Source organism: Paenibacillus aurantius (assembly GCF_032268605.1).
Taxonomy (GTDB): domain Bacteria; phylum Bacillota; class Bacilli; order Paenibacillales; family NBRC-103111; genus Paenibacillus_AO; species Paenibacillus_AO aurantius.
Genome location: NZ_CP130318.1, coordinates 245,001 through 299,581, shown reverse-complemented (window position 1 = coordinate 299,581; position 54,581 = coordinate 245,001). Strand labels below are relative to the sequence as shown.

The window sequence follows — 54,581 nt, the reverse complement described above, 5'->3', positions numbered from 1 at the left end:
CGACAACCGACCGGTAATCGGCTTCCTTCATAAACCCGGTTAACGGGGAGAATGCCCCTACCGCAATTAGATCCAGGTCGGAGATGGTCCAGGCATTCACCGAAAAAGAAGGCAGCTGCTTGGCTTTCTCGAGAAGCGCTTCTCTCTCCGCCCCCGTTACCAGCCGGTTAACCAAGGTACCGCCGTGTGCTTTGATCGTTTCAGACATGAGTATCCTCCCTCGCGATGTTCTTATTTATGAAGCCCACATTCCGTCTTCTCGTGACCTGACCAGCGTCCGGCTCTAGGATCTTCTCCCGGCAGTACTTGGCGCGTACACATCTCGCAACCGATGCTGGGGTAGTAATTGTCATGCAGGGCGTTGTAAATGATATCGTTCTGACGGATGTAATTCCAGACGTCCTCTGACGTCCAACTGGCAAGTGGGTTGAACTTCACAAGGCCGAACTTGACGTCGTATTCCACTTTCTTGGAATTGGCGCGGGTCGGCGCCTGATCACGGCGTATTCCCGTAATCCAGGCATCGTATTTAGACAGAATTTCGGTCAGCGGGTCGACTTTGCGGATGCCGCAGCAAGCGTTCGGATCCGATCCCCAGAGCTCGGCCCCGTGCAGGCTCGCCTGTTCCTCCAAGGAGAGCTTCGGAAGCACTTGGACGAAAGACTTTCCGTAGCGCTGCTCCAACCGGTCCCGGGTCTCATACGTTTCTTTGAAATGCAGCTGGGTATCCAAATAGAAAATGTCGGTAGATGGACTTACCTTATGAAGCATATCAACCAGGACAACATCCTCCGCTCCAAAGCTGCAGGCCAGTGTGATATTGGGGAACTTCTCCACCGCCCATGCGATAATCGTTTCAGGGGATTCGTTTTCCATGACTACAGCAGCGGAACGGATCCATTCTTCTTTCTCAAAAAGATTCATACCATACCCTCCACTTAATTCTGAGTAAACTTATATGAATTAGATGACTTTCTTTCATTATAGGTTTTTTCCAGGGGATGTCAATGCGTTTTTTGTCTTTTCCGGACTCTATTATTGTATGGCCGGCTGCCCCGGTTGTGCGTATTTTTCAAAATGAACCTTTCTCTTGGAGAAACAACAAAAAAACCCTTCCGCCCCAAAGGGCGAAAGGGTTGCAGGTACCTCTTAACGTTTCGAGAACTGAGGAGCGCGACGAGCGGCTTTCAAGCCGTATTTCTTACGCTCTTTCATACGAGGGTCACGAGTCAGGAATCCAGCTTTCTTCAGGGAGCCGCGGAATTCCGGGTCTGCCTTCAGAAGAGCACGGGAGATGCCATGACGGATCGCGCCGGCTTGGCCAGTGGTTCCGCCGCCATGAGCGATAACCAGAACATCGTATTTGCCCAGGGTTTCGGTAAGGTTCAGCGGCTGCTTAACGATCAGCTTCAGCGTTTCCAGACCGAAATATTCATTCAAATCACGCTTGTTGATTACGATTCGTCCTTCGCCCGGTACCAAGCGCACACGCGCTACCGAATGCTTACGACGACCGGTTCCATAGTATTGCACTTGTGCCATGAAACTGTCCTCCCTTTATTATCCGCGAAGTTCCCAAACTTCTGGTTTTTGTGCTTCGTGTGGATGCTCCGTACCGGCATACACTTTCAACTTGGTTTTGAGGCTGTTGCCGAGGCGGGTTTTGGGAAGCATTCCGTGAATGGCAAGCTCCAGCATACGCTCGGGTTTGTTCTTCAGCATGTCTTGAGCGGAGGTTACTTTCAGTCCGCCTGGGTACATGGAGTGACGGTAGTACATTTTGTTCTGCAGTTTCTTACCGGTCAAGACGACCTTGCTGGCATTAATGACGATCACGAAGTCTCCGGTGTCTACGTGCGGAGTGAACTGCGGCTTATGCTTGCCGCGGATGATGCTTGCCGCTTCGCTGGCCAGACGTCCCAAAGTTTTGCCTTCGGCGTCAATAATGTACCATTTGCGCTCAACTTCATTTGGCTTAGCCATATATGTGGTACTCATTGTGCTTAATCCTCCTAAACGTTCATAGAAATCCGATTCAAGCTTTGTTTATATTCATCCATGTGTAAGGGTAATTTCAACTCGGGGCCGTGGGAAGCCAGTTAAAACACCATTTAATATATTACTATATCTAATCCAAAAAATCAACATGCCGATTAGGTGAATTAAGCATAACGGACCAGCCTCAGTACTCCACTTTCCACAGCATCAATCCATGAGCCATTGCCGTCGGGCCAGCCTTCTTGCGGTCCATAGCGGCTAGAATGGCCGGCATGTCCGAGCTGGGTCTTTTGCCTTCCCCGACTTCAATTAATGTTCCGATGATAATCCGCACCATATTATGAAGGAAGCCGTTACCGGTCATGTAGATATGGATCACACCTGCGTCACCATCCCCGGCATCGGGTTCTGGTCGAAAGTCAAAGGCTGTCTCGTAAATGGTACGCACGTGTGATCCATCCGGTCTCCTGGTGGAGCAAAAAGAAGAAAAGTCATGCTCCCCTTCAAAAAGCACTAGCGCCTGACGCATGGCTTCAAGATCGAGCGGTGTAGGGTGAAAAAAAGCGAGATGTCGGGTAAAAACGTCTGCATAGCGCGTCCGTTGAATGGTGTACCGGTAGGTTTTGCGTTTGGCGGAGCGGCGGGAGTGAAAGTCCAGCGGAGCTTCTCTGACCGACTTCACAACAATATCGGAAGGAAGCCGGGCGTTCATGGCAAGTCTCCAGCGCTGTACCGGGATCTGGGATTCCGTATGAAAGTGGATCACCTGTTCCCTAGCGTGCACTCCCGCGTCGGTTCTACCCGACCCATGAATCTTCACCTGTTCGCCCGTCAGTACCCGGACGGCTTCTTCCAGTTTGCCCTGAACCGTGGTGTCCTTGGGCTGCACCTGGAACCCCGAATAAGCGGAGCCATCGTAGCTGACGACCATAACCAAGTTTCTCATCGTGCTCTCCTATGCCTGTCGCTTTCCATGCTACAAAAAAAGGGCTTAATCAGAATCAACGATTCTGTCCACCCTTTCCCATACCAAACGTTAAGCGCGATCCACTAGTTCCAAATATACCATAGGAGCTGCATCTCCGCGGCGCGGCCCCAGTTTCAAGATACGAGTGTATCCGCCTGGACGCTCGGAATAGCGAGTGGCCAATTCAGAGAATAGCTTTTGGATTGCGTCCTGATCGTCGTTAGCTTGCTCACGGCGTACGAATGCAGCTGCTTGACGGCGAGCATGCAGGTCCCCGCGCTTTGCCAGCGTGATCAGCTTCTCGGCGATGGATCTTACTTCCTTCGCTTTGGCTTCAGTCGTTTGAATGCGTTCCTGTATGAATAAGTCGGTTACCAAGTCACGGAACAAAGCTTTACGTGCGCTGGAGTCACGACCCAGTTTTTGATATGCCATGATGTTTCCCTCCTCCGGTTAAATAATCTACTCTTCCATGCGAAGCCCTAAACCGAGCTCCTCGAGTTTCTCTTGAACTTCCTCCAAAGACTTGCGTCCGAGGTTCCGGACTTTCATCATGTCTTCTTCGGTTTTGGTGATGAGTTCCTGCACCGTGTTGATGCCAGCACGCTTTAGGCAGTTGTAGGAACGTACCGAAAGATCCAGCTCCTCGATAGTCATCTCGAGAACCTTCTCTTTCTTGTCCTCTTCCTTCTCTACCATAATCTCGGCGTCCTTGGCTTCGTCGGTCAGACCAACGAACAAGTACAAGTGCTCGGTCAAAATTTTCGCGCCGATGCTGACGGCTTCTTCCGGCCGAATGCTTCCATCCGTCCATACTTCGAGGGTCAGTTTATCATAGTTGGTAACCTGGCCTACCCGGGTATTCTCCACCGTGTAGTTAACACGGGTAATCGGAGTGTAGATGGAGTCAATCGGAATAACACCGATCGGCTGGTCGTCGCGTTTATTTTTATCGGCCTGTACGTAACCTCGGCCCCTGCTTGCATGAATTCTCATGTGTACACGGGCGTCAGGACCGAGCGTAGCCAGATGAAGGTCAGGGTTCAATACCTCAACGTCACTATCTGCCCGAATGTCACCGGCCGTAATTCTTCCTTCGCCTTCGGCATCAATTTCTAGAATCTTCTCTTCGTCGGAATGAATCTTTAACGATAGTCCCTTAAGGTTCAGGATAATCTCCGTAACATCTTCCATAACACCAGGGATCGTCGAGAATTCATGAAGAACCCCATCGATATGAACGGAATTTACCGCTGCACCCGGTAGCGAAGAAAGAAGAATTCTACGCAAAGAGTTGCCGAGAGTCGTTCCGTATCCGCGTTCCAGCGGTTCTACGACGAATTTGCCGTAGGTGCCTTCTTCACTTAACGTAACGGTCTCTATTTTCGGCTTTTCGATTTCTATCATTAAAATGAACCCTCCTTCGAAACGTCGTTTCCTTGGGATTACCCAAAATGACAAACAAGTAGTATGCCTATCCTTCACCAACATTATTCACAAGTTCAGGATATTTATACCACATAGTGATCCTCAATTAGACACGACGACGTTTAGGCGGGCGGCAGCCGTTATGCGGAATAGGCGTTACGTCCTTGATCAGGTTAACTTCCAGACCAGCGGCTTGAAGCGAACGAATAGCGGCTTCACGTCCGGCACCAGGACCTTTAACCATAACTTCAACGACTTTCATGCCATGCTCCATAGCGGTTTTGGCAGCGGACTCAGCAGCCATTTGAGCGGCGAACGGAGTGCTTTTACGCGAGCCTTTGAAACCGAGGTTACCGGAGCTGGCCCAGGAAATCGCATTTCCGTGCGGATCCGTAATGGTAACGATCGTATTATTGAACGTAGAGCGGATATGAGCTACTCCCGTTTCAATGTTTTTCCGGTCACGACGTTTGGTACGGGCAACTTTTGTTTTTGGTTTTGCCATTAGATTTGTCCCCCCTTATTATTTCTTCTTGTTAGCAACGGTACGACGAGGTCCTTTACGGGTACGGGCATTCGTCTTAGTCCGTTGTCCACGTACAGGCAATCCACGACGATGGCGAATTCCACGGTAAGAACCGATTTCGATCAGACGCTTGATGTTCAGGGAGATTTCACGACGCAGGTCGCCTTCCACCTTCATCTTGTCGATCGCTTCACGCAGCTTGCTTACTTCATCTTCCGTAAGGTCGCGAACGCGGGTATCGGCATTTACGCCAGTAGTGCTCAGGATGTTCTGGGAAGTGGTTCTGCCAATCCCAAAGATGTAAGTCAGGGCAATTTCCACACGCTTGTCACGAGGCAAGTCAACTCCAGCTATACGAGCCATTTAATGCAGCACCTCCTTAACCTTGTTTTTGTTTGTGCTTCGGATTTTCGCAAATTACCATTACGTTGCCTTTGCGTTTAATGACTTTGCATTTCTCGCAGATAGGCTTAACCGATGGTCTTACCTTCATTTGGATTACCTCCTAAAAGCTTTCCTAGGAAAGCTGCTTCGTAAGGAAAGATGTAAGCCTTCCAAAACATACTTCGTAGTATAGACAAAGTTCTGCCGAAGCAAAACCTTACTTGTACCGATAGGTGATACGGCCTCTGGTTAAATCGTACGGAGATAATTCTACCGTAACTTTGTCCCCAGGTAAAATGCGGATGAAGTGCATCCGGATCTTACCCGAAACATGAGCCAGGATTTTATGCCCGTTCTCCAATTCAACTTTGAACATAGCGTTAGGCAAAGGTTCAATGACCGTGCCTTCTACTTCAATGACGTCTTCTTTGGCCATAATCAGTCTCCTTTCTCTTGTGCTTCCGTCTGCTGGCTATCCGCAAACTTGTTAATGGCAAAACGCAATTTGCCGTTAGTCACACGGCCGGTTTCTTTCAAGCTGTCGACAACTTCCATGCTGATGGCATCCTGCAGCTGCAGGTGAAGGATGTTCTTTTTCTTCGGCTGATCGAATTTTCTTTTATCCCCGTCCGCGATAAGCAGAAAGCGGGAATCCAAGACTCCGATAATGACGGCGTATTTGTTATTGTCGCGGCCGCGGGTGATCTTCACGATCTGACCGAGCTGCGGTTTCGGAGAATCACTCAAGTGCCGTCACCTGCTCTTTGGACTGGGTAAGAATCTCATACCCCTCCGCCGTGATAGCAATCGTATGCTCAAAATGAGCGCAGAATGATCCGTCAACCGTCACCACGGTCCAGTTGTCTTCCAACGTACGGACATAACGTTCGCCTGCATTCACCATAGGCTCGATGGCCAAGACCATTCCGGGTTTCAAACGGGGTCCCCGGTCCGGATAACCGTAGTTCGGAATTTGCGGCTGTTCATGAAGCTGAGCTCCGATGCCATGGCCGACATATTCCCTTACCACAGAGAACCCTTCCTTCTCAATGCATTGCTGAATGGCATGGGAGATTGTATATAAACGGACATCCGGTTTGGCTTCCGCCAAGCCTGCATAGAGAGATTTCTCGGTTACCTCCAGAAGCTTCCGGGCCTCCGGGGAGATATCGCCTACTCCGTAAGTCCAAGCGGAATCACCGTGATATCCTTTATATTGGGCACCGATATCAATGCTGATAATGTCCCCGTCGAATAACTTTCGAGCACCGGGTATCCCGTGTACCAACTCTTCGTTAACCGAAGCACAGATACTTCCAGGAAATCCGTTATAGCCTTTGAAGGATGGAACCGCCTGTTGGCTTCGGATATACTCCTCAGCCGCCTGGTCCAATTCCTTGGTGGTGACACCGGGTCGAACAAGCCGAGCCAATAATCGGTGGGTGTCGGCCACAATGCGGCCGGCCTCCCTCATGTAATCCAATTCTATCTCGGATTTACAGATGATCATTAGGCTTGACCCCGCAGGAGCGAGTTGATTTGTTCGGTGACCTGGTTGATTTCCTGTTCCCCATCAACTTGCCGCAGCTGTCCTTTGTTGGCGTAATACTCAAGAAGAGGCGCCGTCTTGTTGATGTATTCATCGAGACGGGTTCCTACTTTCTCTTCCGTATCATCCGAACGCTGGTACAATTCTCCTGAGCATTTATCACAAACGCCTTCCTTAGCAGGAGGGTTGAACAGAACATGATAAGTGGCCCCACAGGAACGGCAAATTCTTCTGCCAGTCAACCGGGCAAGCAGCAGGTTACGGTCCACCTGCAGATTGATGACGTGGTCGATGCTTCGGCCCATGGAACCCAAAATCTCGTCCAGAGCTTCCGCTTGAGAAAGAGTTCTCGGAAAGCCGTCGAGCAGGAAGCCCGGCACGCAATCCGCTTGCTGCAATCTTTCGCGGACGATCCCAATCGTGATTTCGTCAGGTACCAGCAACCCTTGATCAACATAACGTTTGGCTTCCACGCCGAGAGGCGTTTCGAGCTTCATGGCCAGACGAAATGCGTCACCGGTCGAGATGTGAGGAATCTTAAATTCGCTCACAATCCGTTCCGCCTGAGTGCCTTTCCCCGCCCCAGGAGGACCCATAAAAATAACATTCACTTCGTGCAACCTCCCCCGAAGGTGATCGACATATGCCGAATATTTCGTGTTACTTATTAATGAATCCTTTATAGTGGCGTTTAATCAGTTGGCTCTCGACCTGCTTCATCGTTTCCAATCCAACCCCGATTACGATAAGCAGCGAGGTACCGCCGATTCGGACCGAGGCCGGCAAGCCGGCAAAGGAACTGAAGATTAGCGGAAGGATGGAAATAGCCGCCAAGAAAATAGCGCCCGACAAAGTGATTCTCGTCATGACCCGTGTCATGTATACGGCGGTTGTCTTCCCTGGACGAATCCCGGGGATGTACCCACCGTTCTTTTTCATCTGGTCGGCCATCTGGGTCGGATTAATCTGCACGAACGTGTAGAAGAAAGTAAACCCGATGATCAGCAAGACGTACAAGACCATTCCGAGGGGAGCCGGATGGTTAATCGTCAGGTTGTTGATGATCCACTTGGCCACAACATTGTTGCTCCAGAACTGGGCAATCGTAGCAGGGAACAGAAGCAACGAACTGGCGAAGATTACCGGTATAACCCCAGCCGCATTTACTTTAAGCGGAATGTGGGTGGATTGACCTCCGTACATTTTGCGTCCCACTACCCGTTTGGCGTATTGGACCGGGATTTTGCGAACCCCTTGCTGGACGAAGATAACGCCGGCAATGATCGCAACCACCACTAGCACAATGACAATCGCTTTAACAATGTTCAGGAAGAGGGTATCCCCTGCGTCCAGGAACAAAGTTTGATAAATCTGTTGAATGGATGTCGGGAACGTAGCCACAATCCCGGCAAAGATGATGATCGAGATCCCGTTACCAATTCCGTTCTCCGTGATCTGCTCTCCAAGCCACATCAAGAAAGAGGTACCGGCCGTTAACACGATGGCAATCAGCAAATACGTCGTGAAGCTCGGGTCGATGATGATTCCGCCTGCAATCGCACTATTGAATCCGATAGCTGTTCCCAAACCTTGAATTAACCCAATAACGACCGTTCCATATCGGGTCACCTGGGCTAACTTCTTACGCCCTACCTCCCCTTCTTTGGCCCATTGGGCAAAGCGGGGGATTACATCCATCGACAGAAGCTGCACGATGATGGATGCCGTAATGTAAGGCATAATCCCTATGGCAAAAATGGAAAAGCGGAAAAGAGCTCCGCCGGAAAAGGTATTTAACAGCCCGAATACTTGATTGGAGGATTGGTCGATCATCTCCAGGGCGTCCGTATTGATGTTGGGCACCGGAATAAAATTACCGATTCGATAGACGATCAGAACAAGAAGGGTAAAGATAATCCTTTTTCTCAGATCGTCTACTTTCATGATGTTGGATAATGTTTTGAACATTAAATCACCTCGGTTTTACCGCCGGCAGCTTGAATTTTATCTACGGCAGATTGAGAGAACTTATTGGCTTTTACCGTCAGCTTAACGGTGATTTCGCCGTTCCCCAGAACCTTAATGCCGCTCTTAGGGTTTTTGATAACACCGGATTCCATAAGAACTTCCGGAGTTACTTCGGTTCCTTCTGCGAAGTTGTTAAGTTCCTCAAGGTTTACGATCGCGTACTCCTTGCGTGAGATGTTCGTAAATCCGCGCTTAGGCAGACGACGGTACAAAGGGTTCTGTCCACCTTCGAATCCAGGGCGAACTCCTCCGCCGGATCGTGCATTTTGACCTTTATGACCTTTACCTGCCGTTTTGCCCGTTCCGCTACCGATCCCGCGGCCTACACGCTTGCGGGTTTTGGTAGAGCCAGGAGCAGGACTCAACTCATGTAATTTCATCTTGTGCACCTCCTTGTTAGTTTTGAGAACCATCTATGCCGAGAAGCTTACCTTAAGCTTCTACTTCTTTCACTTCAACCAAGTGACTCACTTGGTTAACCATACCCCGAATAGCGGCGTTGTCCTGGTGGACAACCGTCTGATGCAGCTTGCGCAGTCCCAGAGTCTGGACCGTAACACGCTGGGTTTCCGGGCGTCCGATCAAACTGCGTTTGAGGGTGATTTGTAATTGCTTAGCCATCGTTTCCCCTCCTAACCTAGTAGCTCTTCTACAGTTTTTCCGCGCAGTTTAGCCACTTCTTCGGCTCTCTTCAGGCGTTGAAGACCTTCCAAAGTAGCGTTAACCATGTTGATGGAGTTGGAAGAACCAAGCGATTTCGTAAGAATGTCGCCCACTCCTGCCAGTTCCAGTACGGCACGAACCGGGCCGCCGGCGATTACTCCAGTACCTTGGGAAGCCGGCTTCAACAGCACGCGTCCGGCGCCGAAGCGTCCGATAACCAGGTGCGGAATAGAAGTTCCGACGATTGGCACGTGAATCAGGTTCTTCTTGGCATCTTCGATCCCTTTCTTGATGGCATCTCCAACTTCGGAAGCTTTCCCGATACCGGCACCAACCCAGCCGTTCCCGTCTCCAACAACGACCAAAGCGCTGAAGCTGAAACGGCGTCCGCCTTTAACTACTTTAGCAACACGGTTGATGTGTACGGTTTTGTCTTTAAGATCTAAAGTATTCGGATCTACACGCAAGTCCTTTACCTCCTTATTTGTTGATTTTAGAATTCAAGACCAGCTTCGCGAGCTGCGTCAGCCAAAGCTTGAACACGTCCGTGGTACAGGTATCCGCCGCGGTCAAAAACCACTTTCTCGACCCCGTTCTCCTTGGCACGCTTAGCGATCAATTCGCCAACTTGTTTAGCCGCATCTACATTGCCGCCGTTGCCTACTTCTTTCAGCTCTTTATCTTGAGTGGAAGCTGCGGCAAGCGTAACGCCTTTAACGTCGTCGATGATTTGAGCGTACATATGTTTCGAAGAACGATAGATGCTCAAGCGAGGACGTTCCGTCGTACCCTGAATTTTCTTGCGGACACGGAGATGTCTCTTAAGACGGGCTTTGTTCTTATCGCCTTTAGTAATCATGAGATTCGTTCACTCCTTTCAGCTCTGCTGGCAATCCTTACGTAAGGATTACTTCTTCTTACCGGCTTTACCTTCTTTGCGAATGATCCGCTCGCCTTCGTATTTAATCCCTTTTCCTTTGTAAGGCTCGGGCTCACGTACGGAACGAATCTTGGCGGCAGTAGCCCCAACGCGCTCCTTATCGATTCCTTTTACGATAATTTTCGTATTGGAAGGTACGTCGAACTCGATGCCTTCTTCTGGATTGATTTCAACCGGATGGGAATACCCTACGTTCAGAACCAGCTTGTTTCCGTTCTTGTTGGCACGGTATCCGACCCCAACCAGATCAAGAGACTTGCTGAATCCTTCCGTTACCCCGTTCACCATATTTGCAACCACGCTCCGCGTAGTTCCGTGCAGGGAACGATGTAGCTTGTTATCCGAAGGACGCTCGATCGAGATCACATTCTCTTCGACGCTAACCTTCATATCTTTATGAAGTTCACGGGACAGGGAGCCTTTCGGTCCTTTCACCGTAATTTCGGCATTGTTCAAAGAAACGGTAACACCGCTTGGAACATTAATTGGTTTACGACCAATTCGAGACATGTTTACACCTCCATTCTTTCACGTTACTGAATTACCAAACGTAGCAGATGACTTCGCCGCCGGCTTTGGACTGACGGGCTTCCTTGTCGGTCATCATACCTTTGGATGTCGAGATGATCGCCAATCCCAGACCACCAAGTACACGAGGCACTTCCTGGCTCTTCGTGTAAACACGCAGGCCGGGCTTGCTGATTCTCTTCAGTCCGGAAATGACGCGCTCATTGTTAGGGCCGTATTTCAGGAACAAACGGATGATCCCGTGCTTGTTGTCTTGGACATATTCGGCGTCACGGATGAAACCTTCTTTTTTCAAGATTTCCGCAATTTCCTTCTTGATCTTGGAAGCGGGGATTTCAACCGTTTCGTGACGAACAATATTTGCATTGCGAATGCGTGTAAGCATATCAGCAATCGGATCAGACATTACCATATTGCGAACCTCCTTCCCGAGAGTAGGGTAATTACCAGCTTGCTTTACGAACGCCAGGAATCTGGCCTTTATAAGCTAATTCACGGAAACAAATTCTGCAGATTTTGAATTTGCGCAGAACGGAATGCGGACGACCACAACGTTCGCAGCGGGTATAAGCTTGAACTTTGAACTTAGGCTTACGCTGCTGCTTGACGATCATCGAAGTTTTTGCCACTTATTTTCCACCTCCGATAGATTTGGATTGCGGATTACTTAACGAATGGCATACCCATTTGCGTAAGCAGTTCGCGGGACTCTTCATCCGATTTGGCCGTCGTTACGATAACCACGTCCATACCGCGGATTTTGTCCACTTTATCGTACTCGATCTCAGGGAAGATCAACTGCTCTTTCAATCCGAGCGTGTAATTCCCGCGACCGTCAAATGCTTTGCTGGACACACCGCGGAAGTCACGTACGCGCGGCAGCGCCACATTGAAGAGTTTATCCAGGAAATGATACATGCGCTCGCCGCGAAGCGTTACCTTCACGCCGATAGGCATTCCTTCCCGAAGCTTGAAGCCGGCGATGGACTTCTTGGCTTTGGTTACGACCGGCTTTTGACCAGCGATCGTTTGGAGCTCATCTACCGCTACGTCCAGCACTTTGGAGTTAGCGACGGCATCGCCCACACCCATGTTGATGACAACTTTCTCAATCTTCGGAACTTGCATAACCGATGTATAGTCAAACTTCTGCATCAGAGCAGGAGTCACTTCGTTAACAAAACGTTCCTTCATTCTTGCCGCCATGTTTCATTTGCCTCCTTTCCGCCATTGTACAATTAGTCGATTACTTCTCCGGATTTCTTAGCGATCCGTACTTTCGTACCGTTGTCCAGTACTTTGTATCCAACACGGGTCGGCTGGCCGCTCTTCGGATCAATCAGCATCACGTTCGAAACGTGAATCGGAGCTTCCTGATCGATGATTCCGCCCTGTGGATTTTGCTGGGAAGGCTTAGCATGCTTCTTCATCATGTTAACTCCTTCAACCAGCACACGGTTTTGACGAGGGTAAGCCGCGATAACGCGTCCTTTCTTGCCTTTGTCTTTACCGGTGATAACAAAAACCGTATCGTCTTTCTTCACGTGCAGTTTGTTGTTATGGGATTCAAGCTTTTTCTTTGGTTTTGGCATTTTCGATTACACCTCCTAAGTGGCGAATGCGGGATCCGCGATTGAACGGTCTTAGGTTTGTTAGCCCTACGGAGATTAGATAACCTCAGGTGCTAAGGAAACGATTTTCATGAAATCTCTGTCGCGAAGCTCACGAGCTACCGGTCCAAAGATACGGGTTCCACGAGGGCTCTTGTCGTCTTTAACGATAACAGCAGCATTCTCGTCGAAAGAGATGTAGGAACCGTCTTTACGGCGGGCACCGGTCTTCGTACGCACGATTACAGCTTTAACGACATCGCCCTTTTTGACAACGCCACCTGGTGTTGCTTCTTTGACGGAACAGATGATCAAATCCCCGATATGACCAACACGACGGCCCGTACCACCCAGAACACGGATACACATCAGTTTCTTCGCACCGGAGTTGTCAGCTACATTTAAACGTGTAAGAGGTTGAATCATTTGAGTTACCTCCTTTCAGGCTTCATCCACACAGTATAGTTTCGAACCTTAACGTTCGCGGTTAAATAATAACAGCTTCTTCTACGATCTCAACCAGTCTCCAGCGCTTATCCTTGGACAATGGACGAGTTTCCATGATTCTTACAACGTCACCGATTTTGGCTTGGTTGTTCTCATCATGAGCCTTGAATTTCTTGGTGTATTTGATGCGCTTGTGATACAGGTCATGCTTCTTGTAGGTTTCTACAGCCACTACGATGGTTTTGTCCATTTTGTCGCTGACTACTTTGCCTACCTGCTCTTTACGCTCATTGCGTTGTTCACTCATGTATAATCCTCCTCTCTAAGTTCTGGATCCAATTAGCCGATACCCAGTTCTCTTTCACGCAAAATGGTCTTGGCACGAGCAATTTCCTTACGAACCGTGCGGATTTGAGTAGGGTTATCCAGTTGGCCGGTGGCCAGTTGAAAGCGGAGGTTAAAGAGTTCTTCTTTAAATCCGGCGATTTTTTGTTCGATCTCAGCAGTGGTTAAGTTGCGAAATTCACTACCCTTCATTTGCTTCACCACCCAGTTCTTCACGTTTAACGAATTTCGTTTTGATCGGCAGCTTGTGAGCGGCCAGACGCATCGCTTCACGTGCGACTTCCTCACTTACACCCGCCAATTCAAACAGGATTTTACCTGGTTTGACAACGGAAACCCATTTTTCCACGTTACCTTTACCGCTACCCATCCGGACCTCAAGAGGTTTCTGGGTGATCGGCTTGGAAGGGAAAATCTTAATCCAAACTTTACCGCCACGTTTGATGTAACGGGTCATGGCAATACGGGCCGCTTCGATTTGACGGTTGGTCACCCAAGCCGGCTCCATTGCTTTCAGACCGTATTCTCCGAAAGCCACTTCTGTGCCGCCTTTTGCGGCACCCTTCATGCTTCCGCGGTGTTCCTTACGGTGTTTAACACGTTTTGGCATCAACATGATTAGTTTCCTCCTTCCTGAGCAGCCTTCTTCTTAGCAGCAGGAAGAACTTCGCCACGATAGATCCATACTTTTACGCCGATTCGGCCGTAGGTCGTATGAGCTTCTGCCGTTCCATAATCAATGTCAGCGCGCAGGGTGTGCAGAGGCACAGTACCTTCGCTGTAGCCTTCGCTACGGGCAATTTCCGCTCCGCCCAAGCGTCCGCTTACGGCTGTCTTGATTCCTTTAGCTCCCGCTCTCATGGATCTTTGCAGGGCTTGCTTCATCGCACGGCGGAACGATACACGGCGCTCCAGCTGTTGAGCGATGCTTTCTGCAACCAGAATGGCATCCAATTCAGGGTTTTTGATTTCTGCGATGTTAATGTGAACTTTCTTGCCCGACAGTTTAGCGATGTGAGCGCGAATGTTCTCGACTTCCGATCCGCCTTTACCGATTACCATTCCGGGCTTAGCCGTATGGATCGTTACGCTGACGCGGTTAGCCGCACGTTCGATATCAAAGTGAGAAACGGAAGAATCTTTCAGCTTCCCTTTCAGGTATTCACGGATTTTTACGTCCTCGAGAAGGAGGTCGCCGTAGTCCTTACCTGCGTACCACTTCGATTCCCAATCCCGAATAATTCCGATTCTTAAACCGACTGGACTTACTTTTTGTCCCACACGTTATCCCTCCTTATTTTTCAGATACCACCAAAGTGATGTGGCTGGTACGTTTGTTAATCCGGCTCGCACGACCCATGGCGCGTGGTCTGAAGCGTTTCATGATCGGGCCATGGTTTACGAAGGCCTGGCTGATCACCAGCTTGTTAGGGTCCAGCGAGTGGTTATGCTCAGCGTTAGCGATAGCCGAGTTCAGGATCTTCTCAAGCACAGGAGAAGCGGCCTTCGGCGTATGGCGAAGAATGGCGATCGCCTCTCCCACTTGCTTGCCGCGGATCAAATCGATGACCAGCTGCACTTTGCGAGGAGCGATGCGGATATATCTTGCGTTTGCAGTTGCTTGCATGGTTGTACCTCCTCTCGATCTTCAAATCAGACGAATTCTTAACGTCTGCCGGTTTTCTTATCGTCGTCCGTGTGACCTTTGTACGTACGGGTTGGCGCGAACTCACCGAGCTTATGTCCGACCATATCTTCCGTTACATAGACAGGCACATGTTTTCTGCCATCGTACACCGCGAATGTGTGTCCAATGAACTGAGGGAAAATAGTGGAGCGGCGAGACCAAGTCTTGATAACGACTTTCTTGTTACCTTGAGCTTGACCGGCATCCTCTACTTTCTTAAGCAGGTAGCCATCGATAAATGGTCCTTTTTTCAAACTGCGTCCCATGTAAAATCCTCCCTTCATCCAACCTTATAGTATCGGATATTACTTCGTGCGACGACGAACAATATATTTGTTGGAAGCCTTTTTCTTTTTGCGGGTTTTGTAGCCCAGAGTCGGCTTGCCCCAAGGAGACATAGGGGACTTGCGGCCGATTGGAGCGCGGCCTTCACCACCACCGTGCGGGTGATCGTTAGGGTTCATAACAACCCCGCGGACTTCAGGACGTTTGCCCAACCAACGGGAACGACCGGCTTTACCGATTTTGATCAGCTCGTAATCTTCGTTGCCGACGGAACCGATGGTAGCGCGGCAAACCTTAAGGATACGGCGAACTTCACCGGAGGACAGACGAATCGTTACATATTCTTCTTCTTTACCAAGCAGCTGAGCTTCTGTACCGGCTGCGCGAACCAATTGTCCGCCTTTACCAGGCTTCAGCTCAATGTTGTGGATAACCGTACCGACTGGGATGTTCTCAAGCGGCAAGGCGTTCCCCACTTTGATGTCGGATCCAGGACCGGAAGTGATCACATCGTCCACTTTAAGACCTTTTGGAGCGATGATGTAACGCTTCTCTCCATCGGCATAATGGATCAGTGCAATGTTAGCGGAACGGTTAGGATCGTATTCGACTGTAGCAACGCGGCCTGGTATTCCATCTTTCGTCCGTTTGAAGTCGATGATCCGGTATTTACGCTTATGTCCGCCGCCGTGGTGACGAACCGTAATTTTACCTTGGTTGTTGCGTCCAGCCGTCTTGCTCAATGGAGCGAGCAAAGATTTCTCGGGTTGGGATGTCGTGATCTCCTCGAAAGTAGATACAGACATCGAACGTCGAGCCGGGGACGTCGGTTTGTACTTTTTAACTGGCACTTGGTTTCCCTCCTTACTTCACAAAATGAACTTTATACCGTTTCAAAGAACTCAAGTTCTTTGCTGTCTGCGCTCAGGGATACGATGGCTTTCTTCCATTCGGAAGTGTAGCCGGAATAGCGTCCATAGCGTTTAGGCTTCGCAGGCATTCTCAGTGTGTTTACTTTAGTAACCTTCACTTTGAAAATCTGTTCGATGGCCTGCTTAATTTCGGTTTTGTTGGCACGAATGTCGACTTCGAAGGCATACTTCTTGTCGGCCATCATTTCGCTCGTGCTTTCCGTAATTACCGGGCGCTTGATAATATCACGAGGATTTTTCATTACGCAAGCACCTCCTCTACCTTCTCTACCGCTTCTTTAGTAATGATGAGTTTGTCGTGCACCAGAACGTCCAGAACGTTGATTCCTTGAGCGGTTACGAACTTAACCCCAGGAATGTTACGGGCGGACAATGCCACATTCTCATCAAACTCGGAAGTTACTACTAGAGCGCGGCGATCTGCCTTCAGGTTCTTCAGCAGGGCTACGATTTCCTTCGTCTTCGGCTGGTTGATCGAAAGCTGATCCAGAACGATGATCTCATTGTCGATCACTTTGGAAGACAGAGCGGATTTGATAGCCAAACGGCGAACTTTCTTAGGCAGTTTAAAGCCATAGCTGCGTGGCGTTGGTCCGAATACGATACCGCCGCCTTTCCATTGAGGAGCACGGATGCTTCCTTGACGGGCACGGCCGGTTCCTTTTTGTTTCCAAGGCTTGCGACCACCGCCGCGTACTTCGGAACGTCCTTTTGTTTTGTGAGTTCCTAGGCGCTGGGAAGCCTGCTGCAAGACAACGGCGGAGTGAAGCACGTGAACGTTAGGCTCGATTCCGAAAACCGCTTCGGAAAGCTCGATCTGCCCAACTTCCGATCCGCTTACGTTGAACACTGCTACTTTTGGCATTTGTTATCCTCCTTTCCCGCTTCTTTATTTTTTAACGGTTGTTTTCACGCTGACGTAGCTGTTTTTAGGTCCGGGTACGGAGCCTTTAACCAGCAGCACGTTGCGTTCCGCATCAACTCTTACTACTTGCAGGTTCTGCAGAGTGACCGTTTCTTTTCCCATGTGTCCTGGAAGGTGTTTGCCTTTAGGAACGCGGTTCGCTTGAATCGAACCCATGGAACCCGGTCCACGATGGTAACGCGAGCCGTGTGCCATTGGACCACGGGATTGTCCCCATCTTTTGATCGTACCGGTAAATCCTTTACCTTTAGAAGTGCCCGTGACATCAACGAATTCGCCTTCAGCGAACAGATCGGCCTTCAATTCCTGGCCAACTTCATAATCCGACAGCTGAATTCCGCGGAATTCTTTAATGTAGCGCTTAGGTGTCGCGCCTGCTTTCTTCGCATGGCCCGACTCCGGCTTATTGGCGTTCTTTTCTTTCTTATCGTCAAAACCGATTTGGATGGCTTCGTAGCCGTCGTTCTCCACGTCCTTCTTCTGCAATACTACGCAAGGACCCGCTTGGATTACGGTAACCGGCAGAACCAATCCTTCAGGAGTAAAGACTTGAGTCATCCCCAGCTTCTTCCCTAAGATACCTTTTGTCATGTTGACACCTCATTCCCTTTACGTTTCATAATGTATTAAAGCTTGATCTCAATGTCCACGCCGGACGGCAAATCCAGACGCATCAAAGCATCTACCGTTTGCGGTGTTGGGTTAACAATATCGATCAAGCGCTTGTGTGTACGCATTTCGAATTGTTCCCTGGAATCCTTGTACTTGTGTACCGCGCGGAGAATCGTGATGATTTGCTTTTCCGTCGGAAGCGGAATCGGCCCGGATACACCTGCACCCGAACGTTTAGCGGTCTCTACAATCTTCTCTGCGGACTGATCAAGAATCCTGTGATCGTATGCCTTCAAACGGATACGAATCTTTTGCTTTGCCATATAAGTCCCTCCTTCTATCGCCCAATTTAGTATCGGACATACTCCGTGAAAATATCTTGATCCCCGTTCCAATGGCAAAGGAGCCGGGCGTATCAACAACCTCTCACATCATCGCAACGTCACAGACCAACGTTCACTATTATATAAAAAAGAGCCCAAGAAAGCAAGGGAAATCCCTGCTTTTCTTTCTATTTTATTTTCTATAGTTTTTTCCATAAGCGTATGGCTTTAAACCGACTGAAGCTTCTATATAAAAAGAACCCCCACCCGAAGGTGAGAGTCCTTGGTAAGCCGAAAGCTTATTACTTGGAGATCGTAGCAACCGCACCGGCACCAACCGTACGTCCGCCTTCGCGGATAGCGAAGCGAGTACCTTCTTCGATAGCGATAGGAGCGATCAGCTCAACCGTTACCGTGATGTTGTCGCCAGGCATAACCATTTCGGTACCTTCTGGCAGGTTGATGATACCCGTTACGTCCGTTGTACGGAAGTAGAACTGTGGACGGTAGCCTGTGAAGAAAGGTTTGTGACGGCCACCCTCTTCTTTGGTCAGAACGTAGATTTGAGCGCTGAAGTTCGTGTGAGGCTTAACGGAACCTGGCTTAGCCAATACTTGGCCGCGCTCGATGTTGCTGCGGTCTACACCACGAAGCAGGGCTCCGATGTTGTCACCGGCTTGAGCGGAATCCAGAAGCTTACGGAACATTTCAACGCCCGTAACAACGGATTTCTTCGTTTCTTCAACCAGACCGATGATTTCGATCTCGTCGCCGACTTTAACCGTACCGCGCTCTACACGACCGGTAGCAACCGTACCACGGCCCGTGATGGAGAACACGTCCTCGACAGGCATAAGGAAAGGCTTGTCAGTGTCGCGCTCAGGAGTTGGGATGTAGGTATCGATTTGCTCGAAGAGCTCAACGATTTTGTTAGCCCACTCGCCGTCTGGGTTTTGCAGAGCTTCACGAGCGGAACCACGAACGATTGGAGTGTCGTCGCCTGGGAATTCATACTCGCTCAGCAGGTCGCGAATTTCCATTTCAACCAGTTCCAGAAGCTCTTCGTCTTCTACCATGTCGCATTTGTTCATGAATACGACGATGTAAGGAACGCCTACCTGGCGGGAGAGCAGGATGTGCTCGCGCGTTTGCGGCATTGGGCCGTCAGCTGCGGATACAACCAGGATAGCTCCGTCCATTTGAGCTGCACCGGTGATCATGTTTTTAACATAGTCAGCGTGGCCTGGGCAGTCAACGTGAGCATAGTGACGGTTAGGAGTTTCGTATTCAACGTGAGCCGTGGAGATCGTGATCCCGCGCTCGCGCTCTTCCGGAGCTTTGTCGATTTGGTCGAAAGCTACAGCTGCGCCACCATATCTTTTGGACAGTACAGTTGTGATTGCAGCCGTCAGGGTCGTTTTACCATGGTCAACGTGACCGATAGTACCGATGTTAACGTGCGGTTTATTACGTTCGAATTTAGCTTTTCCCATTGTAACGATTCCTCCTTAATTTAGCTTGTTAATATGTTAGGCGCCTTTGTTCTTTGCAATAATTTCTTCTGCAATAGATTTAGGCACTTCTTCATAGTGGGAGATCTCCATGGAGTAAACTCCGCGACCTTGCGTACGCGAGCGAAGCGTGGTGGAATATCCAAACATCTCAGCCAAAGGCACTTTGGCGCGGATGATTTGGGCCCCGTGACGGGAATCCATACCTTCGATGCGTCCACGGCGGGAGTTAAGGTCACCCATAACGTCGCCCATGTACTCTTCCGGTACGGTTACTTCCACTTTCATGATCGGCTCGAGGAGCGCAGGGTTACACTTGTCTTTTGCGGCTTTCAGTGCCATGGAACCAGCGATCTTAAACGCCATTTCACTGGAGTCAACATCATGGTAGGAACCATCGACAATGGTAGCTTTGATATCAACCAGCGGGAAGCCAGCGATAACACCATTCTTCATGGATTCTTCGATACCTGCTTGAACAGGAGCGATGTATTCTCTTGGCACTACGCCGCCGACGATTTTGTTCTCGAACAAGAAGCCTTCGCCCGGCTCGCGTGGTTCGAACTCGATCCATACGTGACCGTATTGACCGCGACCACCCGACTGGCGAACGAATTTACCTTCAACCTTAGCAGCCGCACGGAAAGTTTCACGGTAAGCAACCTGAGGTTTACCTACATTCGTTTCCACTTTGAATTCGCGCAACATACGGTCTACGATAATTTCGAGGTGAAGCTCACCCATACCGGAGATAATCGTTTGGCCTGTCTCTTCGTCCGTGTGTGCGCGGAAAGTTGGATCTTCCTCGGACAGCTTGGACAAAGCGATACCCATTTTATCTTGGTCGGCTTTTGTTTTAGGCTCAAGGGACAGCGAGATAACCGGCTCAGGGAAGTTCATGGATTCCAGAATAACTGGATTCTTCTCATCACAGAGGGTGTCTCCCGTCGTCGTGTCCTTAAGACCTACAGCTGCTGCGATATCACCGGAGTATACTTCCGTGATCTCTTGACGGCTGTTGGCGTGCATTTGCAGAATCCGTCCGATTCTTTCGCGCTTCCCTTTGGTAGCGTTAAGCACATAGGATCCGGAGTTCAAGATACCCGAGTAGACACGGAAGAAGGTAAGCTTACCAACAAACGGGTCGGTCATGATCTTGAAAGCCAGAGCCGAGAACGGCTGGTCGTCTGCAGACTTACGGGTTACTTCGGTTCCGTCTTCCAGAACACCTTTGATGTCAGGAACATCAATAGGAGCCGGCAGGAAGTCGATAACCGCGTCCATCATAAGCTGTACGCCTTTGTTTTTGTAGGAAGAACCGCAAATAACCGGGAAGATCTTAACTTCAACCGTTCCTTTACGCAGAGCGGCTTTCAGTTCAGGAACGGAAATTTCTTCCCCTTCCAGATACTTCATGGTCAGGTCTTCGTCCAGTTCAGCGACCTTCTCCACCAATTCGGTTCTCAGTTCGCTAACTTTTTCTTTGTATTCCGCTGGAATTTCCGTTTGCTCGATGTCTTTGCCCAGGTCATCTTTGTACATGTAGGCTACTTCATCGATCAGATCGATAATTCCTTGGAAGTCGTTCTCCGCACCGATCGGAAGCTGGATTGGCACAGCGTTGGCGCCCAGACGCTCACGCATCTGCTGAACGGCACCCAAGAAGTCTGCACCGATAATATCCATCTTGTTTACGTAGGCGATACGGGGAACACCATAACGGTCCGCTTGTCTCCAAACGGTCTCGGATTGGGGCTCAACGCCTTCTTTAGCGCTGAATACACCCACTGCTCCGTCCAATACACGAAGGGAACGTTCAACTTCAACGGTGAAGTCTACGTGTCCTGGCGTATCGATGATGTTGATCCGGTGACCCTTCCATTGAGCGGTGGTAGCAGCGGAAGTAATGGTGATTCCGCGCTCCTGCTCCTGCTCCATCCAGTCCATCGTGGCCGCACCTTCGTGAACTTCCCCGATCTTGTGCGTACGCCCCGTATAGAACAAGATGCGCTCGGTCGTAGTCGTTTTACCGGCATCGATGTGAGCCATGATCCCGATGTTACGTGTATCTTTCAAGGAGAACTCTCTAGCCATGGGTGGGTCTCCTTTCTAATGTGTGGTTCTGCTTATATCCTACCAGCGGTAGTGAGCGAACGCTTTGTTGGCTTCCGCCATTTTGTGCGTATCTTCGCGCTTCTTAACAGCAGCGCCGGTGTTGTTGCTGGCGTCGATAATCTCGGAAGCGAGTCTTTCTTCCATCGTTTTCTCACCGCGCAGGCGGGAGTAGTTAACCAACCAACGCAATCCCAAGGATGTGCGGCGTTCCGGTTTAACTTCGATTGGCACCTGATAGTTGGCACCACCTACACGACGAGCTTTAACTTCCAATACCGGCATAATGTTCTTGATGGCTTGTTCGAAAACTTCCATCGGATCCTTGCCTGTACGCTCTTGAATCGTGTTGAAGGCATTGTACAGAATTTTCTGAGCCGTTCCTCTCTTACCGTCGATCATGATGCGGTTGATCAGACGAGTAACGAGCTTGCTGCTGTAAATCGGATCAGGCAAAACGTCTCTGCGTGTTACGGGACCTTTACGTGGCATTGTTATCCCCCTTTCTCAAAAAGATCAATAGAAATCATTAGGATTTTTTAGCTTTAGGACGCTTCGTTCCGTACTTCGAACGAGCTTGCATACGGTTGTTAACCCCAGCGGTATCCAATGCACCGCGAACGATGTGGTAACGTACACCTGGCAAGTCTTTTACCCTTCCGCCACGAACAAGAACAACACTGTGCTCTTGCAGGTTGTGACCAATACCCGGGATGTAGGCTGTTACCTCTACACGGTTAGTCAGACGAACACGCGCATATTTACGCAGTGCGGAGTTAGGCTTCTTAGGAGTCATCGTACCGACACGGGTGCATACTCCACGTTTTTGCGGAGCGCTCAGATCGGTTTCTTCTCTTTTCAAGGCATTGAATCCTTTTTGCAGAGCAGGCGATTTGGATTTCTCTACTTTCGCTTGACGTCCTTTACGAACTAGCTGATTGATTGTTGGCATTTCGGCACCCCCTTCCAATGAAGTATACTTCTAAGTCCACAGATCCAGGTGAGTCGCGTTTGAGCAAACGAAATGTTTTTATCTCAAGACCCGATGCCTTTCCTGAAATAAAAACATTGTCTATTCCTCATTCGCGACAGCAGCCACGGCCGCTCCCACTTCTATTCCGCAAGCTTTTCCAAGCTGTTTCATGGAATCCACATAGGTAACTTTGACTCCGCATTTACGGCAGAGGTTCACTATTTTGGTTGTGATACGCGGATCTGCATCTTTGGCAACGAACATCTCAGAAGCTTTTCCAAGCTCGACCATTCTTGTCGCCTGTTTCGTGCCAACACTTAATTTCCCAGCCTGTTTCACTTTATCAAGGGGCATTCTCAGTCCTCCAAAGCACAGGTAAGTTAACTATTGTTTTTGGCACACTTCGATATAGTATCATTTCAAAAATACGGTGTCAAGAAAGTTCATGCCTTCCCTGCTGGGAATTTATGAACTTTCTTGAACGCCCCTATTAAACTTCCAACGGCACTTCTCCGTCATCCTTGGATTCCTGGCCTTCCGAACCTTCAGCCTGGGCTGTTTCTTCATTCGGATCGACAATCCGGATATTGCGGTAGCGGGCCATCCCGGTTCCAGCCGGAATCAGCTTACCGATAATGACGTTCTCCTTAAGACCGAGCAGCTGATCGACCTTCCCTTTGATAGCGGCATCCGTAAGAACTCTCGTAGTCTCCTGGAAGGAGGCGGCGGAAAGGAACGAATCCGTTTCAAGGGATGCCTTGGTAATACCCAGCAGTACCGGCTTGGCTACGGCAGGCTCTGCTCCGGTAATCAACGCGCTCTTGTTAGCTGCTTCGTATTCGTGAATGTCTACAAAAGCCCCTGGCAGCAGAACGGTATCACCCGCATCGACTACGCGGATTTTGCGGAGCATCTGGCGAACCATAACCTCAATGTGCTTGTCGTTGATTTCTACACCCTGGTTACGGTAAACGCGCTGAACTTCTTGCAGGATATAGTTCTGTACGCCGCGGATCCCTTTGATCCGTAGCATGTCTTTCGGGTCGATCGAACCGTCCGTCAGCTCATCCCCGGCTTCGATCTGCTGGCCTTTGGTTACCCGGATACGGGAACCGTAAGTAACAGCATACACCTTGGACTCGGCTTCGCCCTGAACCTCGATTTCGCGGCGGTCTTTGGCTTCCCGGATATCCTTGATTGTTCCGTCGATCTCGGAAATGATGGCCTGCCCTTTCGGGTTACGGGCCTCAAACAATTCCTGGATACGAGGCAAACCTTGGGTAATGTCGTCTCCGGCAACGCCCCCGGTATGGAACGTACGCATCGTCAACTGGGTTCCCGGCTCCCCGATCGACTGGGCTGCGATAATGCCGACCGCTTCCCCGATCTCTACGTGCTGACCGGTTGCCAGGTTACGCCCATAGCACTTCTTACAGACGCCATGGCGGGCGCGGCAGCTAAGAACGGAACGGATTTGCAGCTGTTCGACTCCGGCATTAACAATAGCGTCCGCAATGGTTGCTTCGATAAGCTCGTTGCGTGCGACAATCACTTCGCCGGTTTGCGGATGCTTAACCGTTTCGAACGAGTATCGGCCTTCGATCCGGTCGTACAGGTCCTCGATAACTTCTTTGCCGTCCTGAATCTTGCTGACGGTGAAGCCCTTGTCGGTGCCACAGTCTTCTTCCCGAACGATAACGTCCTGGGCTACGTCGACGAGACGACGGGTCAGGTAACCGGAGTCCGCGGTACGAAGGGCCGTATCGGCAAGACCTTTACGGGCACCGTGTGTGGAAATAAAGTATTCCAATACGGTGAGGCCTTCACGGAAGTTCGAAATAATCGGGAGCTCGATAATCTTACCGGACGGGTTCGCCATAAGACCGCGCATTCCGCCGAGCTGGGTGATCTGCGATTTGTTACCCCGCGCCTTCGACTCCACCATCATGTTAATGGAGTTGAATTTGTCCAAGGATTTCATCAGAATATCCGTAATTTCGTCCTTGGCTTTGCTCCAGATGGCGATAACGCGGTCGTACCGTTCTTCATCCGTGATCAAGCCGCGGCGGTACTGGTTCGTAACGGTGCTGACCTTCTCTTCGGATTCTTTAATGATCCGTGCTTTTTCCTGCGGAACCGTAACATCGGATACGGCGATCGTAATCCCTGCTTTGGTGGAGTAGGTAAAGCCCAGCTCTTTGATTTTATCGAGAATAACGGAGGTTTGCGTCGTATGGTAACGGCGGAAGCACTCTCCGATAATGGTTCCCAGGTACTCTTTGCCGATGGCAATTTTCTCAGGTGTCTCTTCGATTTTGGCGCGGAGGTCCGCTCCTTTCTCGAAGGCGAAATATTCATCCGGCGTTCCGTTGTTCAAGTTGGCTTTGGTCGCCTCGTTGATATAAGGGAACTCGGGAGGGAAAATTTCATTGAAAATGATTTTCCCGATGGTGGTGACGAGCATGGCGTTCTGCTGCTCTTCGGTGAAGCTCGTTTTGTTCAGGACCTTCGCTGGGATGGCCACCACGGCATGCAGAGAAGCAATTCCTCTCTGGTAAAGGGAGATGGCTTCCTTAACAGACCCGAGAATCAAGCCGGATCCTTTGGCCTTGCGGTTGGCCATGGTCAGGTAGAAACTTCCCAGAACCATATCCTGCGAAGGCGTAACGACCGGTTTGCCGTCCTTAGGGTTAAGGATATTGCCCGCGGCCAGCATCAGAAGACGTGCTTCTGCCTGGGCTTCAGCCGAAAGCGGAACGTGAACCGCCATCTGGTCACCATCAAAGTCCGCGTTGTAAGCCGTACATACGAGCGGGTGAAGCTTAATCGCGCGGCCTTCCACGAGAATCGGCTCGAACGCCTGGATCCCCAATCTGTGCAGTGTGGGGGCACGGTTCAGAAGCACCGGATGCTCCTTGATGACCTCTTCCAGCACGTCCCATACATCCGAGCTGCTGCGTTCGACTTTCCGCTTAGCGCTCTTAATATTATGGGCAAGACCTTTGTTAACCAGCTCTTTCATAACGAAAGGCTTGAACAGTTCCAGCGCCATTTCCTTCGGAAGTCCGCACTGGTACATTTTCAGACTCGGCCCTACTACGATAACGGAACGGCCCGAGTAGTCTACCCGTTTACCCAGCAGATTCTGACGGAAGCGCCCCTGTTTCCCTTTCAGCATATGACTGAGGGATTTCAGCGGACGGTTACCCGGTCCCGTTACCGGACGGCCGCGGCGTCCGTTGTCGATCAAGGCGTCAACAGCTTCCTGGAGCATCCGTTTCTCGTTCTGGACGATAATGTCCGGTGCGCCGAGGTCAAGCAGACGTTTCAGGCGGTTGTTCCGGTTGATAACCCTGCGGTACAGATCGTTAAGGTCGGAGGTCGCAAAACGTCCCCCGTCCAGCTGTACCATCGGACGAAGCTCCGGAGGGATAACGGGAAGGACATCCAGCACCATCCACTCCGGCAGGTTCTTGGAGTTACGGAAAGCTTCGATGACTTCAAGGCGCTTGATAGCCCGGTTGCGGCGCTGCCCTTGAGCCGTTCTCAGCTCTTCCTTCAACATATCCAGCTCCCGATCGACATCGATGTCCTGAAGAAGCTTCTTAACGGCTTCGGCACCCATACCAGCCTGGAAAGCATAGCCGTACTTCTCACGGTAGCTGCGGTATTCTTTCTCGGAGAGAAGCTGCTTCTTCTCGAGAGGCGTATCTCCCGGATCCGTCACGACATAGGAAGCGAAGTAAATAACTTCTTCCAGAGAACGCGGGGACATATCCAGAGCCAGACCCATCCGGCTCGGGATTCCTTTAAAGTACCAAATATGCGATACCGGAGCAGCCAATTCAATATGGCCCATACGCTCACGGCGGACCTTCTGACGGGTAACCTCAACTCCACAACGGTCACAAACGACGCCCTTGTAGCGGACCCGCTTGTATTTGCCGCAATGGCATTCCCAGTCCTTGGTCGGTCCGAAGATCTTTTCACAGAAAAGACCTTCTTTCTCCGGCTTCAAGGTTCTGTAGTTAATGGTTTCCGGTTTTTTTACCTCGCCGCGCGACCATGAACGGATCTTCTCCGGGGAAGCCAATCCGATTTTCATATATTCAAAGTTATTCACGTCGATCAAGGAGCAACCCTCCTTAAAATTAACATCTTGATAGTCGTGCCAAACCTGATCGGTCCTCTATTACTCCGCGCCCATCTCGGCTCCTTCGAGGTTCAGGTTCAGCTTGTCGCTTCCCGCATCTTCGTCCTCGTCGGATTCCTTCATTTCGATTTCTTCCTCATCCGCAGAGAGGATTTTGACATCCATGCCCAAGCTTTGAAGCTCTTTAATCAGAACCTTGAACGATTCAGGAACGCCTGGCTCCGGAACATTCTCGCCTTTGACAATGGATTCGTAGGTCTTCACGCGCCCTACCACGTCATCCGACTTAACCGTCAGAATTTCCTGCAGGGTATAAGCCGCACCGTAAGCTTCCAGCGCCCAAACCTCCATCTCCCCGAAACGCTGCCCGCCGAACTGGGCTTTACCGCCGAGAGGCTGCTGGGTAACGAGAGAGTATGGACCCGTCGAACGGGCATGGATTTTATCATCAACCATGTGAGCCAGCTTAATCATGTACATGACACCCACGGTAACTTCCCGCTCGAACGGCTCGCCACTGCGTCCGTCGTAAAGAATCGTTTTCCCGCTGCGGTTCATGCCGGCTTCTTCCATGGTGTCAAATACGTCGTCCTCGCGAGCTCCGTCAAATACCGGCGTGGCGGTGTGAATGCCAAGCGCTTTGGCGGCCATTCCCAAGTGAACCTCGAAGGCCTGCCCGATGTTCATCCGGGAAGGAACCCCGAGCGGGTTCAACACAACCTGCACTGGCGTGCCATCCGGCAGGAACGGCATGTCTTCCTCCGGAAGGATGCGGGCGATAACCCCTTTGTTCCCGTGGCGTCCGGCCATTTTGTCGCCTTCGGAGATCTTTCTCTTCTGTGCGATATAGACACGAACAAGCTGGTTAACTCCCGGCGGCAACTCGTCCCCGTTCTCTCGGGTAAAGACCTTAACGTCAACCACGATTCCGTCGGTTCCGTGAGGAACGCGGAGCGAGGTGTCGCGGACTTCCCTTGCTTTCTCCCCGAAGATCGCATGAAGCAGACGCTCTTCCGCCGTAAGCTCGGTAACCCCTTTAGGCGTTACTTTCCCTACGAGGATATCGCCCGCGGCGATTTCCGCACCGACACGGATAATTCCACGCTCATCCAAATTCTTCAGCGCATCTTCCCCGACGTTAGGGATATCACGGGTAATCTCTTCCGGCCCAAGCTTCGTATCCCGGGCTTCCGATTCGTATTCTTCAATGTGGATCGAGGTGTAAACATCTTCCTTAACCAGCTTCTCGCTCAGCAGGATGGCATCCTCGTAGTTGTAGCCCTCCCATGTCATAAAGGCGACGACCACGTTGCGTCCGAGCGCCAATTCCCCTTGCTCTGTCGAAGGGCCGTCGGCCAGAATGTCACCGGCTTTGACAACATCTCCGCGATGAGCGAGCGGACGCTGGTTGATGCAGGTTCCTTGGTTGGAACGCATAAACTTATGAAGCTTATATTTGTCCAGGTCGCCGTTGACCAGCTTGCCGTCAACCATCTGCTGGCGGCGAACCCAGATTTCGTTAGCGGACGCCCGCTCAATGAACCCGTCATGACGGGCTACAATACATACGCCGGAATCCTTCGCGGCTTTGTGTTCCATCCCGGTTCCTACGAGAGGAGATTTCGGGATAAGGAGAGGAACGGCCTGCCGCTGCATGTTCGAACCCATCAGCGCACGGTTGGAGTCATCGTTCTCCAGGAACGGAATCAACGCCGTCGCGACCGAAACGACCTGTTTCGGGGATACGTCCATATAGTCAACGCGTTCACGAGGAAGCGTAAGAATATCATCTTTGAAACGGACGATAACCTGTTCTTCCTCAAAGGTATTGCTATCCGTCAGCACGGCGTTGGCCTGTGCCACGACGTAGTTATCTTCCTCGTCCGCTGTGAGGTAAGCGATTTGCTCGGTCACGACGCCCGTGTTGGGGTCCACCCAACGGTAAGGAGCCTCGATGAACCCGTATTCGTTAATGCGAGCGAACGTCGACAGGGAGTTGATCAGACCGATGTTCGGTCCCTCCGGCGTCTCGATCGGACACATCCGACCGTAGTGACTGTGGTGAACGTCACGAACTTCGAAGCCCGCACGCTCCCGCGTCAAACCGCCGGGTCCCAGCGCCGAAAGACGGCGTTTGTGCGTCAACTCGGCCAGCGGATTCGTCTGGTCCATAAACTGAGACAGCTGGGAGCTGCCGAAGAACTCCTTAATGGAGGCGATGACCGGACGTATGTTGATCAGGGCCTGCGGAGTAATCACATTGGCATCCTGAATGGACATCCGCTCACGAACCACACGCTCCATACGGGAGAGCCCGATCCGGAACTGGTTCTGAAGCAGTTCGCCCACGGAACGGAGACGGCGGTTGCCCAGATGGTCGATATCGTCCGTGTTTCCAATTCCATGAAGTAGGTTAATAAAATAATTGATGGAAGAAATAATATCCGCAGGGGTAATGTTCTTAACCGACTTGTCGATATTGCGGTTAGCAATAACCTTGGTTATTTTCCCGTCTTCCAGCGGAGAATAAACTTCAACCACCTGCATAGGAATGGTATCCTCATCGGTTACGCCGTTATGAACGGTATAATCCTTGAAGCCCACTCCCTTTTCGAGATAAGGAAGCACCTGATCCAGCAAACGGCGGTCGAGCATCTGCCCGGCTTCGGCAATGATTTCACCGGTTTCAGGATCCACCAGAGTCTCGGCGAGCCGCTGATTGAACAAGCGGTTCTTAATATGAAGCTTCTTGTTAATTTTATAGCGGCCTACATTGGCAAGATCATAGCGCTTCGGATCGAAGAAACGGGCTACCAGCAAGCTCCTCGCGTTGTCGAGGGTAGGCGGCTCGCCCGGACGCAGCCTCTCATAAATCTCGATGAGGGCCTTTTCCGTGGAATCCGTGCTGTCCTTGTCCAGCGTATTGCGAATATATTCATTGTCGCCAAGCAGCTCAAGAATTTCTGCATCGCTGCCGAATCCAAGCGCCCGCAGGAGTACGGTCACCGGAATTTTGCGCGTACGGTCAATTCTTACATAGATGATATCTTTGGCGTCGGTTTCCAGCTCAAGCCAAGCTCCGCGATTAGGGATCACGGTAGCGGTAAAGGTTTTTTTGCCGTTCTTATCAACTTTCGTACTGAAGTAGACGCTGGGAGAACGAACGAGCTGGCTGACGATAACACGTTCCGCACCGTTGATAATAAAGGTTCCGGTTTCGGTCATCAGAGGGAAATCACCCATAAAGACTTCCTGCTCTTTCACTTCGCCCGTTTCTTTATTAAACAAACGAACCTTAACGCGTAAAGGGGCTGCGTACGTAACGTCGCGTTCCTTGGAATCATCGACATTGTACTTGGGCTCTCCTAAGCTGTAGTCGATAAATTCCAGCACCAGATTCCCTGTAAAGTCCTGAATTGGGGAAATATCCTGAAACATCTCCCGTAATCCTTCATCCAGAAACCATTGGTATGATTTCTGTTGGATTTCTATCAGGTTAGGAATTTCCAGCACCTCGTTAATTCGAGCATAGCTTCTGCGTTTACGTCGTCCAAATTGTACAAGATGTCCTGCCAACTTTTCTTCACCCCTTGTGTCTACTCAATGAAACTGTGATTCTTCTAAAAAAACAAGAAAAAGCTTCATGCGAAGCCCCTCTTATGGACTTCTCATAACAAACATATTGCCGTCAAAGTCTCTTGATTTCCTATGTCGTTATGAAAAAATCACCATAATCTGTAGATTTGCCTAAAATCTAAACATTATACTCACGGAAGCAAAATTTTATTCCCGCAAATAAAAAAGTCTTGACATTTTAGTTAAGTAAAGACATATAGCCCATTTTATGCTGACATTTTATTATAATACCACATCGGCGAACGATAGTCAATTTCTAATTTCGCCATTTTCTTCATGCCGAATGCTGCGGAAAATCCGGTAGCCTTTGTCTTTGGTGACCTCTTTGCATTCCCCAAACAGGCTCTCCAGCTTGGCATAAGCGGAAGGGGACCCTTGCTTCTTCTGGATCACCACCCATAGGGAGCCGCCGGGATTAAGATGATGATAGGCTTCTTCAAAAATCCGGTGAACCGTTTCTTTGCCCGTACGGATGGGCGGATTCGTCAAAATGCAATCAAACGTTTCTTGGGCTACCGCTTCCAATATGTTGCTTTGGACCACCCGAACATTGGAAAGGGAATTCCGCTTTGCATTCTCACGAGCCAACTCGACCGCGCGTTCGTTGATGTCGAGCATAACCACTTGTCCTTTAGAGGCCAGAGCCGCCGCGCTTAACCCGATCGGACCATACCCGCAGCCGATGTCGAGCACTTTGTCGTCTATGCCCATCTCCATCGTTTCGATCAGCAGCCGACTGCCAAAATCGATTCCGCCTTTCGAGAATACTCCCGCATCGGTGGCAAAAGTAAACTTGCGCCCTCTCAGCTTGTCTTCGATCAGCCTAGTCTCGCTTTTAACAGACGGTTTACTGGTATAGTAGTGCTCAGTCAAGGCGGGTTCCTCCTCATTGGGCTTCGCGTGTCTTATCCCCTATGGATGAAAAACCCCTTGAAGGCCAGCCTTCAAGGGGTCGTGGTGCATTATTTTACTTCTACGCTTGCCCCAGCTTCGGTCAATTTGGCTTTCAAAGCTTCTGCATCCTCTTTGGATACTTTTTCTTTGATTGGCTTCGGTGCGCCGTCTACCAGGTCTTTTGCTTCTTTCAAGCCGAGGCCCGTGATTTCGCGAACCACTTTGATAACGTTGATTTTGGAAGCGCCAGCGCTCGTCAGGATTACGTCGAATTCGCTTTGCTCTTCGGCTTCTGCTGCTGCTCCGGCGCCGCCCATTACTGCTACAGGAGCTGCTGCCGTTACTCCGAATTCTTCTTCGATTGCTTTAACCAGATCGTTCAGTTCCAAAACCGTCATGCCTTTGATGGCTTCCAAGATTTGCTCTTTGCTCATGGTTGAACCTCCATTTATCTTTTCTTGTAATTGATTGATTTATGCGGAAAGCTTACGCTTCTTGAGCTCCGCCTTCTTGTTTCTCGCCGACTGCTTTAACTGCAAGCGCGAAGTTGCGCATAGGTGCTTGGAGCACGCTGAGCAACATGGACAGCAGACCCTCTCTGGACGGAAGATCCGCCAGGGCTTTGATCTGGTCAACGCCAACTACTTTGCCTTCTACGATACCGGCTTTCACACTCAGCTTGTCGTTCTTCTTCGCGAAATCCGACAAGATCTTAGCAGGAGCGACAACATCGTCTTTGCTGAAAGCAATCGCGGTAGGACCGCTCAGGAATTCATCCAGTTCCGTCAGTTCCGCCTCTGCCGTAGCGCGGCGAACCAGGGTATTCTTAAGCACTTGGAATTCAACTCCCGCTTCGCGAAGCGATTTGCGCAGTTGAGTTACTTGTGCCACCGTCAGCCCGCGGTAGTCCGCAACGATTGTGCAGGAGCTGTCACGCAGCTTAGCCGTCACATCCGAAACCATCTGTTGTTTCTCTTGAAGAACTTTTGCATTTGCCATTGTTACACCTCCTAAATCAGTACTGCCACTCGACCGTGTGCGTTCTATACAAATAGAAAAGCCTTCGTAGACACTACGAAGGCATGATTTATCGATATTTCTTTATACAAGAAATCGCGAATCTATATCACAACACCTCGGGAGGATATTAAGCTTGGTCACCCAAGCACCTACTGTCTACGGCAGCATATTCAATTGGAAACTCCATTAGATTAGCACAGGTTGACCATAATAGTCAAGAGCTTATCTAAAGGATTGAAGGTTCAGCTTAACGCTTGGCCCCATCGTGGAAGATACAGCAGCGCTCTTCAGGTATAACCCTTTGGCAGCGGCCGGCTTGGATCTTACCAACGCATCGATCAGCGCACGAAGGTTCTCGCCCAATTGCTGCTCCCCGAAGGAAGCTTTTCCGATCGGAGCGTGGATTTGGCCCGCTTTATCCAAGCGATACTCAATTTTACCCGCTTTGATCTCTTGAACGGCTTTCGATACGTCGAACGTTACGGTTCCTGCTTTCGGGTTAGGCATCAGACCTTTACCCCCGAGCAGACGTCCCAGCTTACCTACTTCACTCATCATATCCGGCGTTGCTACGCAAACGTCGAATTCGAACCAACCTTGTTGGATTTTGTTGATGAGGTCTGCATCGCCGACAAAGTCAGCGCCAGCTTGCTCGGCTTCTTTGGCTTTTTCGCCTTTGGCAAATACCAACACGCGTTTGGTTTTACCGGTTCCGTGAGGAAGGACAACCACACCGCGAACGGCTTGGTCCTGCTTCTTCGCGTCAACGCCCAAGCGAACGGCTACTTCAACCGTCTCGTCGAACTTGGCGGTAGCAGCCTTTTTAACGGCGGTTACGGCGTCCATCGGCTCATAGAAAGCTTCCTGGTCGATGCCTTTAACCGCTTCTGCATATTTCTTACCATGCTTCGGCATTACGTTTCCTCCTTTTGTGGTAATAACGGATAATCCTCCCACTAGCGGCTCCAAGGCCGCTTACATCCAAACAAGAAATGAATCCTCATTTCGGGAAGTTACGTTGGATTAGTCAGTGATCGTGATGCCCATGCTGCGGGCCGTACCTTCAACCATACGCATTGCAGCTTCAACAGATGCAGCGTTCAGGTCAGGCATTTTTTGCTCGGCGATTTCACGTACTTTTGCACGGGATACCGAAGCAACTTTCTTTTTGTTCGGTTCGCCGGAACCTTTTTGGATTCCTGCCACCACGCGGAGCAGTACTGCTGCCGGAGGGGTTTTGGTAACGAACGTGAACGAACGGTCTTCGAAAACCGAGATTTCAACCGGAATGATCAAACCAGCCTGATCTGCGGTACGAGCGTTGAATTCTTTACAGAACGCCATGATGTTAACGCCTGCTTGACCCAAAGCCGGACCTACCGGTGGAGCCGGGTTAGCCTTTCCTGCAGGAATCTGCAGCTTTACCATTTTGATTACCTTTTTAGCCATGCGAGACACCTCCTTGCCGTAGTGTGGTCGAACGGGACGAAGCCCCTCCCACTAATGAAGGTCTATCCCGTCGAATAGACCTAGAAGAAACCATTTGGAATCCGTAATCGGAATCTTATAATTTTTCCACTTGGGTGAAGTCCAGCTCAAGCGGGGTTTCTCTTCCAAACATGTTCACATGAACCTTCAGCTTGCTCTTGTCGGGGATGATTTCCTCGATGGAACCAACGAAATCGGCAAAAGGGCCTACTTTCACGCGGACGGTTTCTTTTAGATCGAAGTCGATCTTCGGCTTTGGTTCTTCCATACCCATGTGCTTGAGAATTGCATCCACTTCTTCAGGCAGCAAGGCGGTAGGCTTGGATCCGGACCCTGTCGAGCCCACGAACCCGGTAACCCCCGGCGTATTTCGAACGACATACCAAGAATCGTCGGTCTGAATCATTTCCACGAGGACATAGCCCGGGTAAACTTTACGCATGACGGTCTTCTTCTTACCGTCCTTGTTTACCAGTTCCTCTTCCATCGGCACCAGCACCCGGAAGATCTTGTCCTGCATGTTCATGGATTCGACGCGCTTCTCCAAATTGGCCTTTACTTTATTCTCATACCCCGAGTAGGTATGAACCACATACCATCTTTTTTCCATGATCGTCTCCTATGGTTTACCTTATTTAGAGACAAGTCTGACTAATTGGGAAATACCAAGGTCGAGAATAGCGAAATAGATTGTTACAAAAGCTACGGTGACCAGCACCACGATTGTGTAACTAATCATTTCTTTACGGCTTGGCCACTTCACTTTCCGCAATTCCGCCCAACTGTCCGTAAAGAAAGAGAACGTGGAGCCGAATCCTTGTTTCATTCTGGCTAAAAACCCCACAACTACACCTCCGTGAACCTACTACCTGGTCTCGCGATGAAGCTGATGTGAATTGCAAAATTTGCAATACTTTTTCTTCTCCATGCGGTCAGGATTGTTTCGCTTGTTCTTATTGGACGTATAGTTTCTCTGCTTGCAGTTCAAGCATGCTAACGTAATAATAACCCGCACTGGATTACACCTCCCGAGACAACCTGAATTAAAGAACCCTGATTGTCTTAAGATGCAATCGACAAATAAGGGTCACCCAAACACTTTAGCACACACCAAAATCCCTGTCAAGGAAAGGATTCGTTAGCATTATAGACAAGGTTGCCTTCCTATAAACCTCCCATATAAAGAAAAAAGCACCTTGCTGGTTAGCAAAATGCGCATGCCGATCGTTGGTCTATTCAATTCAAGTCTCTTACTTCCAAGTACCGTTCCAGCTTCCTCTTGACCCGCTGCAGCGCATTGTCTATCGATTTCACGTGACGGTCGAGATCGACGGCGATCTCCTGATAGGAACGCCCGTCCAAATAGAGCATCAGCACCCTGCGTTCGAGATCGCTTAGGATCTCTCCCATCTTATCCTCAAGCCCGTTGAACTCCTCCTGATTGATGATCAGTTCTTCCGGGTCGGTTACCTTGGAGCCGCATATGACATCGAGAAGGGTGCGGTCGGAATCTTCGTCATAGATGGGCTTATCCAAGGAAACGTACGAGTTAAGAGGGATATGCTTCTGCCGGGTGGCGGTCTTAATGGCGGTGATAATCTGTCTCGTTATGCAAAGTTCGGCAAAGGCTTTGAAGGAGGCCAGCTTGTCCCCCCGGAAATCGCGAATGGATTTGTAGAGGCCGATCATGCCTTCCTGGACGATATCCTCCCGGTCCGCACCGATCAGAAAATACGATCTTGCCTTCGCTCTGACAAAATTCCGGTATTTGTTGATCAAATATTCCAAAGCTTCGCTGTTGCCTTCGCGAACCGCTTCGACGTTGTCCTCATCTGTCATCTGCCCAAAATCGCGCTTTCTCAATTCATTGAGGTCAACACCCACTAAACTATCCCTCCGGCTTAGCCTGTAAGGCAACTTTCCTTGAAAATGATAGGTTAAGTATACATGAAGCTTTTGATTATCGTCAACTACGACCGTAAAATATTGGATGTTTTTGAAAAGTTATGGATTGCCCCTCCGCCATTTTTCGAAGAGCTGCTTCATCTCCTGAGACAGCTTGCTGTCGAAGGTATTCCGCGCCGGATTACGGGTCATCTCCTTCGCTTCGGCGATCTGGCGGCGGATCTCCTTGCGGCTTTCCCGCACCTTGACGAGAAGCTCACGGGCCGGAAGCCGGAGAGCCCCGATCCCGAAGATGACATGCTGCTCCGTCATGTCGGAGGTGGCGACCAGGATATGGCGCCTTCGGCCGGACAGCTCTTTTACCAGCCGTTCGATAAGTTCATCGGCCGTTTCTTTCTCGCGGGTGTATACGATTTTGAGCTTACTCTGCTGATACTTTCCCCCTAAGCCCGGAACCTGATGGGCATCAAACACCAGGTACACTTCCACTCCCGAGAAGGCCTGGTAATCGGCAAGCTGGTCGATCAGCCGGTCCCGGGCGTCCTCAAGGCGGATATCCCGGAGCTTCTGCAGCTCCGGCCATGCGCCGATGATGTTGTAGCCGTCCACAATGAGGTATTCCTTGATGCTGTTCATGGAATTATTGGTGCCGCTGCCGGACGACTTCGTACATGAAGACGGAAGCCGCCACCGAGGCATTCAGCGAGTTGATGCTTCCGAACATGGGCAGTTTCACCAGAAAGTCGCATTTCTCCTTGATGAGGCGGCCGATTCCTTTGCCTTCGTTACCGATGACAATCGCGATCGGCATCGTAAAATCGGTCTGGTAAATATCCTGCCGTGCGCTGCCGTCGGCCCCCGCCACCCAGATGCCCTCTTCTTTCAGCCCGTCGATCGTTTGGGCAAGGTTTGTCACCTTGGCGACAGGCACGTATTCCACCGCGCCGGCCGATATTTTCGACACGGTTGCCGTCAGGCCCACTGATCTTCTCTTCGGGATAATAATCCCGTTTACTCCGGTGCACTCCGCCGTCCGGAGGATCGACCCGAGGTTATGGGGATCCTCGATTTCATCCAGAATGAGCAGAAACGGCGGCTTTCCGCTTTTTTTGGCCTCCGCCAAAATATCGCTGACTTCAGCGTATTCATACGCGGCGGCCTGGGCCACCACGCCCTGGTGCTGAACGTCGCCCGCCATCTGATCGAGCTTACGCTTGTCGGCGTATTGGATCACAATGCCGAGCGGCTTGGCCTCCGCCAGGATGGGCTGGGTCAGATGCTTCTGGGCGTTCTCCGCAATCCAGATCTTGTTGATGGGACGCCCCGAACGAAGGGCTTCCAGTACGGAATGCTTGCCTGCAATGTATTCATCCATGATTAGTTATCCCTCCTGTTGGGCTCGGCCTGCTCGCCGGCGGTCTCCAAGCTGAGGCTCATCAGCTCGTGCAGCCGTTCGAACCGCTGGCGGTAATACAAATAACCGATTAAGCACTCGAACGCCGTGCTGTGCCGGTAAATGAGAACGTCGGTGTTTTTGGGCGTGGTCCCGGACTTCGCGTTCCGCCCTCTGCGCACCACATCCGCCTCCTCCTCGGTCAGCAAAGGCATCCACCGTTCCAAGGAGCGCGCTTGGGCTTTGGCCGAGACGAACCGGGTCGACTGGCGGTGGAGATGATGGGGCCGGTGATTGGGCAGCGACACCAGGTATTGGCGTACGAACACCTCATACACAGCGTCCCCGACATAAGCGAGCACGAGAGGATTCAACAGATTCGCGTCCTTCGCCGGGTCAAATGCCAAGAGCGTCGAATCCATGGTCATTTGCGCCGCCAGCGGATGCCCTGGGGGGTATCCTCCAGCAGAATCCCCTGCTCCGTGAGAAGATCGCGGATCTCGTCCGCCCGCGCCCAGTTCTTCGCTTTGCGGGCCTCGGTCCGTTCCTCGATCAGGCGGTCGATCTCCTCGTCCAGGAGCTCTTCCTCCTGTTCGGCTATTATTCCCAGAACCTCGTTCATGGCTTTCAACTGATTTTGGATTAGTCCGATGGTGGCTTGGGTGACCGTTTCCTTCTGAAGGTAACGGTTGGCCTCGCTCACGAGATCGAAGACAGCCGTAATCGCGTCCGGTGTATTGAAGTCGTCGTTCATTTTCTGCACGAAGAAGGCTCCGATCCGCTCCACGGCGCGGCTTACCTCTTCGTCCGCTTCGCCTTCCGCGGCATCCTTGCTGCGGTACGCCAGGTTCGAGAGGCAGTTATAGATGCGCTCCAGGCTGCCTTCGGCCTGGGCAATGGTCTCGTCATTGAAATTAAGCGGGCTCCGGTAATGTGTGGTCAGCATGAAGTAACGGATGGTCTCCGGCTTGGTTTTCGTCCGGAGCTCCCGGACATTCAGCCCGTTTCCGAGCGACTTGGACATTTTCTCATTGTTGATGTTCAAGTAGCCGTTATGCAGCCAGTATTTGGCGAACATTTTGCCGTGCAGGGCTTCGGACTGTGCCAGCTCGCACTCGTGGTGCGGGAATTGAAGATCCTGCCCGCCTCCATGGATGTCGATCGTCTCCCCGAGGTACTTCTCGGCCATGGCCGAGCATTCGATGTGCCACCCCGGGCGTCCGTCTCCCCAAGGGCTGCTCCAGTAAATCTCTCCGGGCTTCGCCGCCTTCCAGAGGACGAAATCCTGGGGATTCTCCTTGCGCTCGTCCACTTCGACCCGGATGCCGAACTGAAGCTCCTCCAGGTTCTGGTGGGACAGCTTGCCGTAATCGTCGAACCGGGTGGTGCGGAAATACACGTCCCCGCCCTTCTCATATGCCATGCCCTTGTCTACCAGACCCGCAATAAAGGAGATGATCTCCGGCATGTTTTCCGTCACCCGGGGGTTGATGATATCTACAATCCCCAGCGCCTCCATGTCCTCCCGGTAAGCCTCGATAAACTTCTCCGCCAGCTCCGGAACGGTCGTTCCCTGCTGCTCCGCCCGCTTGATCAGCTTGTCATCGACATCGGTAAAGTTGACGACATACTTCACCTCATAGCCAAGCGACTTCAGATGCCGTCTCACGACATCGAACACAATGGCCGGGCGGGCGTTCCCGATATGGATATAGTCGTAGACGGTCGGTCCGCAGACGTACATTTTGACCTTGCCGGGCTCGAGGGAGACGAATTCCTCCTTGGTCCGGGTTAACGTGTTATACACTTTCAGCGTCATAGTTTAACGATGCCTCCGTTCTTCTTCTTCTCTTCCTCCAAGGCGGTTTTCAGCTCTTCGATCTGCTGCTGCAGGTTGCGGCATAGATCCACGACCGGATCGGACAAATCTCCATGGTTCAGGCGGTCTACCCTTACGCCGTCGCGTTTGACGATTTTGCCGGGGATGCCCACGACGGTGCTGTTCGGCGGCACTTCCTGAAGCACCACGGAATTCGCCCCGATCCGGGAATTGTCCCCGACGCGAAACGAGCCCAGTACCTTCGCCCCCGACGAGATAACCACATTATTGCCAATAGTCGGGTGTCTCTTCCCCCGCTCCTTGCCTGTCCCCCCCAGGGTCACCCCCTGGTAGAGCACGACATCGTCGCCGATCTCGCACGTCTCTCCTATGACAACCCCCATCCCGTGGTCGATAAACAACCGCCGGCCGATGCGGGCCCCCGGGTGAATCTCAATGCCGGTCATGAACCGACCGAATTGGGAGAGGATGCGAGCTAACGTAAAATACTTTCGGACAAAAAACCAGTGGGCGATCCGGTGCAGCCAAATGGCGTGAATGCCGGAATACGTAAAAATCACTTCAAATCTGCTCCGTGCGGCGGGATCGTTATCGAACACTGCCTGAATGTCGGAACGCAGGGTGCGGAACATGGATTTCACCTTCTCTAACATTGTTGGACGTGCCTGACTTCTTGAAAAAAGATAAAAAAGCCTCCGCAGCCGGAAGGCTGCAGAGGCGCTGTCGACGCGGTTCCACTCTGCTCGGGTGCCGTCAGTCGGCTCCCACTTGTAGGGCTGGTATCGGGGGCCACCCGGCACGATCTACAGCCTTAGCTTTCGATCCTGCAGCTCCCAGGTGCATTTCGGGTCAAGGGAAATGGACAGCTCTCAGCCGCTTACCTGTAAGCGTCTGTCCTCTCTGATAAGTCCCGGTTGGCCGTACTCTCCTGATCTACGCCATTCGCATTATAATTGTCACTAGTATAAACGATAACCGACGCTTATGACAATAACCTCTCCAGGCGGGCAACGGCCTTCTCTTTGCCCAGGAGGGAGATGGTTTGGTTCAGGTCACGGCCGTGCATCTGGCCGGTCAGCGCTACGCGGGTCGGCATGAACAGCTGTTTGCCCTTGAAGCCCGTGTCCTTTTGGACCTGCTTCAGCATCGCCTGCACGTCTTCCGGATTCAGGGTTACGGACTCTCTTACGAGCTCCAGGAAGCGGCCCAGGACAACCGGAACCTGCTCTTCCGCCAGTATCGGCTTGGCTTCTTCCTCCAGCTCCACTTCTTCTTGGAAGAAGAGGGCCGACAGATCGACAATCTCTGAAGCATAGGTCAGCTGTTCCTGATACAGCGCGACCAGCCGCGAGGCCCAGGACTGCTCGGCCTCGGAAAGCGTCTGCGGCAGCCGTCCGGCCTTCTGAAGATGAGGAATCGCGAGCTCGGCGATTCTTGCCGGGTCGGCCTTCTTGATGTACTGGTTGTTCATCCAGTTCAGCTTATCCATATCGAAGACGGCCGGGCTTTTGGACACGCGGTCCAAGCCAAACTGCCCGATCAATTCTTCTTTCGTGAAGATCTCCTCTTCGCCTCTCGGGGACCAGCCGAGCAGGGTGATGAAGTTCAGCACCGCCTCCGGCAAATACCCCAGGTCCTTGTACTGCTCAATGAATTGGACGATGGATTCGTCCCGCTTGCTCATCTTCTTCCGGTCCGGATTCAAGATGATGGACAGGTGCGCGAACCGGGGCGTCGGAAGATCCAAGGCTTCATAGAGCATCACTTGTCTCGGCGTATTGGACAGATGCTCCTCACCGCGGATGACATGGGTGATGGCCATCAGATGATCGTCGAGCACGACCGCGAAGTTGTACATGGGAATGCCGTCCGGACGGGCGATGATGAAGTCCCCGATCCCGTTCGAGTCGAATTCCACCTCTCCGCGCACTTCATCCTCAAAGCGGATCATCCGGTCCTCCGGCACTCGGAAGCGGACCGTCGGCCGCCGGCCTTCCGCCCGGTAGGCTTCCGCCTGCTCCGGGGTCAGGTGGCGGCAGCGGCCGGAATAGCGGGGCGTTTCGCCGCGCGCTTCCTGCTCACTGCGCTCCTGCTCGAGCTCCGCTTCGGTGCAGTAGCAGTAGTAGGCGTTTCCTTCGGCCAGCAGCCGCTCCACGAACGGCTTGTAGAGGTCGAGCCGTTCCATCTGCCGGTAAGGGCCGTAGCCTCCGTCCACATCGACGCTTTCATCCCAGTCGACGCCGAGCCAGCGCAGGCCGTTCAGCTGGTTGTCGACACCGGTTTCGATGTGGCGTGTCTGATCCGTGTCTTCGAACCGGACGATAAACTTCCCCTGCTTGCTGCGGGCAAACAGGTAATTGAACAGAGCCGTCCGGGCTCCGCCTATATGCAAATGCCCCGTAGGACTGGGCGCATAACGTACGCGTACTTGGTCGTTCATCGGGATTCCCCTCTCTTGCCAATCATTCTGAAATAAAAAGTATCATAGCACATTCTGAAGAAGACAAACAACCGCTTGAGCCGCGATTCCTTCGCCTCTTCCGGCAAAGCCGAGCTGCTCCGTCGTCGTCGCCTTGACGTTCACTTGGGCCTCTTCGGCCCCGAGCGCTTCGGCGATAATGGTGATCATGCCGGGGATGTGCGGGGCCATTTTGGGCTTCTGGGCAATAATGGTCGCATCCACGTTGCCCAGGCGGTAGCCCATCTGCTTAGCCAGCTCCCATACCTGCTCAAGGAGCTTCAGGCTGTCCGCATCCTTAAAGGCGGGATCGGTATCCGGGAAATGCTTCCCGATGTCCCCTTTGCCGAGCGCCCCCAGAATGGCATCGGTTATCGCATGAAGCAGCACATCCGCGTCCGAATGGCCGAGAAGGCCTTTCTCATAAGGAATGTCCACTCCCCCGATGATACACTTGCGACCTTCCACCAGCTGATGCACATCGAACCCTTGTCCCACTCGAATCATCTATTGTCTCTCTCCCTGCTTCTCCGCATCAGGTCCTCCGCCCACGGCAGGTCCTCCGGCGTCGTTATTTTAATATTCTCGTAGCTGCCTTCCACGACCCGCACCTTAAGGCCGATCCGCTCCGCCAGCATGGCGTCGTCCGTTCCCAGAAAGCCTTCCTTCTCCGCCTGCTCGTAAGCCTGCTTAAGCGAAGACAGACGAAAAGCTTGCGGGGTCTGTATCGCCCACAAGCTTCGCCGGTCCGGCGTCGATTGGATCCAACCGTCGGAATCCGCCACTTTGATTGTATCCTTCACGGGGACGGCCAGGACGGCCCCCCCGCTCTCCATGGCCTGCCGGAGGCACGCCCGAACCTGCTCCGGGCGGACGAAGGGCCGGACGCCGTCATGCACCATGACCCATTCGTAATCCTCCGAAAAAGTCCGGAGCCCGGCATGAACGGAGGCTTGTCTCTCTTCTCCGCCCATGATCACCTGGCGTACCTTTACGAGACCGTACTGCTCTATGTAAGCCTGGCAGCGGGACAAGTCGTTCTCCCCCACCACCAGGACGATGGAATCGACTTCCTCGAGCCGGTTCCAGGTCTCCAGCGTATGGACCAGAATCGGCTTGCCGCCAAGCGGCAAATACTGCTTGCTCTCCGCGGTACGCATCCGCGACCCTTTGCCGGCCGCAACGATGACCACACCCAGTTTTCCCATGATCCGCTCCTGCTTCGTTTATGTAGGGATGAATCCCTTCTTCATCATAAACGTTTTACTGGGCTTTTTCCAACAATTTCGGCTTTGCGAAGATCATCCGGCCGGCTGACGTCTGCAGCACGCTCGTCACCATCACTTCCATGGTCGAACCGATATATTCCCGTCCGCCCTCCACGACGATCATGGTGCCGTCATCGAGATACGCGACCCCCTGTCCATGCTCCTTGCCGTCTTTGATGATCTGCACCACAATTTCTTCCCCCGGAAGAACGACTGGCTTCACCGCATTGGCGAGATCATTGATGTTAAGCACGGATACCCCTTGAAGCTCACATACTTTGTTAAGGTTGAAATCGTTCGTGATCACTTTGCCCCTTAGCACCTTCGCCAAGCGCACCAACTTGCTGTCCACCTCGGAAATCTCTTCGAAATCTCCTTCGTAGATGAGGACCTTGACCTCCAGCTCCTTCTGGATTTTGTTTAGGATGTCGAGGCCGCGGCGTCCGCGGTTGCGTTTCAGCAGATCCGACGAATCGGCGATATGCTGCAGCTCCTCAAGTACGAATTCGGGAATGACAAGGGTTCCTTCAATGAATCCGGTTTTGCAAATATCGGCGATGCGGCCGTCAATGATCACGCTCGTGTCCAGAATTTTATGCTCCTCAAAAAGGGGATGGTCCCCGTTGCTATCCTTGGACCCTTGATTGGCCAGGAAAGCCAAAAATTCATCCTTCCTCGTGTAGCCGAGGCGGAAGCCCACAAAGCCCATAACGGCCGTGATGACAGCGGGTAGAACCGGGCTGTTCAAGCTAAGCTTCTCCATCGAAGGGAAGAGCAGGATGGAGATGGTCAGCGTGACGATTCCCCCGGCTGCTCCGGCCAGCAGGTCCGACACATGGACCCCGGTCAGACTCTCCTCTCCTCTGCGCCATCCTCTTGCCACCGCTTCGCCGAACAGGTTAACCCCCACCATGACTAGAAGCCCCATAAGTCCCGTTACCCAGAAGGTCAATCCTTTGATTTCCTCCCATCCTAAAAGAGCGGAAGCCAGGCTTTCGAGCCACCCGCCAAGGGGCAGGCTCCATTGATACCCGAGCAGAGCTCCCCCTGCAAATGCGGTTCCCTGTATCCATTTTTTCATTGCGATCACCTCTTATGGTTGTTGCAGGGGCTGCTGAACCGAAGCCGTAAGGAGAACAGATAAAGGGCCGTTTGACCTTTTGAACCCCTGCACTTTACCAGTATGAACCAAAGCGAAATGGCCTAAACGTAGTGCCGCCCGTCCCCGATTGAAATTGAATTATAGGGACCGTTCCGATATAATGAACACTAAGCAAATACCAAGGGTTGGGGTGAAGGGAATGAACTCGCTCAGTTTGAATCAATTCCAGGAACAAGTTTCCGAACTGCTGCTCCGTCACCGAAGCGTACTGGATGTCCTTTCCAAATTCCAGCAGTCCAATGCCGCTGTTCAGCGTTCCGTCACCAAGGCCATTACCGAATGCGGCTGTGTTCAGGTTCATGCCGGCAAGCAGCAGTATTCCAAGGAAATGACCATCGAAGATGCCAAGAAGCTTCTCGACACCCACATGAACGGACATCTGTGCGAGAACTGCCTGGAGATTGTTTCCGCTGAGATGGGCAAGAATTTGTTCTATATGGCCTCCCTGTGCAACCTGCTGGATATCGATATGGAAAACGTTGTCGACAACGAATCGAAGAAATGCTCCACCCTCGGCTACTTCAACTTATCCTGATCGGCTGCAGGGAACGGACCCAATTTTTCAAGAAATCAAAAAAGCCTTTGTTCTCTTCTTGGAAGAAAACAAAGGCTTTTCTTTTGGAACGTTAGCGTTTTCGTTTGAGTCCCTGAAAAGTTCCGTACAAAGCATAGAGGACGAGAGGCACGAAAATCATGCGTGATAAGTAATGAGGATAAAGGACGGATACCACAACAGCAGCCACGACGATGGCCAGGGCGATCGCATAAGCATATTTGGGAAGCGCTACTTTCTTGAAGCTCGGGTATTTGACCCGGCTGATCATGAGGTAAGAAAGCAGAAGCGAGCTGATGACCAGAACGTAAGCGTTGATTTCCTGATGAAACAGGGCCAGCGTGCAAAGGATTCCTCCCGCTGCCGGGATCGGAAGCCCAATAAAGTAACCCGGGATGCCTTCAATCACATTAAAGCGGGCCAAACGAAGTGCTCCGCATATAGGAAAAATGGCGGTGGTGATCCATGCCGTAGCCGGATTCAATTCCATAAAGGCGACGTTGTACATGATAAACGCGGGCGCAACCCCGAAGGAAACGACATCCGATAACGAATCAAGCTCTTTTCCGAACTCGCTTTGGACATTGAGCGCCCGGGCCACCCGGCCGTCAATGCCGTCCATCAGCATCGCCACAATGACCATAATGGACGCCAGGTTCGCGTTATCCAGCTTCGTAAAAACCGGAGTGTCACTGAAGACTAGGATGATTGCAATAATTCCCATAAATAGATTCAGCACCGTGAATATATTGGGAACCGACTTTCTTATCATGCCTCGACCACCTTTGATGTATTACTAGCACTAACCTTAAAATTGTATTCAATTTAGATATGTCTGTCAACAAAGAGTTGTTCTTGAATGCGCTTCAATCCCTCTTTAATCGTGCGTGCGCGCACCTCGCCGATCCCGTCAACCTCATCCAATTCGTCGATCGTCGCCATCATGATATGAGGCAGCCGTTCGAACTTTTCCACGAGGTTGGCGATAATAATGGAAGGCAGCCGGGGGATTTTGTTCAGCACACGGAAGCCGCGGGGGGACACGCCTTCCTCCAGCACATTGCTCGAAGCGGTATAACCGAGAAGACGGATCATATGGAGATGGTCGAGCAGCTCGTCGGAGCTCATCCGGGACATGCCGGCCTTGATCTCCTTCACTTTGTCGTCCGTCAGGTCGCGGCAGTAATCCTTGATCACCAGAATGGTCTCGTGTTCGGTGTTCACCACGAGTTCCTCCAGCTGCATGCTGACCAACCGGCCTTCGTTGCCCAGCTCGTTGATGTACTTCTTGATTTCCGCTTTGACGCGGAGCACCATCTCGAACCTTTGGAGAACGTTGGTCACGTCATGGAGGGTAACCAGCTCCTCGAACTCCAGAGCCCCCAGGTTGATCAGGGCCTGATCCAGTACCGATTTGTACTTCTCCAGCGTTTGAATCGCCTGATTGGCCTTGGTCAGGATCACGCCTATGTCTTTAAGAGAGTAACGCAGGTTCCCCTGGTACAAGGTAATGATGTTCCTTCTTTGGGAAATGGACACCACGAGCTTGCCCGTCTGCTTGGCTACCCTCTCCGCTGTACGGTGGCGGATCCCCGTTTCGATCGAGGAGATGGAGGAGTCCGGGATGAGCTGCGTGTTCGCATACAAAATCCGCTTAATATCCTCGCTTAAAATAATAGCCCCGTCCATCTTGGCGAGTTCATACAGAAAGTTCGGGGAGAAATCACAGTTGATGGAGAACCCGCCGTCCACAATTTCCATCACTTCGGGGCTGTATCCGACCACAATCAAGGCCCCGGTTTTGGCTCTCAGTACGTTCTCCAGCCCGTCGCGAAAGGAGGTTCCTGGAGCAACCAGCTGCAGCAGTCGGCTCATGATTTCCCTATTCGTGTCTTCTTCCTTAGCCATGCATGCGACCTCCTGAACGTATAATCATAAGTTTATTGCAGCGCTGCGGACAACGCTTCCGATACGGTATTGACGCCGATAATTTGAATTCCCTTTGGTGGAGTCCAGCCCTTCAAGCTTTTCTCCGGCATGATGACCCGCTTGAAGCCGAGCTTCTGGGCCTCCTTGACCCGCTGGTCGATCCGGGATACGCCGCGGACCTCGCCCGTCAGCCCGATTTCTCCAAAGATCACATCATACGGCTGGGTAGGATGATCGCGGAAGCTGGAGGCGATGCTGACCGCGGCCGCCAAGTCGACCGCCGGCTCATCCAGCTTAACCCCGCCGGCGACGTTCAGATAGGCGTCCTGGTTCTGCAGGAACAATCCGATTCGCTTCTCCAGCACGGCTATAATCAGAGAAAGCCGGTTATGGTCCACCCCTGTGGACATACGCCGAGGTGTTGGAAAATTGGTGGCCGAAATGAGCGCCTGGAGCTCCACCAGCACCGGACGCGTTCCTTCCATGCTGGCTACCACTGTAGAACCGGCCACGCCCATGGGACGCTCCGACAGGAACAGCTCCGACGGATTGCTGACTTCAACCAGCCCGGATTCCAGCATTTCAAAAATACCGATCTCGTTCGTCGAGCCGAAGCGATTCTTTACTGCCCGTAGGAGACGGTAAGAATGATGCCGCTCCCCTTCGAAATACAGCACGCAGTCCACCATATGCTCCAGCAGCCTCGGGCCGGCGATGGCCCCTTCCTTCGTCACGTGGCCGACCAGCACGGTGGCGATTCCTTTGATCTTAGCTATTCTCATAAAGTGCGAAGTGCATTCCCGCACCTGGGATACGCTGCCCGGCGCCGAAGCGACGGCCGGATGATAGACCGTCTGTATCGAATCCATTACGATAAAATCCGGATTAAGCTGATCGATGGCCTCGATGATGTGATCCAGGTTGGTTTCGCAGAGTACGAACAGGTTGGGCGACATCGCCCCCAGCCGGTCCGCCCTAAGCTTCGTCTGGCGGGCCGATTCTTCCCCCGATATATAGAGAACCTTCAAACCGTTTTCGGTGAGGGCGTGAGAGGTTTGAAGCAGAAGAGTCGATTTGCCGATGCCCGGGTCCCCCCCGACCAGAATCAACGAGCCCGGTACCAAGCCTCCGCCCAGCACCCGGTTCAATTCGCTGTTTTTGGTCAGAATCCGCGGATCCTGAGCGCTTTCTATATTTATGATGGATATCGCCTTTTCTTGCGTTTTCATGTGGGGCGCGTTCATGCCTTGTGTTTTGACAACGGTTTCCATTTCTTCCACGAACGAATTCCAGGATTCGCAGGCCGGGCACTTGCCGAGCCACTTCGCGGATTCGTATCCGCATTCCTGGCAGCTGAACTTGGTTTTTGCTTTTGCCATTCTCTATCTCCTAGTATCGCATCCGACGCGGGCTTGTTGCCTGCCGGCCGTTTGCGGTTGTATTTAAAAGTTTACCATTTTGCCGGTTCGGGTGAAAGCCCCGGCCCCCATAAAAAAACACTTTGCAAGTATCCCGCGGGATACCGCAAAGTGCTTCTTTGCTTATTGCCCTGAATTAGGCGTTGCGTACGACTTCCAGCTCTCCGTCCTTCAGATCGATCGTCAAGGAATCTCCTTTGGCGATGTTCCCTTTCAGCAGCTCTTCGGAAAGCCGGTCTTCGATATGCTTCTGAATGGCGCGGCGCAGCGGCCTTGCCCCGTAAGCCGGGTCGAAGCCTTCCTTGGCGAGGTAAGACATTGCCGCGTCGGTCAGTTCGAAGTCGACCTCCTGCTCCTTCAGACGCTTGCGCAGATCGCTCGCCATAAGCGATACGATACGGGCAATGTGCTCTTCCTCGAGGGAGTGGAACACGATGATCTCATCAATCCGGTTAAGGAATTCCGGACGGAAGCTCTTCTTGAGCTCGCCCATCACTTTATCCTTCATGTTGGTATAGTCGCGTCCCGCATCGTTTCCGGCCGTAAAGCCGAGAGACGAATTCTTCTTGATCATTTCGGCCCCTACGTTCGAGGTCATGATGATCAGCGTGTTGCGGAAGTCTACCGTGCGGCCTTTGGAATCGGTCAGGCGGCCGTCTTCGAGCACCTGCAGAAGAATGTTGAACACTTCCGGGTGAGCCTTCTCGATTTCATCGAGCAGGACAACGGAATACGGCTTGCGGCGGACCTTCTCGGTCAGCTGGCCGCCTTCCTCATAGCCAACATATCCCGGAGGCGCCCCGACCAGACGCGAGGTAGAATGCTTCTCCATGTATTCCGACATGTCTATGCGGATAACCGCATTCTCGTCACCGAAGAGGGACTCCGCCAGAGCGCGGGCGAGCTCGGTTTTACCGACACCCGTCGGGCCCAGGAAGATGAAGGAGCCCATCGGACGCTTGACATCCTTCAGACCGGCGCGGGCGCGGCGGATGGCACGGCTAACGGCACGTACCGCTTCGTCCTGGCCGATGACCCGCTCATGAAGGATAGATTCCATTTTGAGCAGACGTTCGGTTTCCTCTTCGGCAAGCTTCACAACCGGGATGCCGGTCCAGCTGGCCACCACTTGAGCAATATCCTCCGGCGTTACTTCCGAATCGGTGCGGCCTTGCTTTTCTTTCCACTCGTTCTTCGTCTGCTCCAGCTCTTCGCGCATTTTTTGCTCGGTATCGCGCAGGGCGGCCGCTTTCTCGAACTCCTGGCTTTGAACCGCGGCGTCCTTCTCCTTGCGCACGTTCTCCAGCTTCGTCTCCATCTCCTTCAAAGTTGGAGGAACGGTGTACGAATGCAGGCGAACCTTGGAGCCGGCTTCGTCGATCAGGTCGATCGCTTTATCCGGAAGGAAGCGGTCCGTAATGTAGCGGTCGGACAATTTTACGGCTGCTTCGATGGCATCGTCTGTAATTTTGACGCGGTGATGAGCTTCATAACGGTCACGAAGCCCGTGAAGAATCTGAATGGCCTCTTCCACCGTCGGCTGGTCGACCGTAATCGGCTGGAAGCGGCGCTCCAGAGCGGCGTCCTTCTCAATGTACTTGCGGTATTCGTCCAAGGTTGTTGCCCCGATGCACTGCAGCTCGCCGCGGGCCAGTGCCGGCTTCAGAATGTTGGAGGCGTCAATGGCGCCTTCCGCTCCGCCTGCACCGATCAGCGTGTGAAGCTCGTCAATGAAGAGAATGATGTTCCCCGCTTGGCGGATCTCATCCATGATCTTCTTCAAACGGTCTTCGAATTCACCGCGGTACTTCGTTCCGGCTACAACGGAGCCCATGTCGAGGGTCATAACCCTCTTATCCCGCAAAGTTTCCGGAATTTCATTGTTGATGATCTTCTGGGCCAGGCCTTCGGCAATGGCCGTTTTCCCGACCCCAGGCTCCCCTATGAGAACCGGATTGTTCTTGGTCCGGCGGCTCAGTACTTGAATAACGCGCTCGATTTCTTTGCTGCGGCCGATGACCGGATCGAGATTGCCTTCCTTCGCGAAGGCCGTCAAGTCACGGGCCAAACCGTCCAGAGTAGGCGTGTTAACGTTCGCCGGGCTGCCATGATTGGAGGACACCGTCTCGCTGCTGCCCAGCAGCTGAAGCACCTGTTGACGGGCCTTGTTCAGGGAGATGCCCAGGTTGTTGAGAACACGGGCCGCTACCCCTTCACCTTCGCGAATCAGGCCAAGCAGGATGTGCTCGGTTCCTACGTACGTATGCCCCAACTTCCGGGCTTCATCCATGGACAGCTCGATTACTTTCTTTGCACGCGGGGTATAAGCGATGTTGGTAGGCTGCTCCTGCCCCCGGCCGATGAGAGATTCCACTTCATCCTGGATCTTCTCCAGGCCGAGTCCAAGCGCGATCAGCGCCTTGGCGGCAATGCCTTCCCCTTCGCGGATAAGTCCAAGTAAAATATGCTCTGTGCCGATATTGTTATGGCCCAAACGTACTGCCTCTTCCTGCGCCAGGGCAAGGACCTTTTGCGCGCGTTCCGTAAATCTGCCAAACATCATCAAAAGCACCTCCACTAATGTATGATAAACTTATTATTGATGGGCGAAACGCTCACGGATCATATCCGCTCGGCGAAGATCTCGCTCCTCCGCCGACAGCATTTTCCCGGCATACTGCTGCAAAAATCCCGGCTGCGTCATCACGAGCAGCTCGTTCAAGGTCTGGGCCGAAAGGTTCGGAATCATGCCCAGATCGATTCCCAGACGGACATCGGATAAGCGCTGTGCCGCTTCTTTGGAGTCCAGAATGACGGCGTAGGACAGGATGCCGTAGGATCGTTTGACCCGGTCGGTCAGCCTCGCCCTCGATTCGGCCACCAGCTTGGCACGGGCGGCACGCTCATGCTCGATGATCTGCCGCACCACGCTGTAAAGATTATCGATGATCTCCTCTTCCGACTGGCCGAGGGTAATCTGGTTGGAAATCTGAAACAGGTTACCTGTTGCCTCGCTGCCTTCTCCGTATAGCCCCCGAACGGCAAGACCGACTTGGGTGATGGCCGACAGAATCCGGTTGATCTGCTGGGTGATGACCAGCGCCGGCAGGTGAATCATGACGGAGGCGCGGATCCCGGTTCCCACATTCGTGGGACAGCTCGTCAGGTACCCTCTCTTCTCATCAAAGGCATAATCCAAGTCCTGCTCGAAAATATCGTCAATCTGGTTCGCCAGATCCCAAGCCTCTTTGATTTGAAGGCCGGAATACAGGCATTGAATCCGGATATGGTCTTCTTCATTAATCATGATGCTGACGGATTCGTTATCGCTAAGAATAACCGCTCCGTTCCGGGATTCATTGGCCAAATTCGGACTAATCAAATGCTTCTCCACCAGCACCCGTTTCTCCAGTTCATTCAAATCAGACAACGGAGCGAAGGAGAAATGGCTAATGGAATTAAAATCGTCGTTCGCCAAAACAGCCGAGGCCTTTTCCAAGACTTCTTCAGACTGCTGGTTCGTGGCCAACATCGGAAACGGATGGGAACGCAAGTTACGGGCTATGCGGATCCGGCTGCTGATCACAATATCCGAGTCCGGTCCGTCTTGTCTCATCCAATCGCTTAGAGCTTCTTTTACAAAACGGTCTAAGGTCATTTAGGCCTCCCTCCCTCCATCTTACATCTCGGAAACCTTTTTTTCCAATTCGCGGATCTGATCTCTCACCTTGGCGGCCCGTTCGAATTCTTCCTTCTCGATGTAATCCGCCATGTCTTTTCGTAAATTCTCTATATCACGACGGAATTGGATTCTTCCTCCGGCCCGCTTGGGAACCTTCCCTGTGTGGGAGGTGCTTCCGTGAACCCTTTTGAAAAGAGGATCCATCCGATCGGCAAAATAATTGTAGCAGGAGCTGCAGCCGAACCGTCCCAGCTTGCTGAATTGGGAGTAGGTTAATCCGCACTCCTCGCACCGCAGGCTGGGGGAAGGAGGTTTGGCTCCCGTATTAACCGGATTAGCCGGATCAAAATGTAGCAGACCCGAGAGCAGGTTATGAATGGAGAACCCGTTCGGTGTCCCCGGAATCAGCTCTCCCTTCTCCCGCGCGCAGGCTTCGCATATATGAAATTCCGTCTTCTCGCCATTGACTATCTTCGTGAAGTGAAGCGTAGCCGGCCTTTTGCCGCATTCCTGACAGTTCATGGGAGGCCTCCTTCATTTACCCAATAGGGAAATTAGCATGGCTTTCAGCAGGCGGGCTCTAACCTCGTCCCTCTGAGGGAGCTTAAAGAGCAAGACATCCCGGGAGACCGCCGCCTTGATCAATTTCGCTTCCCGGTCGGTAATCAAGCCACCTTCCAGGAGTTGATACACGAGTCCTTCGGATGCCGTCTGATCGATCTGCGCCGTTATGGTCCGAAAAATATGGTCCAATATCGCACCTTGGGACGAAAGCTCCACCTTCTGAATCCTTATATATCCTCCGCCGCCCCTTTTGCTTTCGACGATGTAGCCCTTCTCCAGGGTAAAGCGGGTACTGATTACATAATTGATCTGCGAAGGGACGCATTGAAATTGATCGGCCAGCTCGTTGCGCTGGATCTCGATAATTCCATTCGGACTTTGCATCAGAATATTTTTTAGATACTGTTCGATGATTTCCGAAGCATTCCGCATCCATTCTCCTCCACATCTTTTGAAAATTTAGCGGTCCTAACAGCTTATAAAAGTCGACTGACTTTGACTTTCTTTGACCTTAACTATATTATAGCACATTTTTTTATTTTGCCAAGAGGGTCTGCTTTCTCCGTGCCTGTTCTTATTGTGGGAAGGCACGTAAGGATTTATACCCGAATTCCCCCGCGTTGAATAAGAAAAAACCCTCACTATTACTTTTCTAAAAAAGCCCCTCTGGTTTTCACTAGAGTGGCTTTAATTCGCTTGGCCATCCACTCCTCCAAGACAGGCTTCGCCGTGATCTAAGCACCATCTTCGCTGGAACAGCAAAAAGCCCCTCTGGCTTTAACCAGAGAGGCTTCATTTCGCTTGGCAACGTCCTACTCTCCCAAGATCCTGCGATCTAAGTACCATTGGCGCTGGAGGGCTTAACGGTCGTGTTCGAGATGGGAACGCGTGGTTCCCCTCCGCCATCATCACCAAACGTCAGAGTTTGCACCCTGAAAACTGGATTCGAAGCTTACGTTTGTTCATCCTTTATGCTCCCCTAGTGGGGTCATGAATAAGCCCTCGACCGATTAGTATTCGTCCGCTGCATGCTTTACAGCACTTCCACGCCGAACCTATCTACCTCGTCGTCTACAAGGGGTCTTACTAATTGGGAAATCTCATCTTGAGGGGGGCTTCACGCTTAGATGCTTTCAGCGCTTATCCCGTCCGTACTTGGCTACCCAGCGGTGCTCCTGGCGGAACAACTGGTACACCAGCGGTACGTCCATCCCGGTCCTCTCGTACTAAGGACAGCTCCTCTCAAATTTCCTGCGCCCGCGACAGATAGGGACCGAACTGTCTCACGACGTTCTGAACCCAGCTCGCGTACCGCTTTAATGGGCGAACAGCCCAACCCTTGGGACCTACTTCAGCCCCAGGATGCGATGAGCCGACATCGAGGTGCCAAACCTCCCCGTCGATGTGGACTCTTGGGGGAGATAAGCCTGTTATCCCCAGGGTAGCTTTTATCCGTTGAGCGATGGCCCTTCCATTCGGTACCACCGGATCACTAAGCCCGACTTTCGTCCCTGCTCGACCTGTACGTCTTGCAGTCAAGCTCCCTTCTGCCTTTGCACTCTGCGAATGATTTCCAACCATTCTGAGGGAACCTTGGGGCGCCTCCGTTACGCTTTAGGAGGCGACCGCCCCAGTCAAACTGCCCGCCTGACACGGTCCCTCTCCCGGATTCACGGGAGGAGGTTAGAACCTAGATACGATCAGGGTGGTATCCCAACGTCGCCTCCTCACAAGCTGGCGCTCATGATTCTTAGGCTCCCACCTATCCTGTACAGATCGTACCCAAGTCCAATATCAAGCTGCAGTAAAGCTCCATGGGGTCTTTCCGTCTTGTCGCGGGTAACCTGCATCTTCACAGGTATTAAAATTTCACCGGATCTCTCGTTGAGACAGCGCCCAAGTCGTTACGCCATTCGTGCGGGTCAGAATTTACCTGACAAGGAATTTCGCTACCTTAGGACCGTTATAGTTACGGCCGCCGTTTACTGGGGCTTCGGTTCACAGCTTCGCTTGCGCTAACCGCTCCCCTTAACCTTCCAGCACCGGGCAGGCGTCAGCCCGTATACTTCGCCTTGCGGCTTCGCACAGACCTGTGTTTTTGCTAAACAGTCGCTTGGGCCTTTTCACTGCGGCCCCCTCGGGCTATTCACCCTACCGAGGCACCCCTTCTCCCGAAGTTACGGGGTCATTTTGCCGAGTTCCTTAACGAGAGTTCTTCCGCGCGCCTTAGAATTCTCTTCTTACCTACCTGTGTCGGTTTGCGGTACGGGCACCTTCACCTGGCTAGAGGCTTTTCTTGGCAGCATGAGTACAAGACCTTCGGTACTGTAATTTTCCCTCCCCGTCACAGCTCAGCCTTACAGTGTGCGGATTTGCCTACACACCAGCCTTGCTGCTTGGACAGACTCTTCCATCCGTCTGCGTCTCTTCCCTTCTGCGTCACCC

Annotated in this window: 69 protein-coding genes, 2 rRNA genes and 1 other annotated feature (2 of these 72 cut by a window edge); of the genes, 1 reads left to right on the top strand and 70 read right to left on the bottom strand. The window is 51.9% G+C overall.

What is annotated here, in order from left to right:
- From sat to MJA45_RS01200, 61 genes are all read right to left on the bottom strand, one after another.
- Positions 1-208, bottom strand: the beginning of a protein-coding gene (sat, locus tag MJA45_RS01500; RefSeq protein WP_315605547.1) for a sulfate adenylyltransferase. The gene continues 968 nt to the left of window position 1, outside the view; the window shows 208 of its 1,176 coding nt (coding positions 1-208); it begins with the start codon at positions 206-208; the stop codon falls past the left edge of the window.
- 23 nt (positions 209-231) lie between these two features.
- Complete coding sequence (locus MJA45_RS01495) at positions 232-924, bottom strand: phosphoadenylyl-sulfate reductase (RefSeq protein WP_315605546.1); 693 nt, start codon at positions 922-924, stop codon at positions 232-234.
- 225 nt (positions 925-1,149) lie between these two features.
- A complete protein-coding gene (rpsI, locus tag MJA45_RS01490; RefSeq protein WP_315605545.1) occupies positions 1,150-1,542 on the bottom strand; it encodes a 30S ribosomal protein S9 in 393 nt (130 codons plus the stop codon).
- An 18-nt stretch (positions 1,543-1,560) separates the two neighbouring features.
- On the bottom strand, positions 1,561-1,998 hold the full coding sequence (rplM, locus tag MJA45_RS01485; protein WP_315605544.1) for a 50S ribosomal protein L13: 438 nt from the start codon (positions 1,996-1,998) through the stop codon (positions 1,561-1,563).
- 184 nt (positions 1,999-2,182) lie between these two features.
- On the bottom strand, positions 2,183-2,944 hold the full coding sequence (gene truA / locus MJA45_RS01480; protein WP_315605543.1) for a tRNA pseudouridine(38-40) synthase TruA: 762 nt from the start codon (positions 2,942-2,944) through the stop codon (positions 2,183-2,185).
- 90 nt (positions 2,945-3,034) lie between these two features.
- Positions 3,035-3,400, bottom strand: a complete 366-nt coding sequence (gene rplQ / locus MJA45_RS01475) for a 50S ribosomal protein L17 (protein ID WP_315605542.1) — start codon at positions 3,398-3,400, stop codon at positions 3,035-3,037.
- Positions 3,401-3,427: 27 nt separating this feature from the next.
- Entirely contained in the window at positions 3,428-4,372 is a 945-nt protein-coding gene (locus MJA45_RS01470; protein ID WP_315605541.1) for a DNA-directed RNA polymerase subunit alpha, read from the bottom strand.
- A gap of 127 nt (positions 4,373-4,499) precedes the next feature.
- The gene (gene rpsK / locus MJA45_RS01465; RefSeq protein ID WP_315605540.1) at positions 4,500-4,898 is read right to left on the bottom strand and encodes a 30S ribosomal protein S11; all 399 of its coding nucleotides are present in this window, start codon (positions 4,896-4,898) and stop codon (positions 4,500-4,502) included.
- An 18-nt stretch (positions 4,899-4,916) separates the two neighbouring features.
- Complete coding sequence (gene rpsM / locus MJA45_RS01460) at positions 4,917-5,282, bottom strand: 30S ribosomal protein S13 (RefSeq protein WP_315605539.1); 366 nt, start codon at positions 5,280-5,282, stop codon at positions 4,917-4,919.
- Positions 5,283-5,298: 16 nt separating this feature from the next.
- Positions 5,299-5,412 (bottom strand): 50S ribosomal protein L36, encoded by a 114-nt coding sequence (gene rpmJ, locus MJA45_RS01455; RefSeq protein ID WP_023388342.1) that lies wholly within the window; start codon positions 5,410-5,412, stop codon positions 5,299-5,301.
- A gap of 108 nt (positions 5,413-5,520) precedes the next feature.
- Entirely contained in the window at positions 5,521-5,739 is a 219-nt protein-coding gene (gene infA / locus MJA45_RS01450) for a translation initiation factor IF-1 (protein WP_010279644.1), read from the bottom strand.
- A 2-nt stretch (positions 5,740-5,741) separates the two neighbouring features.
- Positions 5,742-6,050 (bottom strand): KOW domain-containing RNA-binding protein, encoded by a 309-nt coding sequence (locus MJA45_RS01445; protein WP_315605538.1) that lies wholly within the window; start codon positions 6,048-6,050, stop codon positions 5,742-5,744.
- On the bottom strand, positions 6,043-6,813 hold the full coding sequence (gene map, locus MJA45_RS01440) for a type I methionyl aminopeptidase (protein ID WP_315605537.1): 771 nt from the start codon (positions 6,811-6,813) through the stop codon (positions 6,043-6,045). Before map ends, MJA45_RS01445 begins: the two co-directional genes overlap by 8 nt.
- Positions 6,813-7,463: an adenylate kinase gene (locus MJA45_RS01435; protein WP_315605536.1), complete on the bottom strand. Its 651-nt coding sequence runs from the start codon at positions 7,461-7,463 to the stop codon at positions 6,813-6,815. Before MJA45_RS01435 ends, map begins: the two co-directional genes overlap by 1 nt.
- 49 nt (positions 7,464-7,512) lie before the next feature.
- Positions 7,513-8,820: a preprotein translocase subunit SecY gene (gene secY, locus MJA45_RS01430; protein ID WP_315605535.1), complete on the bottom strand. Its 1,308-nt coding sequence runs from the start codon at positions 8,818-8,820 to the stop codon at positions 7,513-7,515.
- Positions 8,820-9,260, bottom strand: a complete 441-nt coding sequence (gene rplO, locus MJA45_RS01425; protein WP_315605534.1) for a 50S ribosomal protein L15 — start codon at positions 9,258-9,260, stop codon at positions 8,820-8,822. The genes secY and rplO overlap by 1 nt, the downstream gene beginning before the upstream one ends.
- Positions 9,261-9,312: 52 nt before the next feature.
- A complete protein-coding gene (gene rpmD / locus MJA45_RS01420; RefSeq protein ID WP_315605533.1) occupies positions 9,313-9,501 on the bottom strand; it encodes a 50S ribosomal protein L30 in 189 nt (62 codons plus the stop codon).
- An 11-nt stretch (positions 9,502-9,512) separates the two neighbouring features.
- Positions 9,513-10,010 (bottom strand): 30S ribosomal protein S5, encoded by a 498-nt coding sequence (gene rpsE, locus MJA45_RS01415; protein WP_315605532.1) that lies wholly within the window; start codon positions 10,008-10,010, stop codon positions 9,513-9,515.
- Positions 10,011-10,036: 26 nt separating this feature from the next.
- Positions 10,037-10,402 (bottom strand): 50S ribosomal protein L18, encoded by a 366-nt coding sequence (gene rplR, locus MJA45_RS01410; protein WP_315605531.1) that lies wholly within the window; start codon positions 10,400-10,402, stop codon positions 10,037-10,039.
- A gap of 48 nt (positions 10,403-10,450) precedes the next feature.
- Positions 10,451-10,993: a 50S ribosomal protein L6 gene (gene rplF, locus MJA45_RS01405; RefSeq protein ID WP_315605530.1), complete on the bottom strand. Its 543-nt coding sequence runs from the start codon at positions 10,991-10,993 to the stop codon at positions 10,451-10,453.
- A gap of 31 nt (positions 10,994-11,024) precedes the next feature.
- Complete coding sequence (gene rpsH / locus MJA45_RS01400) at positions 11,025-11,423, bottom strand: 30S ribosomal protein S8 (RefSeq protein WP_315605529.1); 399 nt, start codon at positions 11,421-11,423, stop codon at positions 11,025-11,027.
- 31 nt (positions 11,424-11,454) lie between these two features.
- Complete coding sequence (locus tag MJA45_RS01395; RefSeq protein ID WP_113036287.1) at positions 11,455-11,640, bottom strand: type Z 30S ribosomal protein S14; 186 nt, start codon at positions 11,638-11,640, stop codon at positions 11,455-11,457.
- Between the two features lie 34 nt (positions 11,641-11,674).
- Positions 11,675-12,217, bottom strand: a complete 543-nt coding sequence (gene rplE / locus MJA45_RS01390) for a 50S ribosomal protein L5 (RefSeq protein WP_315605528.1) — start codon at positions 12,215-12,217, stop codon at positions 11,675-11,677.
- 32 nt (positions 12,218-12,249) lie between these two features.
- Complete coding sequence (rplX, locus tag MJA45_RS01385; protein WP_315605527.1) at positions 12,250-12,603, bottom strand: 50S ribosomal protein L24; 354 nt, start codon at positions 12,601-12,603, stop codon at positions 12,250-12,252.
- Between the two features lie 75 nt (positions 12,604-12,678).
- The gene (rplN, locus tag MJA45_RS01380) at positions 12,679-13,047 is read right to left on the bottom strand and encodes a 50S ribosomal protein L14 (protein ID WP_315605526.1); all 369 of its coding nucleotides are present in this window, start codon (positions 13,045-13,047) and stop codon (positions 12,679-12,681) included.
- Between the two features lie 61 nt (positions 13,048-13,108).
- Positions 13,109-13,375: a 30S ribosomal protein S17 gene (rpsQ, locus tag MJA45_RS01375; RefSeq protein WP_315605525.1), complete on the bottom strand. Its 267-nt coding sequence runs from the start codon at positions 13,373-13,375 to the stop codon at positions 13,109-13,111.
- Positions 13,376-13,407: 32 nt separating this feature from the next.
- Positions 13,408-13,605, bottom strand: a complete 198-nt coding sequence (rpmC, locus tag MJA45_RS01370) for a 50S ribosomal protein L29 (RefSeq protein WP_315605524.1) — start codon at positions 13,603-13,605, stop codon at positions 13,408-13,410.
- Positions 13,595-14,029 carry a 50S ribosomal protein L16 gene (gene rplP / locus MJA45_RS01365; protein WP_315605523.1) on the bottom strand — a complete coding sequence of 145 codons (435 nt, stop codon included), beginning with the start codon at positions 14,027-14,029 and terminating at the stop codon, positions 13,595-13,597. The genes rpmC and rplP overlap by 11 nt, the downstream gene beginning before the upstream one ends.
- Before the next feature lie 2 nt (positions 14,030-14,031).
- Positions 14,032-14,694 (bottom strand): 30S ribosomal protein S3, encoded by a 663-nt coding sequence (gene rpsC, locus MJA45_RS01360; protein ID WP_315605522.1) that lies wholly within the window; start codon positions 14,692-14,694, stop codon positions 14,032-14,034.
- 13 nt (positions 14,695-14,707) lie between these two features.
- Positions 14,708-15,040 (bottom strand): 50S ribosomal protein L22, encoded by a 333-nt coding sequence (gene rplV, locus MJA45_RS01355; protein ID WP_315605521.1) that lies wholly within the window; start codon positions 15,038-15,040, stop codon positions 14,708-14,710.
- 38 nt (positions 15,041-15,078) lie between these two features.
- Positions 15,079-15,366 (bottom strand): 30S ribosomal protein S19, encoded by a 288-nt coding sequence (gene rpsS, locus MJA45_RS01350; RefSeq protein ID WP_315605520.1) that lies wholly within the window; start codon positions 15,364-15,366, stop codon positions 15,079-15,081.
- 39 nt (positions 15,367-15,405) lie between these two features.
- Positions 15,406-16,236, bottom strand: coding sequence for a 50S ribosomal protein L2 (rplB, locus tag MJA45_RS01345; protein WP_315605519.1), 831 nt, complete (start codon positions 16,234-16,236; stop codon positions 15,406-15,408).
- A 32-nt stretch (positions 16,237-16,268) separates the two neighbouring features.
- On the bottom strand, positions 16,269-16,559 hold the full coding sequence (rplW, locus tag MJA45_RS01340; RefSeq protein ID WP_315605518.1) for a 50S ribosomal protein L23: 291 nt from the start codon (positions 16,557-16,559) through the stop codon (positions 16,269-16,271).
- Positions 16,559-17,182, bottom strand: a complete 624-nt coding sequence (gene rplD, locus MJA45_RS01335) for a 50S ribosomal protein L4 (RefSeq protein WP_315605517.1) — start codon at positions 17,180-17,182, stop codon at positions 16,559-16,561. Before rplD ends, rplW begins: the two co-directional genes overlap by 1 nt.
- Positions 17,183-17,206: 24 nt before the next feature.
- Positions 17,207-17,833 carry a 50S ribosomal protein L3 gene (rplC, locus tag MJA45_RS01330; protein ID WP_315605516.1) on the bottom strand — a complete coding sequence of 209 codons (627 nt, stop codon included), beginning with the start codon at positions 17,831-17,833 and terminating at the stop codon, positions 17,207-17,209.
- A gap of 35 nt (positions 17,834-17,868) precedes the next feature.
- The gene (rpsJ, locus tag MJA45_RS01325; RefSeq protein ID WP_005544556.1) at positions 17,869-18,177 is read right to left on the bottom strand and encodes a 30S ribosomal protein S10; all 309 of its coding nucleotides are present in this window, start codon (positions 18,175-18,177) and stop codon (positions 17,869-17,871) included.
- A gap of 302 nt (positions 18,178-18,479) precedes the next feature.
- Complete coding sequence (tuf, locus tag MJA45_RS01320) at positions 18,480-19,670, bottom strand: elongation factor Tu (protein ID WP_315605515.1); 1,191 nt, start codon at positions 19,668-19,670, stop codon at positions 18,480-18,482.
- Positions 19,671-19,706: 36 nt separating this feature from the next.
- Positions 19,707-21,782, bottom strand: a complete 2,076-nt coding sequence (fusA, locus tag MJA45_RS01315; RefSeq protein WP_315605514.1) for an elongation factor G — start codon at positions 21,780-21,782, stop codon at positions 19,707-19,709.
- A gap of 39 nt (positions 21,783-21,821) precedes the next feature.
- Positions 21,822-22,292, bottom strand: a complete 471-nt coding sequence (rpsG, locus tag MJA45_RS01310) for a 30S ribosomal protein S7 (protein WP_315605513.1) — start codon at positions 22,290-22,292, stop codon at positions 21,822-21,824.
- 37 nt (positions 22,293-22,329) lie between these two features.
- Entirely contained in the window at positions 22,330-22,752 is a 423-nt protein-coding gene (rpsL, locus tag MJA45_RS01305; RefSeq protein ID WP_315605512.1) for a 30S ribosomal protein S12, read from the bottom strand.
- A gap of 120 nt (positions 22,753-22,872) precedes the next feature.
- Positions 22,873-23,127 carry a ribosomal L7Ae/L30e/S12e/Gadd45 family protein gene (locus MJA45_RS01300; RefSeq protein WP_315605511.1) on the bottom strand — a complete coding sequence of 85 codons (255 nt, stop codon included), beginning with the start codon at positions 23,125-23,127 and terminating at the stop codon, positions 22,873-22,875.
- 136 nt (positions 23,128-23,263) lie between these two features.
- Complete coding sequence (rpoC, locus tag MJA45_RS01295) at positions 23,264-26,905, bottom strand: DNA-directed RNA polymerase subunit beta' (RefSeq protein WP_315605510.1); 3,642 nt, start codon at positions 26,903-26,905, stop codon at positions 23,264-23,266.
- A gap of 60 nt (positions 26,906-26,965) precedes the next feature.
- The gene (gene rpoB, locus MJA45_RS01290) at positions 26,966-30,502 is read right to left on the bottom strand and encodes a DNA-directed RNA polymerase subunit beta (protein WP_315605509.1); all 3,537 of its coding nucleotides are present in this window, start codon (positions 30,500-30,502) and stop codon (positions 26,966-26,968) included.
- Positions 30,503-30,811: 309 nt separating this feature from the next.
- Positions 30,812-31,435, bottom strand: a complete 624-nt coding sequence (locus MJA45_RS01285; protein WP_315605508.1) for a class I SAM-dependent methyltransferase — start codon at positions 31,433-31,435, stop codon at positions 30,812-30,814.
- Positions 31,436-31,524: 89 nt separating this feature from the next.
- The gene (gene rplL / locus MJA45_RS01280; protein WP_315605507.1) at positions 31,525-31,890 is read right to left on the bottom strand and encodes a 50S ribosomal protein L7/L12; all 366 of its coding nucleotides are present in this window, start codon (positions 31,888-31,890) and stop codon (positions 31,525-31,527) included.
- 52 nt (positions 31,891-31,942) lie between these two features.
- Positions 31,943-32,455, bottom strand: coding sequence for a 50S ribosomal protein L10 (gene rplJ / locus MJA45_RS01275; protein WP_315605506.1), 513 nt, complete (start codon positions 32,453-32,455; stop codon positions 31,943-31,945).
- A 45-nt stretch (positions 32,456-32,500) separates the two neighbouring features.
- Positions 32,501-32,656: a sequence feature (ribosomal protein L10 leader region), on the bottom strand.
- A 42-nt stretch (positions 32,657-32,698) separates the two neighbouring features.
- Positions 32,699-33,391, bottom strand: coding sequence for a 50S ribosomal protein L1 (gene rplA / locus MJA45_RS01270; RefSeq protein WP_315605505.1), 693 nt, complete (start codon positions 33,389-33,391; stop codon positions 32,699-32,701).
- Between the two features lie 108 nt (positions 33,392-33,499).
- Positions 33,500-33,925: a 50S ribosomal protein L11 gene (gene rplK, locus MJA45_RS01265; protein WP_315605504.1), complete on the bottom strand. Its 426-nt coding sequence runs from the start codon at positions 33,923-33,925 to the stop codon at positions 33,500-33,502.
- Positions 33,926-34,040: 115 nt separating this feature from the next.
- Positions 34,041-34,574 carry a transcription termination/antitermination protein NusG gene (gene nusG / locus MJA45_RS01260; RefSeq protein ID WP_315605503.1) on the bottom strand — a complete coding sequence of 178 codons (534 nt, stop codon included), beginning with the start codon at positions 34,572-34,574 and terminating at the stop codon, positions 34,041-34,043.
- A 21-nt stretch (positions 34,575-34,595) separates the two neighbouring features.
- The gene (gene secE / locus MJA45_RS01255; RefSeq protein ID WP_315605502.1) at positions 34,596-34,808 is read right to left on the bottom strand and encodes a preprotein translocase subunit SecE; all 213 of its coding nucleotides are present in this window, start codon (positions 34,806-34,808) and stop codon (positions 34,596-34,598) included.
- Between the two features lie 21 nt (positions 34,809-34,829).
- On the bottom strand, positions 34,830-34,979 hold the full coding sequence (rpmG, locus tag MJA45_RS01250; RefSeq protein ID WP_315605501.1) for a 50S ribosomal protein L33: 150 nt from the start codon (positions 34,977-34,979) through the stop codon (positions 34,830-34,832).
- A gap of 221 nt (positions 34,980-35,200) precedes the next feature.
- Entirely contained in the window at positions 35,201-35,848 is a 648-nt protein-coding gene (gene sigH / locus MJA45_RS01245; RefSeq protein WP_315605500.1) for an RNA polymerase sporulation sigma factor SigH, read from the bottom strand.
- 120 nt (positions 35,849-35,968) lie between these two features.
- Complete coding sequence (locus tag MJA45_RS01240) at positions 35,969-36,505, bottom strand: NYN domain-containing protein (protein ID WP_315605499.1); 537 nt, start codon at positions 36,503-36,505, stop codon at positions 35,969-35,971.
- A 4-nt stretch (positions 36,506-36,509) separates the two neighbouring features.
- The gene (gene rlmB, locus MJA45_RS01235) at positions 36,510-37,244 is read right to left on the bottom strand and encodes a 23S rRNA (guanosine(2251)-2'-O)-methyltransferase RlmB (protein WP_315605498.1); all 735 of its coding nucleotides are present in this window, start codon (positions 37,242-37,244) and stop codon (positions 36,510-36,512) included.
- Between the two features lie 2 nt (positions 37,245-37,246).
- On the bottom strand, positions 37,247-37,690 hold the full coding sequence (locus tag MJA45_RS01230; protein ID WP_315605497.1) for a Mini-ribonuclease 3: 444 nt from the start codon (positions 37,688-37,690) through the stop codon (positions 37,247-37,249).
- Positions 37,687-39,081, bottom strand: coding sequence for a cysteine--tRNA ligase (cysS, locus tag MJA45_RS01225; protein WP_315605496.1), 1,395 nt, complete (start codon positions 39,079-39,081; stop codon positions 37,687-37,689). The genes MJA45_RS01230 and cysS overlap by 4 nt, the downstream gene beginning before the upstream one ends.
- The gene (gene epsC, locus MJA45_RS01220; RefSeq protein ID WP_407083098.1) at positions 39,078-39,755 is read right to left on the bottom strand and encodes a serine O-acetyltransferase EpsC; all 678 of its coding nucleotides are present in this window, start codon (positions 39,753-39,755) and stop codon (positions 39,078-39,080) included. Before epsC ends, cysS begins: the two co-directional genes overlap by 4 nt.
- A gap of 329 nt (positions 39,756-40,084) precedes the next feature.
- Positions 40,085-41,542, bottom strand: coding sequence for a glutamate--tRNA ligase (gene gltX, locus MJA45_RS01215; protein WP_315605494.1), 1,458 nt, complete (start codon positions 41,540-41,542; stop codon positions 40,085-40,087).
- Between the two features lie 42 nt (positions 41,543-41,584).
- Positions 41,585-42,067 carry a 2-C-methyl-D-erythritol 2,4-cyclodiphosphate synthase gene (gene ispF / locus MJA45_RS01210; RefSeq protein WP_315605493.1) on the bottom strand — a complete coding sequence of 161 codons (483 nt, stop codon included), beginning with the start codon at positions 42,065-42,067 and terminating at the stop codon, positions 41,585-41,587.
- The gene (ispD, locus tag MJA45_RS01205; RefSeq protein ID WP_407083097.1) at positions 42,064-42,768 is read right to left on the bottom strand and encodes a 2-C-methyl-D-erythritol 4-phosphate cytidylyltransferase; all 705 of its coding nucleotides are present in this window, start codon (positions 42,766-42,768) and stop codon (positions 42,064-42,066) included. The genes ispF and ispD overlap by 4 nt, the downstream gene beginning before the upstream one ends.
- A 55-nt stretch (positions 42,769-42,823) precedes the next feature.
- Entirely contained in the window at positions 42,824-43,909 is a 1,086-nt protein-coding gene (locus MJA45_RS01200; RefSeq protein WP_315605492.1) for a PIN/TRAM domain-containing protein, read from the bottom strand.
- Positions 43,910-44,129: 220 nt separating this feature from the next.
- On the opposite strand from MJA45_RS01200, the gene MJA45_RS01195 reads away from it, so the two are divergent.
- Positions 44,130-44,525: a DUF1573 domain-containing protein gene (locus MJA45_RS01195; protein WP_315607916.1), complete on the top strand. Its 396-nt coding sequence runs from the start codon at positions 44,130-44,132 to the stop codon at positions 44,523-44,525.
- 91 nt (positions 44,526-44,616) lie between these two features.
- On the opposite strand, the gene pssA is transcribed toward MJA45_RS01195, so the two are convergent.
- From pssA to MJA45_RS01150, 9 genes are all read right to left on the bottom strand, one after another.
- A complete protein-coding gene (gene pssA / locus MJA45_RS01190) occupies positions 44,617-45,315 on the bottom strand; it encodes a CDP-diacylglycerol--serine O-phosphatidyltransferase (protein ID WP_315605491.1) in 699 nt (232 codons plus the stop codon).
- Between the two features lie 53 nt (positions 45,316-45,368).
- A complete protein-coding gene (gene disA / locus MJA45_RS01185; RefSeq protein WP_315605490.1) occupies positions 45,369-46,451 on the bottom strand; it encodes a DNA integrity scanning diadenylate cyclase DisA in 1,083 nt (360 codons plus the stop codon).
- Between the two features lie 32 nt (positions 46,452-46,483).
- On the bottom strand, positions 46,484-47,851 hold the full coding sequence (gene radA / locus MJA45_RS01180; RefSeq protein ID WP_315605489.1) for a DNA repair protein RadA: 1,368 nt from the start codon (positions 47,849-47,851) through the stop codon (positions 46,484-46,486).
- Between the two features lie 175 nt (positions 47,852-48,026).
- Positions 48,027-50,453: an ATP-dependent protease ATP-binding subunit ClpC gene (gene clpC / locus MJA45_RS01175; RefSeq protein WP_315605488.1), complete on the bottom strand. Its 2,427-nt coding sequence runs from the start codon at positions 50,451-50,453 to the stop codon at positions 48,027-48,029.
- 33 nt (positions 50,454-50,486) lie between these two features.
- Positions 50,487-51,548, bottom strand: coding sequence for a protein-arginine kinase McsB (locus MJA45_RS01170; RefSeq protein WP_315605487.1), 1,062 nt, complete (start codon positions 51,546-51,548; stop codon positions 50,487-50,489).
- 21 nt (positions 51,549-51,569) lie between these two features.
- On the bottom strand, positions 51,570-52,094 hold the full coding sequence (locus MJA45_RS01165) for a protein-arginine kinase activator protein McsA (protein ID WP_315605486.1): 525 nt from the start codon (positions 52,092-52,094) through the stop codon (positions 51,570-51,572).
- Between the two features lie 12 nt (positions 52,095-52,106).
- The gene (locus MJA45_RS01160) at positions 52,107-52,568 is read right to left on the bottom strand and encodes a CtsR family transcriptional regulator (RefSeq protein ID WP_315605485.1); all 462 of its coding nucleotides are present in this window, start codon (positions 52,566-52,568) and stop codon (positions 52,107-52,109) included.
- A gap of 367 nt (positions 52,569-52,935) precedes the next feature.
- Positions 52,936-53,052: ribosomal RNA gene (gene rrf, locus MJA45_RS01155) — 5S ribosomal RNA — on the bottom strand.
- 74 nt (positions 53,053-53,126) lie between these two features.
- Positions 53,127-54,581, bottom strand: a 23S ribosomal RNA gene (locus MJA45_RS01150); it runs 1,490 nt beyond the window's last position.

What these genes read in the sequence shown, in the direction of transcription:
- MJA45_RS01495 (WP_315605546.1), bottom strand. Translation starts at nt 924, where the DNA reads ATGAATCTTTTTGAGAAAGAAGAATGGATCCGTTCCGCTGCTGTAGTC.
- rpsI (WP_315605545.1), bottom strand. Translation starts at nt 1,542, where the DNA reads ATGGCACAAGTGCAATACTATGGAACCGGTCGTCGTAAGCATTCGGTA.
- rplM (WP_315605544.1), bottom strand. Translation starts at nt 1,998, where the DNA reads ATGAGTACCACATATATGGCTAAGCCAAATGAAGTTGAGCGCAAATGG.
- truA (WP_315605543.1), bottom strand. Translation starts at nt 2,944, where the DNA reads ATGAGAAACTTGGTTATGGTCGTCAGCTACGATGGCTCCGCTTATTCG.
- rplQ (WP_315605542.1), bottom strand. Translation starts at nt 3,400, where the DNA reads ATGGCATATCAAAAACTGGGTCGTGACTCCAGCGCACGTAAAGCTTTG.
- MJA45_RS01470 (WP_315605541.1), bottom strand. Translation starts at nt 4,372, where the DNA reads ATGATAGAAATCGAAAAGCCGAAAATAGAGACCGTTACGTTAAGTGAA.
- rpsK (WP_315605540.1), bottom strand. Translation starts at nt 4,898, where the DNA reads ATGGCAAAACCAAAAACAAAAGTTGCCCGTACCAAACGTCGTGACCGG.
- rpsM (WP_315605539.1), bottom strand. Translation starts at nt 5,282, where the DNA reads ATGGCTCGTATAGCTGGAGTTGACTTGCCTCGTGACAAGCGTGTGGAA.
- rpmJ (WP_023388342.1), bottom strand. Translation starts at nt 5,412, where the DNA reads ATGAAGGTAAGACCATCGGTTAAGCCTATCTGCGAGAAATGCAAAGTC.
- infA (WP_010279644.1), bottom strand. Translation starts at nt 5,739, where the DNA reads ATGGCCAAAGAAGACGTCATTGAAGTAGAAGGCACGGTCATTGAACCT.
- map (WP_315605537.1), bottom strand. Translation starts at nt 6,813, where the DNA reads ATGATCATCTGTAAATCCGAGATAGAATTGGATTACATGAGGGAGGCC.
- secY (WP_315605535.1), bottom strand. Translation starts at nt 8,820, where the DNA reads ATGTTCAAAACATTATCCAACATCATGAAAGTAGACGATCTGAGAAAA.
- rplO (WP_315605534.1), bottom strand. Translation starts at nt 9,260, where the DNA reads ATGAAATTACATGAGTTGAGTCCTGCTCCTGGCTCTACCAAAACCCGC.
- rpmD (WP_315605533.1), bottom strand. Translation starts at nt 9,501, where the DNA reads ATGGCTAAGCAATTACAAATCACCCTCAAACGCAGTTTGATCGGACGC.
- rplR (WP_315605531.1), bottom strand. Translation starts at nt 10,402, where the DNA reads ATGATTACTAAAGGCGATAAGAACAAAGCCCGTCTTAAGAGACATCTC.
- rplF (WP_315605530.1), bottom strand. Translation starts at nt 10,993, where the DNA reads ATGTCTCGAATTGGTCGTAAACCAATTAATGTTCCAAGCGGTGTTACC.
- rpsH (WP_315605529.1), bottom strand. Translation starts at nt 11,423, where the DNA reads ATGGTAATGTCTGATCCGATTGCTGATATGCTTACACGCATTCGCAAT.
- rplE (WP_315605528.1), bottom strand. Translation starts at nt 12,217, where the DNA reads ATGGCGGCAAGAATGAAGGAACGTTTTGTTAACGAAGTGACTCCTGCT.
- rplX (WP_315605527.1), bottom strand. Translation starts at nt 12,603, where the DNA reads ATGCCAAAACCAAAGAAAAAGCTTGAATCCCATAACAACAAACTGCAC.
- rplN (WP_315605526.1), bottom strand. Translation starts at nt 13,047, where the DNA reads ATGATTCAACCTCTTACACGTTTAAATGTAGCTGACAACTCCGGTGCG.
- rpsQ (WP_315605525.1), bottom strand. Translation starts at nt 13,375, where the DNA reads ATGAGTGAACAACGCAATGAGCGTAAAGAGCAGGTAGGCAAAGTAGTC.
- rpmC (WP_315605524.1), bottom strand. Translation starts at nt 13,605, where the DNA reads ATGAAGGGTAGTGAATTTCGCAACTTAACCACTGCTGAGATCGAACAA.
- rplP (WP_315605523.1), bottom strand. Translation starts at nt 14,029, where the DNA reads ATGTTGATGCCAAAACGTGTTAAACACCGTAAGGAACACCGCGGAAGC.
- rplV (WP_315605521.1), bottom strand. Translation starts at nt 15,040, where the DNA reads ATGCAAGCAACTGCAAACGCAAGATATATCCGCATCGCTCCTCGCAAA.
- rpsS (WP_315605520.1), bottom strand. Translation starts at nt 15,366, where the DNA reads ATGGGACGCAGTTTGAAAAAAGGACCATTTATCGATGGCTACCTGCTT.
- rplW (WP_315605518.1), bottom strand. Translation starts at nt 16,559, where the DNA reads ATGAAAAATCCTCGTGATATTATCAAGCGCCCGGTAATTACGGAAAGC.
- rplD (WP_315605517.1), bottom strand. Translation starts at nt 17,182, where the DNA reads ATGCCAAAAGTAGCAGTGTTCAACGTAAGCGGATCGGAAGTTGGGCAG.
- rplC (WP_315605516.1), bottom strand. Translation starts at nt 17,833, where the DNA reads ATGACAAAAGGTATCTTAGGGAAGAAGCTGGGGATGACTCAAGTCTTT.
- rpsJ (WP_005544556.1), bottom strand. Translation starts at nt 18,177, where the DNA reads ATGGCAAAGCAAAAGATTCGTATCCGTTTGAAGGCATACGATCACAGG.
- tuf (WP_315605515.1), bottom strand. Translation starts at nt 19,670, where the DNA reads ATGGGAAAAGCTAAATTCGAACGTAATAAACCGCACGTTAACATCGGT.
- fusA (WP_315605514.1), bottom strand. Translation starts at nt 21,782, where the DNA reads ATGGCTAGAGAGTTCTCCTTGAAAGATACACGTAACATCGGGATCATG.
- rpsG (WP_315605513.1), bottom strand. Translation starts at nt 22,292, where the DNA reads ATGCCACGTAAAGGTCCCGTAACACGCAGAGACGTTTTGCCTGATCCG.
- rpsL (WP_315605512.1), bottom strand. Translation starts at nt 22,752, where the DNA reads ATGCCAACAATCAATCAGCTAGTTCGTAAAGGACGTCAAGCGAAAGTA.
- MJA45_RS01300 (WP_315605511.1), bottom strand. Translation starts at nt 23,127, where the DNA reads ATGCCCCTTGATAAAGTGAAACAGGCTGGGAAATTAAGTGTTGGCACG.
- rplL (WP_315605507.1), bottom strand. Translation starts at nt 31,890, where the DNA reads ATGAGCAAAGAGCAAATCTTGGAAGCCATCAAAGGCATGACGGTTTTG.
- rplJ (WP_315605506.1), bottom strand. Translation starts at nt 32,455, where the DNA reads ATGGCAAATGCAAAAGTTCTTCAAGAGAAACAACAGATGGTTTCGGAT.
- rplA (WP_315605505.1), bottom strand. Translation starts at nt 33,391, where the DNA reads ATGCCGAAGCATGGTAAGAAATATGCAGAAGCGGTTAAAGGCATCGAC.
- rplK (WP_315605504.1), bottom strand. Translation starts at nt 33,925, where the DNA reads ATGGCTAAAAAGGTAATCAAAATGGTAAAGCTGCAGATTCCTGCAGGA.
- nusG (WP_315605503.1), bottom strand. Translation starts at nt 34,574, where the DNA reads ATGGAAAAAAGATGGTATGTGGTTCATACCTACTCGGGGTATGAGAAT.
- MJA45_RS01240 (WP_315605499.1), bottom strand. Translation starts at nt 36,505, where the DNA reads ATGAACAGCATCAAGGAATACCTCATTGTGGACGGCTACAACATCATC.
- rlmB (WP_315605498.1), bottom strand. Translation starts at nt 37,244, where the DNA reads ATGGATGAATACATTGCAGGCAAGCATTCCGTACTGGAAGCCCTTCGT.
- MJA45_RS01230 (WP_315605497.1), bottom strand. Translation starts at nt 37,690, where the DNA reads ATGACCATGGATTCGACGCTCTTGGCATTTGACCCGGCGAAGGACGCG.
- cysS (WP_315605496.1), bottom strand. Translation starts at nt 39,081, where the DNA reads ATGACGCTGAAAGTGTATAACACGTTAACCCGGACCAAGGAGGAATTC.
- epsC (WP_407083098.1), bottom strand. Translation starts at nt 39,755, where the DNA reads ATGTTAGAGAAGGTGAAATCCATGTTCCGCACCCTGCGTTCCGACATT.
- gltX (WP_315605494.1), bottom strand. Translation starts at nt 41,542, where the DNA reads ATGAACGACCAAGTACGCGTACGTTATGCGCCCAGTCCTACGGGGCAT.
- ispF (WP_315605493.1), bottom strand. Translation starts at nt 42,067, where the DNA reads ATGATTCGAGTGGGACAAGGGTTCGATGTGCATCAGCTGGTGGAAGGT.
- ispD (WP_407083097.1), bottom strand. Translation starts at nt 42,768, where the DNA reads ATGGGAAAACTGGGTGTGGTCATCGTTGCGGCCGGCAAAGGGTCGCGG.
- MJA45_RS01200 (WP_315605492.1), bottom strand. Translation starts at nt 43,909, where the DNA reads ATGAAAAAATGGATACAGGGAACCGCATTTGCAGGGGGAGCTCTGCTC.
- MJA45_RS01195 (WP_315607916.1), top strand. Translation starts at nt 44,130, where the DNA reads ATGAACTCGCTCAGTTTGAATCAATTCCAGGAACAAGTTTCCGAACTG.
- pssA (WP_315605491.1), bottom strand. Translation starts at nt 45,315, where the DNA reads ATGATAAGAAAGTCGGTTCCCAATATATTCACGGTGCTGAATCTATTT.
- disA (WP_315605490.1), bottom strand. Translation starts at nt 46,451, where the DNA reads ATGGCTAAGGAAGAAGACACGAATAGGGAAATCATGAGCCGACTGCTG.
- radA (WP_315605489.1), bottom strand. Translation starts at nt 47,851, where the DNA reads ATGGCAAAAGCAAAAACCAAGTTCAGCTGCCAGGAATGCGGATACGAA.
- clpC (WP_315605488.1), bottom strand. Translation starts at nt 50,453, where the DNA reads ATGATGTTTGGCAGATTTACGGAACGCGCGCAAAAGGTCCTTGCCCTG.
- MJA45_RS01170 (WP_315605487.1), bottom strand. Translation starts at nt 51,548, where the DNA reads ATGACCTTAGACCGTTTTGTAAAAGAAGCTCTAAGCGATTGGATGAGA.
- MJA45_RS01165 (WP_315605486.1), bottom strand. Translation starts at nt 52,094, where the DNA reads ATGAACTGTCAGGAATGCGGCAAAAGGCCGGCTACGCTTCACTTCACG.
- MJA45_RS01160 (WP_315605485.1), bottom strand. Translation starts at nt 52,568, where the DNA reads ATGCGGAATGCTTCGGAAATCATCGAACAGTATCTAAAAAATATTCTG.